This is a genomic window from Brevundimonas sp. SPF441 (assembly GCF_009661015.1).
Classification (GTDB): Bacteria; Pseudomonadota; Alphaproteobacteria; order Caulobacterales; family Caulobacteraceae; genus Brevundimonas; species Brevundimonas vesicularis.
Genome location: NZ_WJWX01000006.1, coordinates 55,492 through 109,231, shown reverse-complemented (window position 1 = coordinate 109,231; position 53,740 = coordinate 55,492). Strand labels below are relative to the sequence as shown.

The 53,740-nt window shown below is 67.5% G+C and carries 65 protein-coding genes and 1 other annotated feature (1 of these 66 cut by a window edge); of the genes, 34 read left to right on the top strand and 31 right to left on the bottom strand.

Annotated elements, in window-relative coordinates; all coding sequences use genetic code 11:
• On the top strand, positions 1-13 hold the final stretch of the coding sequence (locus tag GGC30_RS05955; RefSeq protein WP_153923113.1) for a glutamate--cysteine ligase. 1,349 nt of this gene lie to the left of the window's left edge; 13 of the gene's 1,362 nt are visible here — the last part of the coding sequence; its start codon lies beyond the left edge, outside the window; its stop codon occupies positions 11-13.
• On the opposite strand, the gene GGC30_RS05950 is transcribed toward GGC30_RS05955, so the two are convergent.
• Positions 10-747: a hypothetical protein gene (locus GGC30_RS05950; RefSeq protein ID WP_153923112.1), complete on the bottom strand. Its 738-nt coding sequence runs from the start codon at positions 745-747 to the stop codon at positions 10-12. The two genes, GGC30_RS05955 and GGC30_RS05950, sit on opposite strands and share 4 nt — an antisense overlap.
• A 112-nt stretch (positions 748-859) precedes the next feature.
• On the opposite strand from GGC30_RS05950, the gene GGC30_RS05945 reads away from it, so the two are divergent.
• From GGC30_RS05945 to GGC30_RS05915, 7 genes are all read left to right on the top strand, one after another.
• Entirely contained in the window at positions 860-2,431 is a 1,572-nt protein-coding gene (locus GGC30_RS05945) for an ATP-binding protein (RefSeq protein WP_153923111.1), read from the top strand.
• Positions 2,432-2,485: 54 nt separating this feature from the next.
• Entirely contained in the window at positions 2,486-2,731 is a 246-nt protein-coding gene (locus tag GGC30_RS05940) for a type II toxin-antitoxin system ParD family antitoxin (protein WP_153923110.1), read from the top strand.
• Positions 2,731-3,051, top strand: coding sequence for a type II toxin-antitoxin system RelE/ParE family toxin (locus GGC30_RS05935; RefSeq protein ID WP_153923109.1), 321 nt, complete (start codon positions 2,731-2,733; stop codon positions 3,049-3,051). The genes GGC30_RS05940 and GGC30_RS05935 overlap by 1 nt, the downstream gene beginning before the upstream one ends.
• A complete protein-coding gene (locus GGC30_RS05930; RefSeq protein ID WP_153923108.1) occupies positions 3,048-3,797 on the top strand; it encodes a DUF72 domain-containing protein in 750 nt (249 codons plus the stop codon). The genes GGC30_RS05935 and GGC30_RS05930 overlap by 4 nt, the downstream gene beginning before the upstream one ends.
• Before the next feature lie 77 nt (positions 3,798-3,874).
• Positions 3,875-4,936, top strand: a complete 1,062-nt coding sequence (locus GGC30_RS05925; protein WP_153923107.1) for an NAD(P)-dependent alcohol dehydrogenase — start codon at positions 3,875-3,877, stop codon at positions 4,934-4,936.
• A gap of 143 nt (positions 4,937-5,079) precedes the next feature.
• Complete coding sequence (gene phbB / locus GGC30_RS05920) at positions 5,080-5,805, top strand: acetoacetyl-CoA reductase (RefSeq protein ID WP_066549787.1); 726 nt, start codon at positions 5,080-5,082, stop codon at positions 5,803-5,805.
• 100 nt (positions 5,806-5,905) lie between these two features.
• The gene (locus GGC30_RS05915; protein ID WP_228763631.1) at positions 5,906-6,622 is read left to right on the top strand and encodes a DUF4908 domain-containing protein; all 717 of its coding nucleotides are present in this window, start codon (positions 5,906-5,908) and stop codon (positions 6,620-6,622) included.
• Between the two features lie 157 nt (positions 6,623-6,779).
• On the opposite strand, the gene gloB is transcribed toward GGC30_RS05915, so the two are convergent.
• Positions 6,780-7,502 carry a hydroxyacylglutathione hydrolase gene (gene gloB / locus GGC30_RS05910; RefSeq protein ID WP_153923105.1) on the bottom strand — a complete coding sequence of 241 codons (723 nt, stop codon included), beginning with the start codon at positions 7,500-7,502 and terminating at the stop codon, positions 6,780-6,782.
• Between the two features lie 46 nt (positions 7,503-7,548).
• On the opposite strand from gloB, the gene GGC30_RS05905 reads away from it, so the two are divergent.
• From GGC30_RS05905 to GGC30_RS05885, 5 genes are all read left to right on the top strand, one after another.
• A complete protein-coding gene (locus tag GGC30_RS05905) occupies positions 7,549-8,292 on the top strand; it encodes a methyltransferase domain-containing protein (protein WP_153923104.1) in 744 nt (247 codons plus the stop codon).
• Between the two features lie 60 nt (positions 8,293-8,352).
• Complete coding sequence (locus GGC30_RS05900) at positions 8,353-8,862, top strand: histidine phosphatase family protein (protein ID WP_153923103.1); 510 nt, start codon at positions 8,353-8,355, stop codon at positions 8,860-8,862.
• Positions 8,859-9,203 (top strand): DUF952 domain-containing protein, encoded by a 345-nt coding sequence (locus GGC30_RS05895; protein ID WP_153923102.1) that lies wholly within the window; start codon positions 8,859-8,861, stop codon positions 9,201-9,203. The genes GGC30_RS05900 and GGC30_RS05895 overlap by 4 nt, the downstream gene beginning before the upstream one ends.
• Positions 9,200-10,246, top strand: a complete 1,047-nt coding sequence (locus GGC30_RS05890) for a quinone-dependent dihydroorotate dehydrogenase (protein WP_370451897.1) — start codon at positions 9,200-9,202, stop codon at positions 10,244-10,246. The genes GGC30_RS05895 and GGC30_RS05890 overlap by 4 nt, the downstream gene beginning before the upstream one ends.
• A gap of 70 nt (positions 10,247-10,316) precedes the next feature.
• Positions 10,317-12,209, top strand: coding sequence for an ATP-binding protein (locus GGC30_RS05885; RefSeq protein WP_153923101.1), 1,893 nt, complete (start codon positions 10,317-10,319; stop codon positions 12,207-12,209).
• Here GGC30_RS05885 and GGC30_RS05880 read toward each other — a convergent pair.
• Positions 12,185-12,616 (bottom strand): very short patch repair endonuclease, encoded by a 432-nt coding sequence (locus GGC30_RS05880; protein ID WP_370451896.1) that lies wholly within the window; start codon positions 12,614-12,616, stop codon positions 12,185-12,187. The two genes, GGC30_RS05885 and GGC30_RS05880, sit on opposite strands and share 25 nt — an antisense overlap.
• A 48-nt stretch (positions 12,617-12,664) precedes the next feature.
• A complete protein-coding gene (locus tag GGC30_RS05875; RefSeq protein WP_153923099.1) occupies positions 12,665-13,150 on the bottom strand; it encodes a peroxiredoxin in 486 nt (161 codons plus the stop codon).
• Positions 13,151-13,279: 129 nt separating this feature from the next.
• On the opposite strand from GGC30_RS05875, the gene GGC30_RS05870 reads away from it, so the two are divergent.
• Positions 13,280-13,849 (top strand): YqgE/AlgH family protein, encoded by a 570-nt coding sequence (locus GGC30_RS05870; RefSeq protein WP_066626932.1) that lies wholly within the window; start codon positions 13,280-13,282, stop codon positions 13,847-13,849.
• A gap of 23 nt (positions 13,850-13,872) precedes the next feature.
• Here the strand turns inward: GGC30_RS05870 and GGC30_RS05865 are convergent, their stop codons facing one another.
• The 4 genes from GGC30_RS05865 to GGC30_RS05850 form a co-directional block, all read right to left on the bottom strand.
• Complete coding sequence (locus GGC30_RS05865) at positions 13,873-14,727, bottom strand: outer membrane protein (protein WP_153923098.1); 855 nt, start codon at positions 14,725-14,727, stop codon at positions 13,873-13,875.
• Between the two features lie 139 nt (positions 14,728-14,866).
• Entirely contained in the window at positions 14,867-16,567 is a 1,701-nt protein-coding gene (locus tag GGC30_RS05860) for a bifunctional protein-serine/threonine kinase/phosphatase (protein ID WP_153923097.1), read from the bottom strand.
• On the bottom strand, positions 16,503-16,946 hold the full coding sequence (locus GGC30_RS16750) for a TSUP family transporter (protein ID WP_153923096.1): 444 nt from the start codon (positions 16,944-16,946) through the stop codon (positions 16,503-16,505). Before GGC30_RS16750 ends, GGC30_RS05860 begins: the two co-directional genes overlap by 65 nt.
• A 233-nt stretch (positions 16,947-17,179) precedes the next feature.
• Entirely contained in the window at positions 17,180-17,668 is a 489-nt protein-coding gene (locus GGC30_RS05850) for a TetR family transcriptional regulator (RefSeq protein ID WP_194943534.1), read from the bottom strand.
• A gap of 217 nt (positions 17,669-17,885) precedes the next feature.
• Between GGC30_RS05850 and GGC30_RS05845 the strand changes: the two genes are divergently transcribed.
• Complete coding sequence (locus GGC30_RS05845; protein ID WP_153923094.1) at positions 17,886-18,239, top strand: VOC family protein; 354 nt, start codon at positions 17,886-17,888, stop codon at positions 18,237-18,239.
• A gap of 3 nt (positions 18,240-18,242) precedes the next feature.
• On the opposite strand, the gene GGC30_RS05840 is transcribed toward GGC30_RS05845, so the two are convergent.
• From GGC30_RS05840 to GGC30_RS05830, 3 genes are read right to left on the bottom strand one after another with little or no spacing between them, the layout of a single operon-like run.
• The gene (locus GGC30_RS05840) at positions 18,243-19,910 is read right to left on the bottom strand and encodes a bifunctional diguanylate cyclase/phosphodiesterase (protein WP_066549741.1); all 1,668 of its coding nucleotides are present in this window, start codon (positions 19,908-19,910) and stop codon (positions 18,243-18,245) included.
• 31 nt (positions 19,911-19,941) lie between these two features.
• Entirely contained in the window at positions 19,942-20,520 is a 579-nt protein-coding gene (locus GGC30_RS05835) for a GNAT family N-acetyltransferase (protein WP_153923093.1), read from the bottom strand.
• Positions 20,521-20,556: 36 nt separating this feature from the next.
• Positions 20,557-21,144, bottom strand: a complete 588-nt coding sequence (locus GGC30_RS05830; protein WP_370451895.1) for a TetR family transcriptional regulator — start codon at positions 21,142-21,144, stop codon at positions 20,557-20,559.
• 65 nt (positions 21,145-21,209) lie between these two features.
• Between GGC30_RS05830 and GGC30_RS05825 the strand changes: the two genes are divergently transcribed.
• The 4 genes from GGC30_RS05825 to GGC30_RS05810 all read left to right on the top strand — a co-directional run bounded on the left by GGC30_RS05825 (position 21,210) and on the right by GGC30_RS05810 (position 26,460).
• A complete protein-coding gene (locus tag GGC30_RS05825; RefSeq protein ID WP_153923091.1) occupies positions 21,210-22,046 on the top strand; it encodes a metal-dependent hydrolase in 837 nt (278 codons plus the stop codon).
• Positions 22,047-22,133: 87 nt separating this feature from the next.
• Entirely contained in the window at positions 22,134-23,630 is a 1,497-nt protein-coding gene (locus GGC30_RS05820) for a DUF1800 family protein (RefSeq protein ID WP_153923090.1), read from the top strand.
• The gene (locus tag GGC30_RS05815) at positions 23,627-24,808 is read left to right on the top strand and encodes a DUF1501 domain-containing protein (RefSeq protein ID WP_153923089.1); all 1,182 of its coding nucleotides are present in this window, start codon (positions 23,627-23,629) and stop codon (positions 24,806-24,808) included. The genes GGC30_RS05820 and GGC30_RS05815 overlap by 4 nt, the downstream gene beginning before the upstream one ends.
• A gap of 49 nt (positions 24,809-24,857) precedes the next feature.
• Positions 24,858-24,921: a sequence feature (sul1 is cis-regulatory element that is thought to sense ions involved in sulfur or methionine metabolism; They are found in Alphaproteobacteria), on the top strand.
• Between the two features lie 60 nt (positions 24,922-24,981).
• Positions 24,982-26,460, top strand: a complete 1,479-nt coding sequence (locus GGC30_RS05810) for a SulP family inorganic anion transporter (protein WP_370451900.1) — start codon at positions 24,982-24,984, stop codon at positions 26,458-26,460.
• A 4-nt stretch (positions 26,461-26,464) separates the two neighbouring features.
• On the opposite strand, the gene GGC30_RS05805 is transcribed toward GGC30_RS05810, so the two are convergent.
• Complete coding sequence (locus tag GGC30_RS05805) at positions 26,465-26,674, bottom strand: hypothetical protein (RefSeq protein ID WP_055753991.1); 210 nt, start codon at positions 26,672-26,674, stop codon at positions 26,465-26,467.
• Between the two features lie 239 nt (positions 26,675-26,913).
• On the opposite strand from GGC30_RS05805, the gene GGC30_RS05800 reads away from it, so the two are divergent.
• A complete protein-coding gene (locus GGC30_RS05800) occupies positions 26,914-27,126 on the top strand; it encodes a cold-shock protein (protein ID WP_008260410.1) in 213 nt (70 codons plus the stop codon).
• A 99-nt stretch (positions 27,127-27,225) separates the two neighbouring features.
• Here the strand turns inward: GGC30_RS05800 and GGC30_RS05795 are convergent, their stop codons facing one another.
• Positions 27,226-27,795, bottom strand: coding sequence for a TetR/AcrR family transcriptional regulator (locus GGC30_RS05795; RefSeq protein ID WP_153923087.1), 570 nt, complete (start codon positions 27,793-27,795; stop codon positions 27,226-27,228).
• A 103-nt stretch (positions 27,796-27,898) separates the two neighbouring features.
• Between GGC30_RS05795 and GGC30_RS05790 the strand changes: the two genes are divergently transcribed.
• Entirely contained in the window at positions 27,899-28,687 is a 789-nt protein-coding gene (locus tag GGC30_RS05790) for an SDR family oxidoreductase (RefSeq protein ID WP_153923086.1), read from the top strand.
• Positions 28,687-29,691 (top strand): NADP-dependent oxidoreductase, encoded by a 1,005-nt coding sequence (locus GGC30_RS05785; RefSeq protein WP_153923085.1) that lies wholly within the window; start codon positions 28,687-28,689, stop codon positions 29,689-29,691. Before GGC30_RS05790 ends, GGC30_RS05785 begins: the two co-directional genes overlap by 1 nt.
• Positions 29,692-29,727: 36 nt before the next feature.
• Here the strand turns inward: GGC30_RS05785 and GGC30_RS05780 are convergent, their stop codons facing one another.
• The 12 genes from GGC30_RS05780 to coxB all read right to left on the bottom strand — a co-directional run bounded on the left by GGC30_RS05780 (position 29,728) and on the right by coxB (position 39,415).
• Positions 29,728-30,282 (bottom strand): NADPH-dependent FMN reductase, encoded by a 555-nt coding sequence (locus GGC30_RS05780; protein ID WP_055753989.1) that lies wholly within the window; start codon positions 30,280-30,282, stop codon positions 29,728-29,730.
• A gap of 65 nt (positions 30,283-30,347) precedes the next feature.
• On the bottom strand, positions 30,348-31,562 hold the full coding sequence (locus GGC30_RS05775; RefSeq protein WP_153923084.1) for a pitrilysin family protein: 1,215 nt from the start codon (positions 31,560-31,562) through the stop codon (positions 30,348-30,350).
• 58 nt (positions 31,563-31,620) lie between these two features.
• On the bottom strand, positions 31,621-32,361 hold the full coding sequence (locus tag GGC30_RS05770; protein ID WP_153923083.1) for an SURF1 family protein: 741 nt from the start codon (positions 32,359-32,361) through the stop codon (positions 31,621-31,623).
• Complete coding sequence (locus tag GGC30_RS05765) at positions 32,358-32,630, bottom strand: DUF983 domain-containing protein (RefSeq protein WP_284877038.1); 273 nt, start codon at positions 32,628-32,630, stop codon at positions 32,358-32,360. The genes GGC30_RS05770 and GGC30_RS05765 overlap by 4 nt, the downstream gene beginning before the upstream one ends.
• A gap of 125 nt (positions 32,631-32,755) precedes the next feature.
• Positions 32,756-33,664 (bottom strand): cytochrome c oxidase subunit 3, encoded by a 909-nt coding sequence (locus GGC30_RS05760; protein ID WP_153923081.1) that lies wholly within the window; start codon positions 33,662-33,664, stop codon positions 32,756-32,758.
• Between the two features lie 114 nt (positions 33,665-33,778).
• Positions 33,779-34,486, bottom strand: coding sequence for a hypothetical protein (locus tag GGC30_RS05755; protein ID WP_153923080.1), 708 nt, complete (start codon positions 34,484-34,486; stop codon positions 33,779-33,781).
• A gap of 73 nt (positions 34,487-34,559) precedes the next feature.
• Positions 34,560-34,958 (bottom strand): NUDIX domain-containing protein, encoded by a 399-nt coding sequence (locus GGC30_RS05750; protein WP_199059629.1) that lies wholly within the window; start codon positions 34,956-34,958, stop codon positions 34,560-34,562.
• 14 nt (positions 34,959-34,972) lie between these two features.
• Complete coding sequence (locus GGC30_RS05745; protein WP_017505722.1) at positions 34,973-35,509, bottom strand: cytochrome c oxidase assembly protein; 537 nt, start codon at positions 35,507-35,509, stop codon at positions 34,973-34,975.
• A complete protein-coding gene (locus tag GGC30_RS16240; protein ID WP_017505721.1) occupies positions 35,506-35,676 on the bottom strand; it encodes a hypothetical protein in 171 nt (56 codons plus the stop codon). The genes GGC30_RS05745 and GGC30_RS16240 overlap by 4 nt, the downstream gene beginning before the upstream one ends.
• A gap of 4 nt (positions 35,677-35,680) precedes the next feature.
• Positions 35,681-36,646 carry a heme o synthase gene (cyoE, locus tag GGC30_RS05740; RefSeq protein ID WP_055754184.1) on the bottom strand — a complete coding sequence of 322 codons (966 nt, stop codon included), beginning with the start codon at positions 36,644-36,646 and terminating at the stop codon, positions 35,681-35,683.
• Between the two features lie 88 nt (positions 36,647-36,734).
• Positions 36,735-38,417: a cytochrome c oxidase subunit I gene (gene ctaD / locus GGC30_RS05735; protein WP_153923079.1), complete on the bottom strand. Its 1,683-nt coding sequence runs from the start codon at positions 38,415-38,417 to the stop codon at positions 36,735-36,737.
• A gap of 17 nt (positions 38,418-38,434) precedes the next feature.
• Positions 38,435-39,415 (bottom strand): cytochrome c oxidase subunit II, encoded by a 981-nt coding sequence (gene coxB, locus GGC30_RS05730; RefSeq protein WP_153923078.1) that lies wholly within the window; start codon positions 39,413-39,415, stop codon positions 38,435-38,437.
• Positions 39,416-39,675: 260 nt separating this feature from the next.
• On the opposite strand from coxB, the gene GGC30_RS05725 reads away from it, so the two are divergent.
• From GGC30_RS05725 to GGC30_RS05705, 5 genes are all read left to right on the top strand, one after another.
• A complete protein-coding gene (locus GGC30_RS05725) occupies positions 39,676-40,020 on the top strand; it encodes a PadR family transcriptional regulator (protein ID WP_039244893.1) in 345 nt (114 codons plus the stop codon).
• Positions 40,017-40,616, top strand: coding sequence for a DUF1700 domain-containing protein (locus tag GGC30_RS05720; RefSeq protein ID WP_153923077.1), 600 nt, complete (start codon positions 40,017-40,019; stop codon positions 40,614-40,616). Before GGC30_RS05725 ends, GGC30_RS05720 begins: the two co-directional genes overlap by 4 nt.
• Positions 40,613-41,395 carry a GIN domain-containing protein gene (locus GGC30_RS05715; RefSeq protein WP_153923076.1) on the top strand — a complete coding sequence of 261 codons (783 nt, stop codon included), beginning with the start codon at positions 40,613-40,615 and terminating at the stop codon, positions 41,393-41,395. Before GGC30_RS05720 ends, GGC30_RS05715 begins: the two co-directional genes overlap by 4 nt.
• A 119-nt stretch (positions 41,396-41,514) precedes the next feature.
• Complete coding sequence (locus GGC30_RS05710) at positions 41,515-42,546, top strand: UbiA family prenyltransferase (protein WP_153923075.1); 1,032 nt, start codon at positions 41,515-41,517, stop codon at positions 42,544-42,546.
• Positions 42,547-42,568: 22 nt separating this feature from the next.
• Positions 42,569-43,405 (top strand): DUF3298 and DUF4163 domain-containing protein, encoded by an 837-nt coding sequence (locus GGC30_RS05705; protein ID WP_228763621.1) that lies wholly within the window; start codon positions 42,569-42,571, stop codon positions 43,403-43,405.
• Between the two features lie 40 nt (positions 43,406-43,445).
• On the opposite strand, the gene GGC30_RS05700 is transcribed toward GGC30_RS05705, so the two are convergent.
• Genes GGC30_RS05700 through GGC30_RS05690 form a run of 3 tightly spaced genes read right to left on the bottom strand, consistent with a single transcriptional unit; the run spans position 43,446 to position 45,035 of the window.
• Positions 43,446-44,393 (bottom strand): alpha/beta fold hydrolase, encoded by a 948-nt coding sequence (locus GGC30_RS05700; RefSeq protein WP_153923073.1) that lies wholly within the window; start codon positions 44,391-44,393, stop codon positions 43,446-43,448.
• A 37-nt stretch (positions 44,394-44,430) separates the two neighbouring features.
• The gene (locus GGC30_RS05695; protein WP_153923072.1) at positions 44,431-44,631 is read right to left on the bottom strand and encodes a helix-turn-helix transcriptional regulator; all 201 of its coding nucleotides are present in this window, start codon (positions 44,629-44,631) and stop codon (positions 44,431-44,433) included.
• The gene (locus GGC30_RS05690; RefSeq protein WP_153923071.1) at positions 44,628-45,035 is read right to left on the bottom strand and encodes a hypothetical protein; all 408 of its coding nucleotides are present in this window, start codon (positions 45,033-45,035) and stop codon (positions 44,628-44,630) included. The genes GGC30_RS05695 and GGC30_RS05690 overlap by 4 nt, the downstream gene beginning before the upstream one ends.
• A 127-nt stretch (positions 45,036-45,162) precedes the next feature.
• On the opposite strand from GGC30_RS05690, the gene GGC30_RS05685 reads away from it, so the two are divergent.
• Both GGC30_RS05685 and GGC30_RS05680 read left to right on the top strand, forming a co-directional pair.
• A complete protein-coding gene (locus GGC30_RS05685) occupies positions 45,163-46,110 on the top strand; it encodes a fatty acid desaturase family protein (RefSeq protein WP_153923070.1) in 948 nt (315 codons plus the stop codon).
• Entirely contained in the window at positions 46,107-46,757 is a 651-nt protein-coding gene (locus GGC30_RS05680; protein WP_153923069.1) for a methyltransferase, read from the top strand. Before GGC30_RS05685 ends, GGC30_RS05680 begins: the two co-directional genes overlap by 4 nt.
• Here GGC30_RS05680 and GGC30_RS05675 read toward each other — a convergent pair.
• Positions 46,754-47,320, bottom strand: coding sequence for a type 1 glutamine amidotransferase domain-containing protein (locus GGC30_RS05675; RefSeq protein WP_153923068.1), 567 nt, complete (start codon positions 47,318-47,320; stop codon positions 46,754-46,756). The two genes, GGC30_RS05680 and GGC30_RS05675, sit on opposite strands and share 4 nt — an antisense overlap.
• On the opposite strand from GGC30_RS05675, the gene GGC30_RS05670 reads away from it, so the two are divergent.
• The 4 genes from GGC30_RS05670 to GGC30_RS05655 all read left to right on the top strand — a co-directional run bounded on the left by GGC30_RS05670 (position 47,319) and on the right by GGC30_RS05655 (position 50,870).
• Positions 47,319-47,816, top strand: coding sequence for a hypothetical protein (locus GGC30_RS05670; RefSeq protein WP_228763620.1), 498 nt, complete (start codon positions 47,319-47,321; stop codon positions 47,814-47,816). The two genes, GGC30_RS05675 and GGC30_RS05670, sit on opposite strands and share 2 nt — an antisense overlap.
• A 64-nt stretch (positions 47,817-47,880) precedes the next feature.
• Entirely contained in the window at positions 47,881-48,732 is an 852-nt protein-coding gene (locus GGC30_RS05665) for a neutral zinc metallopeptidase (protein WP_153923067.1), read from the top strand.
• Positions 48,733-48,768: 36 nt separating this feature from the next.
• A complete protein-coding gene (gene pgm / locus GGC30_RS05660) occupies positions 48,769-50,406 on the top strand; it encodes a phosphoglucomutase (alpha-D-glucose-1,6-bisphosphate-dependent) (protein WP_153923066.1) in 1,638 nt (545 codons plus the stop codon).
• A 5-nt stretch (positions 50,407-50,411) separates the two neighbouring features.
• On the top strand, positions 50,412-50,870 hold the full coding sequence (locus GGC30_RS05655) for a hypothetical protein (protein WP_066626863.1): 459 nt from the start codon (positions 50,412-50,414) through the stop codon (positions 50,868-50,870).
• Here GGC30_RS05655 and GGC30_RS05650 read toward each other — a convergent pair.
• Positions 50,854-51,801: a retropepsin-like aspartic protease gene (locus tag GGC30_RS05650; protein ID WP_153923065.1), complete on the bottom strand. Its 948-nt coding sequence runs from the start codon at positions 51,799-51,801 to the stop codon at positions 50,854-50,856. The genes GGC30_RS05655 and GGC30_RS05650 overlap by 17 nt on opposite strands.
• 184 nt (positions 51,802-51,985) lie before the next feature.
• On the opposite strand from GGC30_RS05650, the gene thrC reads away from it, so the two are divergent.
• Complete coding sequence (gene thrC / locus GGC30_RS05645) at positions 51,986-53,419, top strand: threonine synthase (protein ID WP_370451894.1); 1,434 nt, start codon at positions 51,986-51,988, stop codon at positions 53,417-53,419.
• Between the two features lie 6 nt (positions 53,420-53,425).
• On the opposite strand, the gene GGC30_RS05640 is transcribed toward thrC, so the two are convergent.
• Positions 53,426-53,740: a CsbD family protein gene (locus GGC30_RS05640; protein ID WP_055806344.1), complete on the bottom strand. Its 315-nt coding sequence runs from the start codon at positions 53,738-53,740 to the stop codon at positions 53,426-53,428.

Sequence of the window (53,740 nt, the reverse complement as noted above, 5' to 3'; positions counted from 1 at the left end):
CTTCGCCTACTAGGGCGTGGTGTAGTCCGAGCAGTCGGGCAGCGGGCTTTCCGGCCGGTATTCGCCGGCCTTGGCGTCAAAGGTGAACCGGCGAATGACGCTGCATTTCGGATCGCGCGCGGCGACCAGGTCGGCGGGCTTCAGCGGCGGCTTCTCCAGCGAATCCTCGGATCGCGAGGCGCCGCGTGGATAGGCCGTCGCCGTCGTCTCATAGGTCAGGACCGGCATCGCATCCGGCGCGTCGCTCGCGGTCAGGGTCGAAGCGAAACTGTATTCGTCGTGACAGGCGCCAGCGCGCTGGGTCATGTCCTCATCGCTGAAGCAGGCGCGGATCATCAGCGAACCCTGGATCGGCACGGTCAGCACCGGCGCGGCGCCGGCTTCGCCGTCGGCATCCAGCCGATAGAGCCGCAACTCCGTCGCCTGTCCCCCGCCGCCGGAATACATGCTGCGGCTTTCCATCTCGACCCCGGCCAGGAATCCGCCGTCCGCCAGCCGGATCAGGCCATTCCATGGCTTGTAATTCTCGACCTCGCCCGACGCTCCGTTCGGCGCGGCCGGCAGGGCGTCAGGCGCTCGGACAACCGGAGTGAAGACCAGCTCGCCGTCACGCGTCTGCGGGTGCAGACCGACGCACAGGGCCCCGTCGGCTGTGCAGGCCCGATCCTCAGCCAGGGTCAGGGATTCGATCCCGTCCCCGGATGGCGGGGATTGCAGCATGGCGATCGCGGCGAGGAACAAGATCATGCGCCGACCCTAACTCAGACGGCGCACGACGCCATCGGCTCTTTTCGACCCGCCGCAAAGGCGAGCTTAACGGATGCGCCGTAACATGGGTTTGAGTTCGAGAGAGTGCGCAATGACCTGTTCGCCCGTTGCGGCCCTGACCTTCCCCACAGCCGATGTCGATCTGGACACCTTCTTCGATGTGTCGCTGGATCTGCTGGTGGTGCGCGAGCTGGATGGGCGCGTGGTCAAGGCCAGCGCTTCGTGGTTCACCATGTTGGGCTATCGCCCCGACGAGATCGAGGGCCAGGGCCTGTTGCGCCTGATCCATCCGGACGATCACGCCGCCACCCGCCAGAGCATCGTCGAGGTCGAAAACCGGCGGCCGGGCGATCCGGTCATCGGCCAGATCAACCGCTATCGCCATAAGGCCGGCCATTACGTCACCGTCGAATGGCGCGCCCATCGCCAGGGCGACCGCATCTATGGCATCGCGCGCGACGTGACCGAAAAGGTCGCCGCCGAACGCGCCCTGCGCGAGGCCACCGCCGCCGCCGAGGCCGCCAACCGCGCCAAGTCCGATTTCCTGGCCAATATGAGCCATGAGATCCGCACGCCCCTGAACGGCGTGATCGGCATCGTCGACGCCCTGTCGCGCACCGAGCTGACGCCCGAGCAGGCCGAGATGGTGGCCCTGATCGGACGATCCGGCGTGACGTTGGAACGGCTGGTGTCCGACATTCTGGACGTGTCCAAGATCGAAGCCGGGCATCTGGACCTGGAAAGCCGACCCTTTGATCTGGACGAGGCCGTCGCCGCCCCGCTGGATGTCATGCGCCTGAAGGCCGAGGCCAAGGGACTGACCTTCGACATCCGCCGCGACGCCGATGCGCGCGGCGTGTTCGTCGGCGACAGCACCCGCATCCGTCAGGTGCTCGACAACCTTTTGTCGAACGCCATCAAATTCACCCATCAGGGCTCGGTCGCTGTCACCCTTGCGGTGGACGAGGATTCCGACGGCCTGACCCAGCTGACGCTGCGGGTCGAGGATACCGGCGTCGGCTTCTCCTCAGAACACGCGGCCCGTCTGTTCGATCGGTTCAGCCAGGCGGACAGCACCATCACGCGCCGGTTCGGCGGCACGGGCCTGGGCCTGTCGATCTGTCGTTCGCTGGTCGAGCTGATGGGCGGGCGGATTTCAGCCGCCTCCACGCCGGGCGTCGGCAGCCGGTTTACCGTCGAGATCCCCCTGACGCGCGCCGCCTCGCTGACCGAGCACGATGCCCAACGACGCGCGCGTGCGGCCGAGGCCGACCGCCCCCTGGCGCCCCTGCGCGTGTTGCTGGCCGAGGATCACCCGGTCAACCAGCGGGTCGTGCAGTTGATCCTGGCGGCGCACGCCATGCAGGTCGTCACCGTCTCAGATGGCGAACAGGCCTTGGCCGCCTTCCAGTGCGAAACCTTCGACCTGATCCTGATGGATATGCAGATGCCGGGCATGGACGGCCTGACCGCCACCCGCGCCATCCGCCAGATCGAGGCCGCCCGTCCCGATCAGGACCGTACGCCGATCATCATGCTGAGCGCCAACGCCATGAGCGAGCACCGCGACCAGGCACGCGACGCCGGCGCCGACCTGCACGTCCCCAAGCCCATCACAGCCGCCAGCCTGCTGGCTGGCGTCCAGACGGCGACCGCCTTGTGATCCGACGTTGACAAAGTTTGCCATGCGCGCATTCTTCTTGAGAGGAGGCCGATCATGGCGACGATGAACATCTCCCTGCCCGATCCGATGAAGGCCTGGGTCGAGGAACAGGCGAAATCCGGGCGCTACGCCAACACGTCGGACGTGGTGCGCGACCTGATCCGCCGCGAGCAGGTCAAGGCAGAGAAGATCGCGCATTGGCAAAGGCTAATCGCCGAGGCCGACGCTTCCGGTGTTTCCGACCAGTCGCCACGTGAAGTGATCGAGGAACTGCGCGCCCAATTGCGTCGCGCCTCCTGATGCTTCGCCTAAGCCGCGAGGCGCGGGCGGACTTGCAGCAGGTCTATCTGCAAGGCCTCGAGCTGTTCGGGAGCCGTCAGGCCGATGACTATATCGAGGGTCTGTTCGCGAAACTGGACTTGCTTGCGGATTTTCCACGTCTTGGGGCAGCTCGACCGGAGTTGAGCGCGGACGCCCATGTGATTTTCTACAAAAGCCACGCCATTCTCTATCGAATCGACGATGCGGACGTGTTCGTCCGACGCATTCGGCACGAGCTGGAAGACTGGCAGTCCGACACAACTGGCGTCGGATCGAGCGACGAACGGAGCGAAACATGACCCATTCCATCCATGTCGGCATCGGCGGCTGGACGTTCGAGCCGTGGCGCGGGGTCTTCTATCCTGAAGGGTTGGTTCAGAAGCGCGAGCTGGAATATGCGGCGTCGAAACTGACCTCGATCGAGATCAACGGCACCTATTATTCGACCTTTAAGCCCGACAGCTGGAAGAAATGGCGCGACGAGACGCCGGACGGCTTCGTCTTTTCGGTCAAGGCCAGCCGCTATTGCACCAATCGCAAGGTGCTGTCCGAAGGTGCCGACAGCTTCGACAAGTTCCTGAGCCAGGGCCTGACCGAGCTGGGCGACAAGCTGGGTCCGATCAACTGGCAGTTCATGGCCACGAAGAAGTTTGACCCAGAGGATTTCGAGGGCTTCCTGAAGCTGTTGCCCAAGGAGAAGGACGGGGTGTGGCTGCGGCACGCGCTGGAGGTTCGCAACCCGACCTTCGCCACCGACCAGTTCTATGACTTGGCCCGCAAATACGGCGCGGCCATCGTCTATGCGGTCGATGATGAGGAGCCGACCTGGCCCCAGATCGACGAGGCGACCGCCGACTTCAGCTACGCCCGACTGATGTCCAGCCGCGAGGACGAGCCGACTGGCATGACGGCGACCGAGCTGGATGCGGTCGCGAACCAGGCCAAAGCCTGGGCCAAACGCGGCGAGGTCTTCGCCTATTTCATCTCGGGCGCGAAGGTGCGGAACCCGGCGGCGGCTCAGGCGCTGATCGCCAAGCTGAAATAGCGGTCCGCACGCTTGCGGACCCGCGGCCGCCCTCTCATCTGAGGCTGGCTCACTGCAAAGCCTGAAGGACTATTCCCATGCCGATCGCCACACGCGCCTTCGCCGCGACCGCCGCCGACAAGCCGCTGACGCCCTACAGCTTCGAGCGCCGTGATCCAGGTCCGGACGATGTGCTGATCGACATCAAATATTGCGGCGTCTGCCACTCCGACCTGCACGCCGCGCGCGGCGAGACGGGCGGCACCGCCTTCCCCTTGGTGCCGGGTCACGAGATCGCGGGTGTGGTCAAGGCGGTCGGAACGAACGTCACCCGCTTCAAGGAAGGCGACCGCGTCGGCGTCGGCTGCATGGTCGACAGCTGCCGCGAGTGCGCCTCCTGCCAGGAAGGCGTCGAACAATATTGCATCCCCGGCTTCACCGGCACCTACGGCGGCAAGGACAAGAAGGGTGGCACGTCGGAAGCCATCACCCAGGGCGGCTATTCCGACTACATCACCGTCGATCAGCATTTCGTCCTGTCCATTCCCGACAGCCTGGCGCTGGATGTCGCCGCCCCCCTGCTGTGCGCCGGCATCACCACCTATTCGCCGCTGAAGGAATGGGGCGTGGGACCCGGTTCCAAGGTCGCGGTCATCGGCCTGGGCGGCCTGGGCCATATGGCCGTAAAGCTGGCGGCGGCGATGGGGGCGGAAGTCACCGTCCTGTCCACCTCGGACCGCAAGAAGGCCGACGCCGAGCGGATGGGCGCCAAACACTTCATGATCAACTCCGACAAGGATGCGATGAAGGCGGCCGCCGAGAAGTTCGACCTGATCATCAACACCGTCTCGGCCACGCACGAGATCGCCAGCCACATTCAGTTGCTGGCCCGCGACGGCACCATGATCATGCTGGGCCTGACGACCGAGGGCCTGCCGGTCTTCGCCCTGCCGCTGCTGTGGCGTCGCCGCCGCATCGCCGGCTCGCTGATCGGCGGCATTCGCGAAACGCAGGAGATGCTGGACTTCTGCGCCGAGCACGGCATCGCCTGCGACATCGAGACCATCGCCCCGGACCAGATCAACGACGCCTATGAGCGGATGCTGAAATCCGACGTCCGCTACCGTTTCGTTATCGACATGGAAAAGCTGGCCGCCTGATCGCCGGAGCGAACATCATCCAAACGCGACGGAGGCATGAAACTTCCGTCGCGTCAGATTCTCGCCTTGCGCGCTAGCGCTCGCACGTTAATCCTGAACTCCGACAAGGCCTTCTAAGGGTCTGCACAGGGACAGGAGACGATATGGCGCGCGTAGCTTTCGTGACGGGCGGGACCCGGGGCATCGGCAAGGCAATCGTTCAGCGCCTTCACGAGGACGGCTTCAAGGTCGCCGCCGGCTATTCCGGCAACGACGAGGCGGCCAGGGCCATCGCCGACGCGCTGGACGTCATGGTGGTCAAAGGCAACGTCGGCAGCTTCGACGACTGCGCCCGCGCGGTGAAGGAGGTCGAGGATCAGCTCGGCCCCATCGACATCCTGGTCAACAACGCCGGCATCACCCGCGACGGCTTCTTCCACAAGATGAGCCACGACCAGTGGTCCGACGTGATCCGCGTCAATATGGACAGCGTCTTCAACATGACGCGCCAAGTCATCAATGGCATGCGCGACCGGGGCCACGGGCGCATCGTCAACATCTCCTCGATCAACGGTCAGAAGGGTCAGATCGGCCAGACCAACTATTCCGCCGCCAAGGCCGGGATGATCGGCTTCACCAAGGCGCTGGCTCTGGAGAATGCGCGCAAGGGCGTGACCGTGAACTGCATCGCGCCCGGCTATATCGACACGGAAATGGTCGGCGCCATGGACCCCAAGGTGCTGGAAGGCATCATCAGCCACATCCCCGTCGGCCGCCTGGGCAAGGGCGAAGAGATCGCCGACATGGTGTCCTGGCTGGTGGGCGAGCGTGCCGGATATGTCACAGGCTGCACACTGTCGCTGAACGGCGGTCAGTACCTGGTGGGTTGAGGCGGGCTTCGCCCAAAATCCGCCGCGCGCGGGTTTCATCAAGTCTGTCATGAAGTTGTTGGGATCGGTCAGGGCGAAAAAATCGCCACGCGTGACCGCGATGGCGGTCGCCGCCATCGCGGTCATCGGCGTGGGCGTCGTCGCGCCTGTGGTTGTCCCGACCGAAAGCCAGGCCCAGTCCCGCCGGACCGTGCCGCCGACCGCCCGCTACGTCAGCAGCAGCGGCCAGGGCTTTATCCTGGACACGTCCGGCTCGCGCCCCTTGATGCGCTTGGAACGCTCGACCGAGGTCTGGGTCTTGCGGCCCACGCCCGCCCCGCGCGGCGACATCATCTATCGCAACGACAACGGCGATCAGGTGCTGCGCGTCACGCCCGACGGCGCCGTGACCTTGTATACGACCGCGACGCCCCAAGGCTCGCCCGCCTCGCGCGTCGGCGAGGCGCAGGGCCTGGCCAGCGCGGCCATGACGGGCGCGCAGCTTGTCGAATATTTCATGCGCCAGAGCTACCGCGCCAGCACGGCGATGGGCCGGCTGATCGTCATCGACGTGGACATTCAGCCCGGCTCGGAACAGGTCGCCGCGGACACCGTCTCGGCCGCCAGCGACGCCATCGTGCGCATGGCGCGTTCGTCGAACTTGCGCGCCCAGGTCGAGCGGGTGCGCCGCGTCGTGGTGTCGGATCAGGGGCGTCCCGGCGTCAGCCTGGTCCAGGGAACGCTGCGGATCGTCATCGACGCCGACGCCGGCATCGCCGGCCGCCCGTCGTCCGCCCGGATCGTGCGGGTCGTGGGCGGGGACGCCCTGAACCGCTAGGGCGGTACGCCTGATCGTCATTCCGGGGCCGAGCGCAGCGAGGAACCCGGAACCCAGGTGGCAGTCTCCGTCGCCTGATCATGCTCAAGCAGACTGCGCGACCCCTGGCTTCCGGGTTCTTCCTGCGGACGCCCCGGAATGACGATTTGCTTGTCCCTTAGAAGCTGTCCTTGGCCGCCCGGCGCGCGGCGAACTGATCCGCATCCGTGGCGGTCAGGAACGGATTGAACCGCTTCTCCACCCCCAGCGTCGTCGGCACGGTCGGTTCGCCCCGCGCGCGCGCCGCGAAGATCGCCTCGGCATGGGCGGCGACTTCTGGCCGGTCATCCAGGCTCAGGGTGAAGCGCGCGTTGGACGCCGTATATTCGTGCGCGCACCAGATCACGGTCTGGTCGGGCCAGGCCTTCAGCCGCTGCAGGCTCTCGAACATCTGCTCGGGCGTGCCCTCGAACAACCGGCCGCAGCCCAGGGCGAACAGGGTGTCGCCGGTAAAGGCCAGATCGTCCGCCGGCGCATGAAACACCACATGGCCGAGGGTGTGGCCGGGCGTCTCGGTGACCTCGAACCGCGTCTCGCCCACCATCACCGCATCGCCGTCAGCGATCACCCGGTCCAGCGGCGCGACCTTTCGCACCTCTTCCGGCCCGACGATCTCGCAAGCCCATTCGGCCTTCAGCCGCGCATTACCCTCGGTGTGATCGGGGTGCCAGTGGGTGTTCAGGATCAGATCCAGCCGGCCCCAGCCCAAGCCTTCCAGCTCCTCCAGAATGCGCGCCGCGTCCGGCGTATCGACCGCCGCGACCACGCCCGTCGCGGCGTCGCGGATCAGAAAGCCGTAGTTGTCGCTGCGGCAGGGAAACAGATGCACATCCAGGGTCATACGCCCATCCTAGCAGCAGGGCCGCCGACAGGCCTATAGTGGGCTCATGCGGCGCAGCATCGACGAGCTTCGAACCTTCTACGGCGAGCCGACCGGCGCGTTGGCGCGACGGCTGGTGGCGCGACGGCTGGACGACGCCTGGGGCGAGGCGACCGATTGCGACGTGCTGGGCGTCGGTTACGCCACCCCTTGGCTGGACGCCTTCGTCGGCGCGCGGCGCGTCGTCGCGGCCATGCCGGGCGGGCAAGGCGTCGAGCATTGGCCGACGGTCGGTCGCAACCGCACCCTGCTGGTGGACGACCGCCGCCTGCCTTTTCCCGCCGGATCGTTCGACCGCATCCTGCTGGTTCACGCCCTGGAAGAGGCCGACGACCCCGCCGCCCTGCTGCTGGAAGCGGTGCGCGCGCTGTCGCCCACCGGGCGCATCATCCTGGCGGCGGCGGCGCGCGGCGGCCTGTGGGCGCGGGCGGACAACACCCCCTTTGGTCATGGCCGACCCTTCACCCGGCGTCAGCTGGAACGGCTGGTGCGCGATGTCGGGCTGGAACCGATGGCCTGGTCCCAGACGCTTTATGTCCCGCCTTGGGGGCCGATGCTGCCGCTGGCCGAAGGGTTCGAACAGGTCGGGCGACGGGTCTTTCCCGGAACCGCCGGGCTGATCCTGTTGGAAGCCTCGCGCCACAGTTACGCCCGCATCCGCCCCAGCGGCCATGCCCAGCGCATCGCCGCCCCCGTCCTGGTGCCCCAGCCGGCCGCCTCCGTCTCTTCGCGGGGCGAACATCGCGACTGACGGGGAGTTGACCGTCGCCCCATCTGGCGGGCCGGGCGAAACCGCCTTATGGCGGAGGCCATGCACCGACTGATCCTGATGCGGCACGCCCAGGCCGAAGCTTCCGCCCCCTCCGGCGGCGACGAAGCCCGCCCCCTGTCCGCCGGCGGCCGCGCCGAGGCTCTGCTGATGGGGCGCGCCCTGGCCGAGCGGGGCCTCAAGCCGGACCTGGCCCTGGTGTCGACCGCCGTGCGCACCCGCCAGACCTGGGAGCAGATGCACGACGCCTTCGGCGATGTGGAAGTCCGCGACGAGGACGCCCTCTACAACGCTCCCTCCGACGTGATCCGCCGCTTCGTCGAGGCCAGCGAGGACGAGGCCGGCTGCCTGCTGATCCTGGCCCACAATCCCGGCGTCCACGTGCTGGCCGCCGAATATCTGATCGAAAGCGCCGCCTCGCCGGCCGTGGTGGACAAGCTGTCGGCCGGCTTCCCGACCGGCGCCGCCGCCCTATTCAGCGTCGATGTGGCGGGGCGCTGCACCTACGAAGGCTTCCTGACGCCGCGGTCGCTGGGCGCGCCATCCGCATGACAGACGTCGCCTACAAGATCGTCGACGCCGCCAAATGGCGCGCCGCCGTCGCCGAGGGTCACTATGATGGCGCCCCGGTTGATCTCGCCGACGGCTACATCCACATGTCCACCCAGGCGCAACTGGCCGAAACTGCACGGCGGCATTTCGCCGGGCGCGGCGACCTGCTGCTGCTGACCGTCGATCTCAGCGGGTTTGGCGACGACCTGATCTGGGAGCCGTCGCGCGGCGGCGATCTGTTTCCGCATCTCTATGCCCCCCTGCCCGTCGTCGCCGTGACGGCCTCGCGCGCCTTCTCGGTCACGGCCGACGGCGAGATGGCGTTCGAGGACAATCCGTGAGCCTGACCGACTTTGGGGCGGCCCTGCTGCGTCGGCTCGATCCGGAGCAGGCGCATCAATTGGCGATCAAGGGGCTGGCGCTGGCCCCGTTGCCGACGCCGCCTGCGGACGACCCGATCCTGAGAACACAGCTGGCGGGGCTGGACCTGCCCAATCCGGTCGGTCTGGCCGCCGGTCTGGACAAGAACGGCGAGGCCTTGCGCGGCCTGTCGCGCCTCGGCTTCGGCTTCGTCGAATGCGGCTCGGTCACGCCTCGGCCACAGCCCGGCAATCCCAAGCCGCGCCTGTTCCGCCTCAGCGAGGACCGGGCGATCATCAACCGGATGGGGTTCAACAACGCCGGGCTAGACGCCTTCGCCGAGCGGCTGGACAAGCGCCCGACGGGCGTCGTGGTCGGCGCCAATCTGGGGGCCAACAAGGACACCGAGGACAAGGCGGCTGACTATGTCGCCGGTCTGCAACGCCTCGCCGGCCGCTCCGCCTACTTCACCGTCAACATCTCCTCGCCCAATACGCCGGGCCTGCGCGCGCTTCAGGGTCGCGAACAGTTGGACGACCTGTTGGCCCGCATCGACGCCGCCCGACCCACAATCGGCCCCGACCGCGTGCCGGTCTTCCTGAAGATCGCGCCCGACCTGATCGCCGACGAGATCGGCATGATCGTCGAGGCGTCTCTGGCCCATCGGATCGACGGCCTGATCGTGTCCAATACCACGCTGGAGCGGCCCGAGACCCTGCGCTCACCGGACGCCCACGAGACCGGCGGCCTGTCCGGCACGCCCATCCGTCCCTTCGCGGAAAAGGCCCTGCGCGCGGCGGCCGAGGCGGCGAACGGCCGCCTGCCCCTCATCGCCGTCGGCGGCATCGACAGCGGCGCCGAGGCCTATGCCCGCATTCGCCTTGGCGCATCGGCGGTCCAGATCTATTCCGCCCTGATCTACGAGGGGCCCAGCCTGGTCACCCGCATCAAGCGTGACCTGGCCGCCCGCCTGCGCGCCGACGGTTTTTCCGCAGTAACAGACGCGGTCGGCGCCCCCCGTTGACGGAGCGTTAGTGTCGATACGTCTAGGGTGATCGATGCGAGCGACCTGCGTTCGTCATTCGAGAGCCTGAATGAAATCGACCGCTGTCGATATCGCTGAAAGCAGCTGGACCGCCGCCGTTCGCCAACGCTCGGGCGCCGCGGTGCAACGGCTCGTGGCGGCGGCGGCGATCGCCCTGGTCGTGACCCCGATGGTCGGGGTGCGTTTCACCTTGGGCTGGGTCGTCCTGTATATGGCGGTCCAGGCCATGGAGGTGGTCGTCTATCGACCGATCCTGAAAATTCCCGACGCGCTGTCCACGGGCCGCAAACTGGCGATCCTGGCCGTCGTCTTCGCCAATTCGACGGTCTTCTCCTCGCTTTCCCTGGTCCTCTGGTGGATCGGCGGCGCGGTTGGGGGCGTCTGCGCGGTGCTGATGCTGACCGCGGTCATGCTGACGGCGATCGTGAACGCCACCCGATGCCAGGCCGTGATGATCGCCGGCCTCACGCCCCAGGTCGGCTTCCTGCTGGCGACCCCCTTCTTTGTCTATGCGCTGCACGCCCCCGGCCCGCTGGTCATGTCGGCCGCAGCGGCCGTGGTGCTGTTCACCTTCTATGTCGCCATCACCGGCCAGCGCATGGTGGAGGCCAGCGTCACCGTCGTTCGCGCCCACGCTCTCGCCGAGGAATCCCGCCTCAAGGCCGAGCGCAGCCTGGCCGACCACACCACTTTCCTGGCCGCCATCGGCCATGACCTGCGCACGCCGATCGGCGCGATCCTGGCCGGCGCCGCCGAGTTGCGCGCGCCTGACGCCCAGTCGCGCAACAGCGCCAATCTGATCACCGACGCCGGCCTGATGATGAAGGCCCTGCTGGACGACTTGCTGGACCACACCCGGATCGGCGCCGGGCGGATGACGGTCGAGGCCAAGGATTTCGACCTGCGGCAAATGCTGGCCCAGACCCTGATGCTGTGGCGCGGCGTCGCCGACGCCAAGGGGCTGAAACTGCGCATCGAAGGCGCCTCGACGATGCCGCTCCACGTCAAGGGCGACGTCATGCGCATCCGTCAGGTGCTGAACAACCTGATGTCCAACGCCATGAAATTCACCGAGCAGGGCCAGATCACCTTGCGGGTCCAGGCCTGGCCCGAGGAGCCATCGGGATACGCCCTGCTGTTCGAGATCGTGGACACGGGTCCGGGCATGACGACCGATCAGTTGGCCCGCCTGTTCACCCCGTTCGACCAGACCGCCGAGGGCGTTTCCGCCCGCTACGGCGGCTCGGGCCTGGGTCTGGCGATCAGCCGCAATCTGATCGATCTGATGGGCGGCCGGTTGACCGTGCGCAGCGCGCCGGGTCAGGGCTCGCGCTTCACCGTCTCCCTGATCCTGCCCCGCGGCGACGAGGCGGCGCAGATCGTCGAGGTCGTCGATGAAAGCCGCCTGGACATCGCCCGCTCGCTGACGCCCTCAGTCGCGTCCACGCCCAAGCCCGCAGCTGTCGCGCCTGCGCCTGAACCAGCACTCGAGTCCGAACCGGTCGTCGCGACACCTGCGGTTGCCGACGAGGCCGAAGACCAACCGCTGCGCCTGCTGGTCGTGGACGATCACGACATCAACCGCCGCGCGGTGCAGCTGATCCTCCAGCCGCTGGGCTGCGAAATCACGACCGCCGCCGACGGCATGGTCGCCCTTGAACGCTGCAGTGAAGCGGTGTTCGACGTCATCTTCATGGATGTGCGCATGCCCGAGCTGGACGGGCGCGAGACGACGCGTCGGCTGCGCGCCGGCGGCGGACCCAACGCCGCCACCCCGGTCGTCGCCGTCACCGCCGACACCGCGCCCGAGGACGTCGCGGCCTGTCAGGCGGCCGGCATGGCCTATTTCGTCTCCAAGCCCCTGACGCCGCCCGCCCTGATCGGCGCCTTGCAGCACGTCCTGAACGACACCGCCGCTCAGGCCGCGACCGAGGCTGCCTGACCCAGGACGGTCGCGATCAGACGCGCGGCGAAATCAGGCTGTTTCATCTCGCATTCCCAGACGACGATCACGCGCCAGCCTGACGCCTCCAACGCCATTATGGCGGCGGCGTCGCGCGCGCGGTTCCGGTCGATCTTGGCGATCCAGTAACCGGCGTTGGTCTTGGGCTGGCGTGCTCCACGGGTGCAATCATGGCCGTGCCAGAAACAGCCATGGACGAAGAGGGCGACCTTGCGGCCCTTCATCACCACATCCGGGCGGCCCGGCAGACCCATGCCGCCCAGCCGATAGCCGATCCCGGCCGCACGCAGGATTCTGCGCACGGCCAGTTCCGGCGACGTATCCCGCCCCTTCACGCGACGCATCACGGCGCTGCGCTTCTCGGGGCTAAACACATCCGAGTTCACGATCAATCCACGCTCAAGTAGCGAAGCGGTAGCGTGGATTGATCCAACTTAAAGCTGCGCCAGCAGATGCTCGGCGGAGGACACTTTGAACTCGCCGCCCTGTTCGATGTTCAGTTGCTCGACCACGCCGTCTTTGACCAGCATTGAATAGCGCTGCGAACGCTCGCCCAGGCCGAAGCCCGTACCGTCCAGCACCAGACCCAGGGCGCGGGTCAGTTCGCCGTTGCCGTCGGCCAGCATGACGATGCTGTCGTCGGTGATGCCTTGGCTCTCGCCCCAGGCCTTCATGACGAAGGCGTCGTTGACCGAGATGCAGGCGACCGTGTCGACGCCCTTGCCCTGGATGTCGGCCAGGTGATCCTTGAAGCCCGGCAGGTGGCGCGCCGAGCAGGTGGGTGTGAAGGCGCCGGGCACGGCGAACAGGGCCACAGTCTTGCCGGCGAAGATGTCGTCGGTGCTGACGGGCTTGGGGCCCTCGGCGGTCGCTTGGGCGAAGGTCGCGTTGGGGATGCGATCGCCGATCTGAATGGTCATGTCTGTCTCGCTGAGGTTTGAGGCCGGCGCGTTTGAACGGCCGTGTGCGACACATAGACACCACGGGCGACACCGCAAGCGCCGGTTCGGCTTGCTTGCGCCGCTTTCCGGACGGATGATGCCAGGATCATGAGCGAAGCCTCCACCCTGACCGGCCGACTGCTGGTCGCCATGCCCGGGATCGACGACGCCCGGTTCGAACACGCCGTCATCCTGATCTGCGCCCACGGGCCGGATCACGCCATGGGCCTGCGGCTGGATCGTCCGGCGCCGGGCGTCGATCTGAAGACGGTTCTGGACAAGCTGGACGCGCCGGCGCCCGATCAATCCATCGGTCGCGCGGTCCTGATGGGCGGACCGGTCGAGCGCGAGCGCGGCTTCGTCCTGCACACCGACGACTGGACAGTCGGCGACGACACCTTGGCCTTCGGCGACGGTCTGGCGATGACCGGCACGCGAGAGGCGCTGGCCGCCATGACCGACGAGGTCGCCGGTCCGCGCCGCTCCGCCTTGCTGCTGGGCTACGCCGGCTGGGGCGAAGGACAGTTGGAGGAAGAGTTGGCCGACAACGTCTGGCTGACTGCGGACGCCGATCTGGACCTGATTTTCGACGGCGAACACACGTCGAAATGGACACGCGCCCTCGCCCAGTTGGGCGTGGACGCGGCCATGTTGTCGAGCCAGGGCGGCCGGGCCTGAGGCCAGACCGCCCCGCTTGACGATCAGAAGCGGTAGTTCATGCCGATGCGGAACATGTGGGTTCCGAAGCGACCGTTGCCACGCACCATGTCCGTGCCCGTGGTGTTCGGCGCCAGAATGAACGGGTTGGTCGCCGGGGTCGTGCCGGTATTGCCGACGCGGATCACCGGGCTGTCGACGTCCAGCGAGGTGTAGAGATATTCACCGCTGACCGTCAGGCCCCGGCCCAGGGCGTATTCCACGCCGCCGCCGGCCTGCCAGCCGTCGCCGTCATCGCCTTCGCTGGTTTCGGTGAAGCTGTTCGCTTGGTTCGAGGTGCGGAACTTGTTCTCGAACTTGCCATAGGCGTAACCGCCGGTGCCGTAGATCAGGGCCGGTCCATAGGCGTAGCCCAGCTTCAGACGAGCCGCCGCCGTGCTCTCCAGCTCGCGCGTGAAGGTGTAGAAGGCCGGGGTGGTCGAGAAGCCGGTCACCGAATCCTGGACATTGTTGACGCTGTATTCGGCCAGGGCGCCGACGACGAAGTTGCCGAACTGCATGTCGTAACCGGCGCGAACGCCCGCTTCGACACCGTCGTTGTCGTCACGGCATCCCGTGGTGGGAACGGTGCTGGTCGCCATGCCGCCGCAGAAGCCGGGGCTGAAGGCGTTGGTTCCGACCGTGGCGGGGGCGACAGGCGCAGTGGTGACCTGGTCGCCGTAGTTGCCGTCCAGATTGCGGTCGAAGCGCAGGATCTCGTCGCCGTCATCGTTCGACTGGTTGTAGCCGCCGAAGATGCCGATGTAGGGGCCGGACCAATCGGGGGCGACGGACTGGGCCAAGGCGGGGGTGGAAACCATGGCCAGGGCCAGGGCGCTGCAGGTGAGGGTCTTGATCATTTGGGGAGGCTTTCGTGCCGAAAGTGCGGGCGCGACATCCCCGCTCGCCGTCACAAAAGCCGAAGGCGGCCACAGGTTCCCTCGAGTTATCATCGCCAAATGTCGCACATCCAAAGGCTTAGGTTGAACGTAGGCCGCCCTAGCGCGTCGCCATCGACACCAGAAAGGCGATCAGCAGGACCAGGCTGACCCCCTGCCAGAACCGCACCGGATCGCGCTCGATCAAGGACAGTTGACGCGGCGGCGGGGCGGCGACGGCGCTGCCGGTTTCCAGCACATGCATCAGTTCCTCGACATCCTCGAACCGCTCGTTCGGATCGACGGCGACGGCGCGCATGATGGCCGCCTCAAGCCAGGCGGGCATATCCGGCCGGTGTCGCGTCGGCGGCGCGGGCGCCCGGTCGAAGCGCGGCGCATCGGCCGGATCCACCTCGCCCCACGGATAGGTTCGGGTGAACAGGCGATACAGCGTCACCCCCAGAGCGAACTGATCCGTGGCGGCGTTGCCGCTCTCGCCCGCATACATTTCCGGCGCCTTATAGCCGGCGGTGCCGGGCGCCTCGGCCTCGGCGAACTCCTCAGCCAGCCTCAGCCGCGCGACGCCCAGATCGACCAGTTTCAGCCCGCCCTGTGTCTCCAGGATCACATTGTCCGGCTTGATGTCGCGGTGCGTCACGCCCGCGCGGTGCAGGGCCGAAACCGCCCGCGACAGGCGCAGGGCCACGCCGATCCCTTCTGCGATCTCGAACGGCCCCTCCTGCGCCAACCGCGCATGCAGGGTCTGACCAGCATGGAAGGGTTGGGCGATATAGAGCCGGCTCTGGCGACCGGCGTCCAGGCTCAGCACCTTGCCGACAAAGGGGCTGTCGATGCGCCGCCCGATGAAGGCTTCGCGCAGAAAGGCGGTGCGCGCGCCGCGTTCGGACACCACGGCGGGCTTGGGAAACTTCAGCACCACCATGCCCGCGTCGCCCAGCGTATCCTTCGCCAGGAACAGGGTCGTATAGCGCCCGTCCGCGACCAGCCGCTGAAGCGCGAACCCGTCGACGTTGTCGCCGACGGCGGGCGGCGGCAGGATGGTCAGCCCTTCCGCCTCGGCCGTGATCGCCTCCCAGTCGGGCGCGCCGGTGCGGACCACGTCGATGACGATGGCGGTGGCGTTGTCGCGCGGCCCCGCCGCCTCGACCTCGGCCAGGATCGCCTTGGCGTCCGCATCGGGCGAACTGCGCCGCCCCAAGAGGCTCGCGATCACCGCATCGGCCAGCACCCCATGCACCCCGTCGGTGGTCAGCAGCAGACGGTCATGCGGCTCCAGCCGCACTTGCCGCACATCCAGCTTCACATCCGCCTCGATGCCGACGGCGCGGTACAGCACATGGCTCAGCCCCTGCTGGGCCCGCGTGTGGTCTTCCGTCAGCCGCGTCAGAACGCCATCGCGGAAATGCCAGGCCCGGCTGTCGCCCACATGAAGCGCCGTCGCCTCGCGCCCGCGCAGGATCAGGGCCGTAAACGTGGTCGCCGCCCCCTCCATCGCCGGATCGATCCGCCCGCGCGAATGGAGCCAGCGGTTGAAGCCCCGCAGCGCCTTGATGCCGTTGGCCGCGATGCCGTTCAGCGGGTTCTGATCCAGATAGCCGTCGATGAAGCTGCGCGTCGTCAGTTCCGCCGCCATCCGCCCGGCCTTTGACCCCGACACCCCGTCGGCGATCACCGCCAACACCCCATGCTCGCGCTGCTCGGCCGCCGTGCCGATATGGACGCCGCCGAAATCCTGATTATCCGCCTTGGGCCCCTGCAAGGTCGCAAAGCCGGCGGCGATCTCCAGTCTGGCGTCGGTCATGGGCGGAACTGTCGTCCAAAGACGGCCCGCTGAACAGAGGTGTCAGAGCACGAGAAGGGCCCGCACCGCGACATAGGCGGCGACCACCAGGATCAGGCCCGCGAACAGGATGCGCCCAAGCCGGGCGTTCGACCCCAGCCGGCGCGCCAGAGGCAGACCCCCCGCCGACCGCCATGGCGGCGACCAGGCCCGGATCGACCCATCCGGACAGCGCATAGTTGCCCGCCGTGGTCGCCCCGAACGCGGCCACGCTGAGCAAAGACGTCGCCTGGGCGGTCGCTAGGCTCATGCCCGTCGACGCCATCAGGCCGGGAACGATCACAAAGCCGCCGCCGATGCCGAAGAAGCCTGCGGCCGAGCCGACGCCCGCGCCCGCCATGCCGACGCGCGGCGACCTGGACTAGTTCAGCCGGGGCTCGACCCGCGCGACCGTCGCCTTGGGATGCAGCATCGGCACGCCCACGACCGCCATGGCAACGGCGAAAATCAGCAGCTGATGGCCGTGGACAATCTTGGCCAGGGACGATCCAAACCAGGCCCCGGCCGCGCCGGCGACATGCGGCGCCCCGACGCCAACGGCCAGCGATACCTGTGCCTGCCCCTAAATGCGATCTAAGCGCACGGTCGGATCCCTCTCGTCCGGCGATCGCGCACGCCGGCCAGTGCGTCGGCGAGAGCCTCGGAGCGACAGGACACGTCCCCCGACAGCCACGTATGAATCATGGCGAACTGCGCCGCCGCAGCGCCTATGGCGACCAGCGACGGCGGGTGGGCGGCCCCACTCGCGATCCTCGCTTCGATCGACGCCGCCAACCTGCGCTGTAGCCTGGCTCGCAATGGCGGCTCGAACAGGCGGCGCGTCAGGGCGCGGCGTTCCCACAGATGGTCCAGCAGCACCTTGAGCCGCGCGGTGTTGCCCAACCCAGACCCCGCCAGCGCCAAGGGTGTGAGGATCGGCTCGACGATGGCTTCCAGCACCGCCGCCTTGCTCTGGAAATGCTCATAGAAGGTCGAGCGCCCGACGCCGGCCGTCTCGATCACGTTCGTCGTGCCAATGGCGGAGTAACGTCGCTCGGACATCAGCCGGGTCAAGGCGTCCATGATCGCCTGCCGAGTCCGCGCGCGACGTCCGTCGCCCTCCTGCATTCCAGCTCCACTCATGCCGACACGCTAGCCCAGATGCCGGAGACATAGCAGGCCTCTCTCGTGATGACGGACAAGGCGGGTCCACTGTCCGGAAACCTCCGAAAGCCCTACCGCGCGGCTTTCGTCGGAGCCGGCCGGCAGGCATCATCGGCCCATCATCGGAGAAGCCCCAATGCCCGACCAACACCGCGCCGTCGCCATCGTGCCTGCCCGCGACATGGACGCCAGCGAAGCCTTTTACCGGCGTCTGGGCTTTGTGGTAGCCGCCGACTACGGCGACTATCGCATTCTGGAGGATGGACGTGGCGGCCATATCCATCTCAACGCCACGCCCGGCTGGCCCGCCAAGATCGAGGACAACGCCCTGGGCCTGTATCTCTATGTCGAGGATGTCGACGCCGCCGCCGACCGCGTGCGCGAACTGATCATCGGCGCGGGGCCTGAGATCAAGCCTTGGGGCACGTACGAGTTTGCAGTCAGCGACCCCAATGGCGCGCTGGTGCGCGTAGGCCGCGTTATCGAGTGACGCTTACGCCGACCGCTGCTTCAGCGGCGCGGTGCCGTCGGCCAGGCTTTCGGCCAGATAGACCTCGGCCTCCTGCGCCGGCAGGGCGGGGGCATAGCCGAAGCCCTGGCCGTAGTGGCATTGGGCGTCCAGCAGCAGGCGGGCCAGTTCGGCGTTCTCCACGCCCTCGGCGACGACTTCCAGCGACAGGTCGCGACCCAGGTTGACCACCGACTTGACGATCTTGGCCGAGCCTTCGTCCTTGTTCATCGTCAGCACGAAATAGCGGTCGATCTTCAGCGTATCGAACGGCAGGCGCGCCAGATAGGACAGCGAAGAGAAGCCGGTGCCGAAGTCATCCAGCGCCAGCGACGCCCCGACATCCTTCAGCGATTGCAGCACCTCGGCGGCGCGCGCGGTGTCGCGCATGATGTCGCCCTCGGTGACTTCCAGCTTCAGCGCGCCCTTGGGCAGGCCGGTCTCCTTGATGATGCGCGCCACGTCCTCGCACAGGTGCGGGCGCTCGATCTCGCCGACCGACAGGTTGACGCTGCAGAACAGCTTGCCGGCCAGCGGATGGCGTTCGATCCATTCGGCCAGTTGCCGCGCCGACTGGGTCATCATCAGCAGGCCCAGGTCGTTCATCATCCCCAGGTCGGCGGTCAGACCCAGGAACTCGTCCGGCGGCACCAGACCCCGGCGCGGGTGACGCCAGCGCGCCAGAGCCTCGAAACCGGCGACGGCCCCGGTGTTCAGGTTCACGATGGGCTGGAAGAAGGGCACGATCTCGCCGCGCACGAAGGCGTTCCTCAGATCCGCCTCCAGCGCCAGACGGCTCAAGCTGTCGCTTTCCAGCGCCCGGCCATAGGCGGCCGATCCGCCGCGCCCGGCGCCCTTGGCCGATTCCACCGCCAGCTCGACCCGGCGCAACAGTTCGGCGGCGTCGGGCGCATCCGGCCCGCCCTCCACCATCACCGCCCCGATGGAGACGGTCGGATAGATGTCGAAGCCCGCGACCCGCAGCGGCTGTTCCAGCGCGTCGCGCACGCGATAGCTGGTGTGGGAGGCGGTCTTGGGGACGATGATGGCGAACTCGTCCTCGCCGATCCGCGCGGCCGAGGCGTCCTTGTTGAAGGCGGCGGCGAGGCGCGAACCCAGGGCCGACAGCACCAGGTCGGTCCGCTCATGACCCAGCGCCTCGTTCAGGCGCCGCAGCCGGTCCACGTCGCCGACCACGATCTCGTATTCGCCGGGCTGGGTCAGCACCTCGCTGACGCGGGCCAGGAAGGCGCGACGATCCAGAAGGCCCGTCAGCGTATCGCGGTCCGATCCGGCGAACTTGGTCTCCAGCGCCACGACGCCGGCGGCGCGCAGGCCGTCCTCCAGCCAGACGCCGCGCCACAGACAGGTCTCGGACCCGCGCATGCGCAGACGCACGGCGATCTCGGCGCCCTCGTCCTGGGGTTTGAGCATCCGTTCGGCCAAGCTGCGATCCTGCGGCATGGCCAGGGCCACGAATCCGGCGGCCGTGCATTCCGGCGCCAGCGGTCCCAGGCCCAGCGATCGCGTAGCCCCGGTGAAGCGCAGTTCGTCCGTCGCCGGCGTCCAGACCCACAGGGCCGTCTCGGCGGCGGCCAGCGCCTCGATGGCGGTCGTGGCGTCCCAGGCCAGCGATCGGGATCGTGGTGTCACGCGTCTCGCCCTTCCAGACGGCCCCCGGCCGTCAACGCTCGTCCTCGACCAGGCCGAACAACAAATGGTCTGCCCACTCGCCGTTAATTTTCAAATAAGCGCGAGCCCGACCTTCGTTGCGAAAGCCGGATTTCTCCAGCACCCGTCGCGACCCGTGGTTGGTGGGCAGACAGGCCGCCTCCAGCCGGTGCAGCCTCAGCTTGTCGAACGCGTAGCCGACAACGGCCCGAACGCCAGCCGTCGCCACGCCCTGGCCGGAAAACGGCTGGCCGATCCAGTAGCCCAGCGTCCCCGTCTCGGCGACGCCGCGCCGCACGTTCGACAGGGTCACCGCCCCCGCCAGGGTCTTGCCGTCCTGAACGAAGACGAAGAAGGGCCAGGCGTTGCCCAGCTCCATCTCGCGCGCATAGATCGACAGCCGGCGCCGGAAGGCCGCCTTGGTCAGGTCGTCCTCGGGCCAGGCCGGTTCCCACGGTTGCAGATAGTCGCGCGAGCCGTCGCGCAGCGTGGACCAGGCGGCGTAGTCGGCGGCGCGCGGCGGGCGCAGCAGCACGCCGTCCCCCCGGACCACGGGCCCGGCCACATCGCTCATCCAGTCCAGAAGCGCCATCGATGGGGACTATAGCATCAAGATTTGCTCTGAACCTTACGGTTCGGCCAAAAGTGTCGCGGTCAGCTTCAGCGCCAGGTCGCGTCCCAGCCCCTCGGGCGCGCCCAGCATCGGCGTCAGGATGTCCCCGATCAGCCCCTCGGCGAAGGCCATATAGGCCGCGGTCACCACCAGGGCCTTGGCCCGCTCGGCCGCCTTGGGATCATCAGGCGCCATGGCCGCCAGCCGTTCGGCCAGATCGCGCACCACCTCGGCGAAGCTCTCGGCCCGGCCCTGCTCGCGCGCCAGCGCCAGCCAGGCCGCCATCTGAGAGGCGCCGCCCGGCCCGAAGGCGTCAAACACCACGCTCATCAGCCGCCCCGGCTCGACGCCGTCGCGCCCTTCTCCCACTCCCGCGTTCAGGCCAGCCTCGATTCGCTGCGCCAGATCGCGCACCATCGCATCCATCAGCGCGCCCTGAAGCCCGGCCGCCGAGCCGAAATGATGGATCAGATTGGCGTGGCCTACGCCCATCCGCTCGCCCACCGCCTTCAGCGTCACCGCCGCCGGGCCGCCGGACAGCAGCAGGTCGCGCGCCGCCTCCAGCGCCTCTTCGCGCGCCACCGCCCCGCGGCGTCGCTTCACCGGACTATTAGTTGACATTGATGTCAGTTAACTCCATCCTCCGCTCGAAATCGAGGAGCAGAACCATGGCGAAATCCGCCACCCCCGCCGACCTCCAGATCAAGCCGCGCGACCTGCATATCGACCGCGAGGCTCCGACGCCACGCTGGTGGCTGAACGGCGACCCGTTCGGCACCGCCGTAATGAACGCCCTCAGCCTGACCTTCCCCGACGGCGAGCGGTTCTTCATCCAGTCGGTCAAGCGGTTCGCCAAGGACGCGCCCCCGGCTCTGGCCGCCGACATCCGCGCCTTCACGGTCCAGGAAGGCGCCCACACCCGCGAACACATGGCCTTCAACGCCATCACCGAACGCGCCGGCTACGACACCGCCGAGATCGAGGCTTACGTCACCGCCCGTCTCGACATCGCCCGCGCCCGTCCCGCCTTGGCCCAGCTGGCGGCGACCATGGCGCTGGAGCATTTCACCGCCGCCTTCGCCCATCGGCTGCTGGCCGATCCGGAGCTGCTGAAGGGCTCTCCCCACGACCTGGCTCGCCTTTGGCGCTGGCACTCCATCGAGGAGATCGAGCACAAGGGCGTGGCCTATGACGTCTTCCTGCACGCGACCCGGGACCTCAGTCCGCTGAAGCGCTGGCGCATCCGACGCTGGGCCATGTTCCTGACGACGCTGCTGTTCACCCGCACGGTGCGCGAGACGACCTTCATGCTGCTGGAGCAAGACGGCATCGTCGGCTGGCGCGCGCGTCTGGGCCTGTTCCGCTGGCTGTGGCTGAAGCCGGGCCTGTATCGCCGGATGATCGGCGACTACTTGGCCTTCTACAAACCCGACTTCCACCCGTGGCAGGTCGACGACCGCGACCTGATCGCGGACGCGGAGGCCGGCCTGGCCCAACCCGCCTGATTGGTCGCCTAACCTCAAATCCGACCCCGCGACGGAGTTTTCGCCCGAAGGCGTTACAATGTGCGGGGGACGGACGAGGAGAAGGCCATGGCTTCATCACCGACCGACGCCGCCGTCGCCCTGACGCGCCTGGGTCTCGGTGCCCGGCCTGGCGAGATCGACCGCATCGCCGCCGATCCGCGCGGCTGGGCCATGGGCCAGATTCGGCCCCAGGGCGCGCCTCGGCCGTCCGGCCAGTTCGCCGACACCGCTGAACGCGTCGCCCAATATATCGACTATCAGAGCGACGCCGGCCGGGTTCGTCGCGACCGACGCGCCGCCGCTCCGGCGACGGCCGACGCCGCCTCCTCCACTGCCCCCACTGCCGGCATGCCGGACGCCGCCGATCCGCAAGCCGTCGCCCGGCGCGAGGCCCGTCAGGCCGCCCGCCGCGACATCACCCAGGACACGGCGCAGGAGTTCCTGGCCCGCGCCCAGCTCGGCGCGACCACAGACGACGGCTTCGCCGAGCGCTGGGCCCTGTTCTGGTCGAACGCCCTGACCGTCTCGGCCGCCAAGTTCGCCAGCGGCGCCTTTGTGGGTCAGTACGAGCGCGAAGCCATCCGCCCCCACGTCTTCGGCCGGTTCGAGGATCTGATCCTGGCCGCCGAACAGCATCCCGCCATGCTGCTCTATCTGGACCAAGCCCGCTCCGTCGGTCCCGACAGCCTGGCCGGCGCGCGCCGCAATGCCGGGCTGAACGAGAACCTGGCCCGCGAGATGATGGAGTTGCACACCGTCGGCGCCGACGGCGGCTATACGCAGGGCGACGTCACCGAACTGGCCCGCGCCCTGACCGGCTGGTCCATCCCCGCCGCCCGCGACCAGCGTCAGCCCAGTCGCCCTCAGCGAGCCCGCAACATGGCCGCCCCGACCGAGCCCGGTCCCGACGGCTTCGTCTTCCGCGCCAATGTCCACGAACCCGGCGCCCGCACGGTGATGGGCAAGACCTATCCGGCGGCGGGCGTGGCCCAGGGTCAGGCCATACTGCGTGACCTGGCCCGACATCCGGCCACGGCCAAACGCCTGTCGCGCTGTCTCGCCGCCCATTTCGTCGCCGACGATCCGCCGCCCGCCCTGGTCGCCCGGCTGGAAGCGGCCTGGACCGGCTCCGGCGGCGATCTGGCCCAGGTCGCCCGCGCCCTGGTCGACGCGCCCGAGAGCTGGACGCCCCAGCCCGCCAAGATCAAGACGCCCTACGACTTCATCGTCTCGGCCCATCGCGCGCTGGGAACGCGACCTCAGCGGATCCAGCCGTTGCGCCAGGCCCTGCTCGACATGGGCCAGCCGCCGTTCTCGCCCCCGTCGCCCGAGGGTTGGCCCGACACGGCCGCCGACTGGGCCGGTCCCGACGCTCTGGTCGAGCGGCTGAACTGGTCGCGCACCGCCGCCGATCTGGCCCAGGCGGCCGACCCGAACGCGGTCGCCGCCGCCGCCCTCGGCCCGCGCCTCGGCGAACGCACGCGGCTCGCCGTGGCCCGCGCCGAAAGCCGGCCCGAGGCCCTCACCCTTCTGTTCATGTCGCCGGAGTTCCAACGCCGATGACCGCCCTCAATATGAACCGCCGCCATCTGCTGGCTGCCGCCTCCGCCGGGGTCGGCCTGGCCTTCGCCGGCCGTGTCGCCGCCCAGACCAACGGCCCCGCCAACAAGCTGGTCGTCGTCATCGCGCGCGGCGCCATGGACGGCCTGTCCGTCACCGTGCCCTACGCCGATCCGAACTACGTCCCCTTGCGCGGCGGTCTGGCCATCGCCGCGCCCGGCGAGGCGAATGGTGCCCTGGCCCTGAGCGAAGGCTTCGGCCTGCATCCGGCGCTCGCGGGCCTGCACGACCTCTATGGTCAGGGTCAGATGCGGTTCGCCCCCGCCGTCGCCCTGCCCGTGCGCATCCGCTCGCACTTCGACGCCCAGGACGTGCTGGAGAACGGCGGCGAAGGTCTGCGCCAGCAGTCCGACGGCTGGCTGAACCGCGCCATCGTCGCGGCGGGCGGAACGTCGCTGAAGGGCCTGTCGATCGGCGCCCAGACGCCCCTGATCCTGCGCGGCGACGCCCCGGTGTCCAGCTGGGCGCCTGGCGGTCTGGTGCGCGACGGCGACCGCATCGCCTCCCTGCTTCAGGATCTCTATGTCGAGGATCCGATGCTGGGCCAGAACCTGGCGCGGGGTCTGGCGACCGAGCAGCTGGTCAGCATGGAGGGCGGCGACCAACGCCTGCGCCGCAACGACGTCCAGGGCCTGGGCCAGGCCGTCGCCAAGCTGATGACCGGACCGGAGGGCGCCGACATCGTCGCCGTCTCGCTGGACGGCTGGGACACACACGCGGGTCAGAGGGCGCAGCTCCAGACCCGCCTGACCGGACTGGATCAACTGGTCACGGGCCTGAAGAACGGCTTGGGCGAGACCTGGTCGCGCACGGCGGTCATCGTCGCCACCGAGTTCGGCCGCACCGCCCGCGCCAACGGCACCCAGGGCACTGATCACGGCACTGGCTCCTCGCTTCTGCTGGCGGGCGGGGCGGTGAAGCGCGGCGGCCCCATCGGCGACTGGCCGACCCTGGCCGACAACCGCCTGTTAGAGAACCGCGACCTGGCGCCGACCCTGGATATCCGTTCGGTGTTCAAGGGCGTGTTGCGCGATCACATGGGCCTTGACCGCGCCGCCCTGGACGCCCGCGTTTTCCCCGGCAGCGCTGCCGAAGCGCCGGCCATGGATGGACTGGTCTAGCCTTCACGCTTGCTTTTCGCGGCGCAACATCGCATCAGGACGCCATCACCTTGGACCCGGCCCTGTTCGCAGGCGACGGGTGGCTATCCCCGCCGCCGATCCGCTGGGAAACCGAGCCGCCTTGCAACCGAACCATCGGGCGCGGCTCATCCAGATGAAATCCTGAAATGTCCATCATCGCCTCCGCGCGCCAGCAATGGCTCGCCAATCCTCGCCGCGATCTTCTGGCGGGGACCGTTGTGGCCCTGGCCCTGATCCCCGAAGCCATCGCCTTTTCCATCATCGCCGGCGTCGATCCCGCCGTCGGCCTCTACGCCAGCGTGGTCATCGCCGTGACCATCGCCTTCGTCGGCGGCCGTCCGGCCATGATCTCGGCCGCGACCGGCGCTATGGCCCTGCTGATGGTCACGCTCGTGCGCGACCACGGCCTGGAATATCTCTTTGCCGCCTCGCTGCTCTGCGGCGTGTTCCAGATCGTCATCGGCCTGCTGAAGCTGGGCCGCTACATCAAGTTCGTCAGCCGCAGCGTCATGACCGGCTTCGTCAACTCCCTGGCCATCCTGATCTTCCTGGCCCAGATGCCTGAGCTGATCGGTCGGGGCTGGATCACCTACGCCCTTGTCGCGGCGGCCCTGGTCGTCATCTACGGCTTCCCCCGCCTTACCAAGGCCGTGCCCTCGCCCCTGGTCGCCATCGTCGCCATCAGCGCCCTGGTGATCGTGCTGAAGCTGGATGTGCGCACCGTTGGCGACATGGGCCAGATGCCGACCAGCCTGCCGATGTTCCACCTGCCCGCCGTCCCCCTGACGTGGGAGACGCTGGTCATCATCGCCCCGATTTCGGCGACCCTGGCCTTCGTCGGCCTGCTGGAAAGCCTGCTGACCGCGAATCTCATCGACGACATCACCGATACCCCGTCGGACAAGGATCGCGAGACGCGCGGCCAGGGGATCGCCAACGTCCTGTCGCCCCTGTTCGGCGGCATGGCGGGCTGCGCCATGATCGGTCAGTCGATGATCAACGTCACCTCCGGCGCACGCGGGCGTCTGTCGACCCTGTGGGCCGGCCTGTTCCTGCTGTTTTTGATGCTGGCGCTTCAGACCTGGGTCGCTCAGATCCCGATGGCCGCCCTGGTCGCCGTCATGATCATGGTCTCGATCGGCACCTTCGACTGGTCATCGGTGATGAAGCTGCGCTCCACTCCGCTTCAGTCGTCCATCGTCATGATCGCCACGACCGTGACCGTCGTCGCCACCCACGACCTGTCCAAGGGCGTCATCCTGGGCGTGCTGCTGTCGGCGATCTTCTTCATGCGCAAGGTCGGCGAGACCATCGCCGTGACCGAGGTTTCGACGCCGGAACCGGGCGTCCTGCGCTACCGCGTCTCAGGCCAGCTGTTCTTCGCCTCGGCTGATCTGTTCGCCGCCAGCTTTGAGCATCACGGCCAACCCACGCGCGTCGAGATCGATCTCAGCGACGCCCATCTGTGGGATCTGACCGGCGTCGCCGCCGTGGACAAGGTCGTCTTCCGCTACCGCCGTCAGGGCGCGGACGTGCAGGTCTTGGGCATGAACGACGCCGCCCGCACCCTTGTCACGCGGGTGGCGCGGTTCGAGAAGATGCATCTGCCGGACGGCGCCGGCGCGCATTGAGCCGTCAGGCGGCGTTGGAGGTCGGTTCGAGGTCGGGCTTGGGCATCTTGCAGATGCGGTTCAGGTCGGCCCGGATCGAGCTGCCCTGGAAGTGCGAGATTTCGGCGCCCGAATAGCCCTCGCCCGACAGCGCCTTGACGACGTCGCCGGTGTTCAGACAATCGTTGGTCCGAGCGAGCTGGTAGGCGCGCTCCACGACGTGGGTGCGGTTCATGTTGGAAGCCTTTCGTACCTTCTCATAACGCGCGCCAAGCTAAACCGTTCCCATTATTGGATTTTCGTCCCGCCCGGCCCGCGCTTGCATCTGTCATGAATATCTGCGCACATAGAGCTCGTCGATCTCTCTGCGTAACGCCCACTCTCTCTGCGAACGCACGAGTCAAGGCCGCTCCCATTCAGACCCGACAGGCCGCAGGGACGTTCCCTCGGTCAATTTCTAACGGAGGTCTCAAAATGGCTACCGGCACTGTCAAATGGTTCAACCCGACCAAGGGTTACGGCTTCATCCAACCCGACGACGGCGGCAAGGACGTCTTCGTCCACATCTCGGCCGTCGAAGGCGCTGGCCTGCGCGGCCTGGATGAAAACCAGAAGGTTTCCTACGAGCTGGAACGCGACAAGCGTTCGGGCAAGGAATCGGCTGGCCAGCTGCAAACCATCGGCTGATTTCAGCGTCACAGCTGATCTGGCGACGGCGGCTCCTCACGGAGCCGCCGTTTTCAATTGGGGCGGCGACCCGCTCCCTGACAATCTCTAGGTCTTTGGTCAGACGCCGCGCCCCTGCAGACGGACTTCGATCCAGTCACGGGCGTCCTGGAGAATCTGGTCGGAAAGCGCGTCATCATCCAGGGCACGCGCCATGATCATTGCGCCGACCATGGTCGCCCAGGCACCGGTGGCGTCACGGCGCGCCTGAGCCGAAGGCGTGTCGGTGATCGTCGCTGCGATCCTTTCGATCTGAGCGCGAACGCCCGAAGTCAGAGCCTCGCGCGCTTCCGGCCCCTGGCGACGGATATCCGAGACGAGCGCCGCCGTCGGGCATCCCGCCGCAACACCCTGTCTGTGCTTGGGCGAGAGATAGGCATCGATAAAGGCCGAAAGATCGGCCGTTTCGGAGGTCTCGCTGTCCGAAGGCTCGAACACATGGGCCACCGTCTGGGCGATCAGATCGTCCTTTGACGAAAAATGGCCATAGAAGCCGCCGTGCGTGAGACCCGCCGCCTGCATCACCTCGGCCACGCCGACGGCGTCGAAACCCTTGGCGCGAAACAGCCGGCCGGCCTCCGTCAGGATGCGCTGGCGGTTCGCCTTCATCTGTTCGCGGCTGACCTTCATGACGCAATCTCCTTTTCACCCATTGACACATACATGATGGCGGTCATATTTGGCAACATAGATGATAGCGATCATGAATAATCAGATCGCAATGGAGCTTCTCATGTCCGACCTTCCCGCAGTTCTCATCACCGGCGCCTCCAGCGGCATCGGGGCGACCTATGCCGACCGGTTCGCCAGGCGCGGCCACGATCTGGTGATCGTCGCGCGCGACAAGGCGCGGCTGGACGCTCTGGCCGAGCGGCTTCGTGGGGAGACAGGCGTGGCGGTCGACGTCATCCAGGCCGATCTGACAAACAACGCCGATCTCGAAGTGGTCGAGGCCCGACTGCGCGACGACGCCCGCATCGGCGTGCTGGTGAATAACGCCGGGCTTTCGGTCGCGGGGCGCTTCGATCGCCAGGCCGCGTCCGACATCACACGGCTGGTGGCGGTGAATACGACGGCCGTCCTGCGGCTGGCCCATGCGGTGTCGCCCCGCTTCGTCGAGGCCGGCCAGGGCGCCATCATCAATGTCGGCTCGGCGGTGAGCCTGGTCCCCGAGTTCGGTCAGACGGTCTATGGCGCCACGAAAGCCTTTGTCCTTTACCTGTCGCAAGGACTGGCGTTCGAACTCGGTCCCAAGGGCGTCTATGTCCAGGCCGTGCTGCCGGCCGCCACGGGCACCGAAATCTGGAGCCGGGCCGGCGCCGATCCGTCGCAACTGCCCCCCATGATGGAGGTCGGAGAGATGGTGGACGCCGCGCTGGTCGGCTTCGACCGTCGCGAACCGGTGACGATCCCGCCGCTGCACGACGCCGGCCAGTGGGACGCCTTCCAGGCCGCCCGCCTCGCCATGCTGCCCGGTTTTGGGCAAGTCACCGCCGCCCCCCGCTACAAGGCGGACGCGTGATGAGAGCCTTCTTCCTCGACCATTACGCCAAGAAGGCGACGCTTCGATTGGGCGAGGCGTCGGAACCGAGGGTCGGCGACAAGGATGTGCTGGTCGAGGTGCATGCCGCCGGGCTGAACCTGCTGGACTCAAAGATCAGGGACGGGGCGTTCAAACCGATCCTTCCCTACAAGACGCCGCTGGTTCTGGGTCATGACGTGGCCGGCAAGATCGTGCGGGTCGGCGCGGCCGTGCGACGGTTTAAAGTCGGCGATGAGGTCTATTCACGACCTCGCGACGGCCGGATCGGAACCTTCGCCGACTATATCGCCATCGCGGAAGACGACGTCGCGCCCAAGCCGCGCAATCTGTCGATGGAAGAGGCGGCGGGCGTGCCGCTGACGGCGCTGACGGCATGGCAGGTGTTGGTGGATCGGGCGGGATTGAAGCCCGGCCAGAAGGTTCTGATCCACGCCGGTTCCGGCGGGGTTGGCATCCTCGCGATCCAGTTGGCCAAACACCTGGGCGCCAGCGTCGCGACGACGGCGAGCGCAGCGGGCGCGGACCTGGTCCGCAGCCTGGGGGCGGATGTGGTGGTCGATTACAAGACCGAGGACTTCGCCCAGGTGCTGTCAGGATACGATGTGGTTTTGAACAGCCTGGACGGCGAGACGCTGGAACGGTCGTTGGATGTGCTGAAACCAGGCGGCAAGCTGATCTCGATTTCCGGCCCGCCCGATCCGGCCTTCGCCAGGGCCCAGGGTCTGAACTGGATCATCCGCCAGGTCATCGGCCTGGGCAGCCGCAAGATCCGGGCAACTGCGAGGGCGCGTCGGGTGGACTACAGTTTCGTCTTCATGCGGGCGGACGGCGAACAGTTGAGCCGGATCACGGCCTTGATCGAGGCCGGCGACATCCGCCCCGTGCTGGATCGCGCGTTCCCGTTCGAGGATCTGAACGAAGCGCTGACCTATATCGAGACCGGTCGCGCCAAGGGCAAGGTCGTCGTCAGCCTGAGGCCCTGAACTGATCGTTATCGAAGGGCCGCGGCTCCAATCGCTCTACGCCTTTGTCTTGTCGATCCAGGCGGCGAAGGCGTCGGTGAAGCTTTTCAGGAAGGTCTTGGTGTCGTCCTTCTTCAGCTTGCCGTTCTCGTCCAGCAGGTCCGCGACATTGCCGATATAGGCCTCGGGCTGCTGCATCGTCGGCATGTTCAGGAACACAAGCGGCTGGCGCAGGTGGTGGTTGGCGCCGAACGCCGCGACGGCGCCGGGCGAGACGCTGACGATGGCGGCGGGCTTGCCCTGCCAGATGCTGTGGCCATAGGGGCGCGAGCCGACGTCCAGCGCGTTCTTCAGCGCGCCGGGAATGGAGCGATTGTATTCGGGCGTGACGAACAGCACCGCCTCGGTCGTCGCCACCTCCTCGCGGAACCGCTCCCAGGCGGGCGGCGGGTTCTCGGTCTCCAGATCGGGGTCATAGAGCGGCAGGTCGCCGATCTCGACCAACTCGATCTCCAGCCCCGGCTCGGCCAGCGCCTTCAACTCCATGCCGATGGCGCGCGAATAGGAGCCTTTGCGCAGGCTGCCGACGATCAGGGCGACGCGGACGGTCATGGAAGGTCTCCGGGCTGGACGGGTTCAAGCGCCAGCATAACCGATCCGCGCCCCGGCGCGTTCCCTCAGCCCCCGAACAGAGCCGCCGCGAACGCTTCGCCTGCTGGTGCGGCTGACTTCGGACCCAGGACGGCGCTGGCCGCCTGGCCAGAGGCCAGCACCCGGCCGCCGACCGCGCGCACATCCTCAATCGTCTGGGCTTCCAGCTGTTCGGTCATCGACAGGCTGGAGCGTGGGGCCCCGAAGATCAGGGTCTGGGCGGCGTTGCGCCCGGCCCGGCTCATCGGGTTTTCGTCCGACATCCACAGGCCGGCCTTCATAACAGCCTTCGCCCGCGACAGCTCCTTTTCGGTCGGACCGACCTCGGCCAGGGCCCGCACCTCGGCCGCCGAGACCTCGGCCAGTTCTTTCGCCCGATCCGCCGCCGCCCCGGCGTAGATGCCCAGCACGCCCGTATCCTCATACGGCTCCTGATAGGCGTCGATGGCGTAGGCCAGGCCCCGCTCCTCGCGCGCGCTCTGGAACAGGCGCGAGGCCATGCCGCCGCCCAGAATCTCGCCGAACAGCCGCATGGCTGAAAGCGCCGGATCGGTCGCGGACAACGCCGGCAGTTGGAACACCAGATTGGCCTGTTCGATCTTGCGCGTCAGCTTCGCATGGCCGCCGACGAAGGCGGCCGGCGCGGGCGCATCGGCCGGCGTCGTCACCGCATCGCCGAACCAGCGCTCGGCCAGGGCCAGCAGTTCGGTCTCGTCCACCGCGCCTGAGACCGACACCACCATCCGGTCGGGCGAATACAGCCGCGCGCGCCACGCCTCGACCGACGTCTTGTCGGCCGGCTTCAGGCTGGCGACCGAGCCCAGGATCGGACGGCCCAGCGGTTGCTTGGCGAAGGCGCGCGTCTGCACCATCTCGAACACATGGTCGTCGGGCGTGTCGAAGGCCTCGGCGATCTCCTGGGCCACCACGTCCTTCTCGCGCTCAATCTCGGCCGGGTCCAGCGTGGGGCGGAACACCAGGTCCGACAGCACCTGCATCGCCAGCGGCAGCGAGCCGTCCAGCCCCCGCACCTCGAAACTGGTCCGCTCGTATCCGGTGGAGGCGTTGATCGTGCCGCCCTCGGCCTCGATCCGCTCGACGATCTCGCGCGCGGCCATGTCCCCGGCGCCCTTGAACACCAGATGCTCCAGCAGGTGCGACCAGCCGGACCGATCCAGCGGCTCCCACCGCGCCCCGCCCTTGACGGTGACGACGACGGCCAGGGTCTTCAGCCCCGGCATCGGATCGCAGATGACGCGAACGCCGTTGGACAGGGTGTGAAGCGTAGCGGTCAGGACTTTAGTCTTTCCTATCGCCGCGCACGCGGTGCGCGGCTGCTTGAGGACCGTCTTTCTTCATTCGACGGCGAAGCAGGGCCACATAGAAGCCCGCAAGCGCGATCGCCAGTCCGAACCACGTCAGGGCGTATCCGAAATGGTTGTTGGAAAAGGCCGCGGGCGGCGCGGACGGCCTGAGCGCCGGGAACTCGGGATTGACGGCGGTGATGGCGAACACGGCCTCGGGCCGGACCGGGCCGGTGACGTTCAGCGCCTTGGCCATCGCCGCCGTGTCGCGGGCGTAGAAGCGGCCGTCGCGCGGCGCGGGGCTCATGGCGCCGGGCTTGTCGAAGGTGCGGAACTCTCCGACCATCACCAGCGGCAGGGTGGTTTCGAGCACGCGCGGACGCGCCGTCACGCCGTCGCCGACAAAGCCACGATCGACCAGCAGGGTGAAATCCGTCCCCGCCGGCTTGCACGCCGAGATCAGCCGCACCCCGGCCTCGCCGTCATGGATGCTCTGAAGCTCGACGAAGGGCGCGCTGGCCAGGCCCGGACAGACGATCAACGCCTTCCTGAACTCCAGATCACCTTCCGCCAGCACCTGCTCCAGCGGCGCGGGCGGTTTCGCCGCCGCCGCATCGGCCGCCGCGATCAGCCCTTCCTTCCACTTCAGCCGCTCGACCTGCCACACGCCCAGCCCGATCAGCAGGATCAGGGCCAGCGCCGTCAGCAGGGTCAGGATCCAGGGGAAACGCTTCATCGCTGGTTCCGATATTGCAGCCCGATCATCAGCCCCCGGCCCGGCCGCATCAGGGCCAGCGACAGGGCGACCACCAGCGGCAGCCAGACGATCAGATGCACCCACATGGGCGGATGGTATTTGATTTCGACGAAAAGGGCCGAGAAGCCGACGATGAATCCGGCGATCTGCATGATGAAGCTGGCGGGGCCGTCGCCCGTCTGGATGGTGGAATAGTCCAGACCGCAGGCCGTGCAGCCGGGCGCCACCTTCAGAAAGCCCGCGAACAACGCGCCCTGGCCGCACCGGGGACAACGCCCCCGCAGCGTCCACCGAACCGGCGTATCGGAAACGACGACGGCGCGGGACGATTCCTCGTCCCGCGCCGCTGCGATGTCTTCAGGGCCGTCTTGGATCAACCGAAGACGACATAGACGAAGGCGAACAGGAACAGCCAAACCACGTCCACGAAGTGCCAGTACCAGGCCGCCGCCTCGAACCCGAAATGCTTCTGTGGGGTGAAGTCGCCCTTCAGCAGGCGGATCAGGCAGACCGCCAGGAAGATGGTGCCGATCAGGACGTGGAAGCCGTGGAAGCCCGTCGCCATGAAGAAGATCGAGCCATACAGGCCCGAGTTCACGGCCTCGTCGTTGAAGAACAGCTTCTCGTGCAGGATGTGGTTGTACTCATAGGCCTGGACGCAGGTGAACAGCACGCCAAGGGCCACGGTGATGATCAGGGCCAGCTTGGCGCCCTTGCGGTCGCCGACCTGGATCGCGTGGTGGGCCCAGGTGACGGTGCAGCCCGAGAGCAGCAGGGTCACGGTGTTCAGCAGCGGCAGTTGCCACGGCGACAGAACCTCGACGCCCTTGGGCGGCCAGGTCGACCAGGCCTTGGCGGTGTCGGCCCAGGTGCTGACTTCCGGCGTAAGCGCCCGCGATTCATGGAACAGGGCCATGTCGAAGAACATCCAGAAGAAGGCGACGAAGAACATCACCTCCGACGCGATGAACAGGATCATGCCGTAGCGCAGGCCCAGCGACACGACCGGCGTATGGTCGCCCGCCTTAGATTCCTTGATGACGTCCGCCCACCAGCAGAAGGCCGAGATCAGCACGCCAGCCAGACCGGCGAAGAAGACGCCCGGCTTGCCTTCCGCCAGGAAGTTGGCGGCGATCGGGCCGCCGTCCGCCGGGGCCAGGCCCTTCATCCAGATCACCGCGCCGATGAACATGATGGTCGCAGCGACCGATGACACCAGCGGCCAGGGGCTAGGCGCCACCAGGTGGTAGTCGTGCTGCGGAGTGGCGTGGGCGTCAGCCATGAATCGCGTCTCTTCGTCGGCCAGAGTCGGTTGTTATAGCGGCTATAGCGTTCGATTTTCCCCGACGCCAGAGCCACGCCGTCTTTCCGCCTTGTTCGGGCATGCGGACGGGGCTCAGCCCTTGCGGGCCATTGGATCGGCGGGATCGTCCGGGCTGTCGGCCAATGCGCCGCCCATGCCCATTCCACCGCCGCCCATCCCTGCGCCCATGCCTGCGCCCATGCCGCCCTCGCCACGGCCGCCCGTTGCGCCGGCGACTGAGCCGCGGCCTCCGGTCGAGGACGGGCGCGTCGGGCCTTGCAAGGGCATGTCCGGTCCGGTCGGCACGGGCGCCAGGTCCAGCGCCTGGCGGATGAAGTCGCGCAGCGAAACGACCAGATCATGCGTCCGCACCGGCCGCCCGGCGACCAGTTCACGCGCCGCCTGCTGCGCCAGCCACACCTGGTCCTCGGTGCCCAGCAGGATGATATCCGCAAGACTGGCCTCGACCGCGTCGCGGATACGCCGGGTCCGGTCCGACCCCGCCGTCGCCTCGGCGCTGAGATCCAGTCCCGCCTCGCCTTGCGAGACGTTGCGGCGGCTCAGGTCGCGCTTGTGCGTCGGATCGACGGTCAGGTCGCCGGTGAAAGACCCGCCCAGCACCTTGTAGGCGGCGATCAGGGTCTTCAGCCGTTCATTGATCTGGCGGTTCATCCGCTCGCGCCGCTGCTGGATGGTGAACATCATCACCAGCCGGATGCCCATGCCGATCAGCGTCACGAGCGCCAGCCCGACCAGGGTCAGCAGCAGACTGTGCCAGTTGGTGAAATCCAGACCGCGCAACTTCCGTCTCCGTCTCCGCGTGCAGCGTGCACCTGGAGATGAAACGCGCGCCGACGCGAACGGCGCCGTGCGATCAGCCGTTCATCGCCGCGAACGCCTTGGCCGAAAAGGCCGACAGCGGCTGGGGAAGGTCGTCCAGCGCGAACCAGCCGATCTCCGACAGCTTGTCCGGCTCGGTCAGCGTCGGCTCGCCGGTGAAGTCCCGGGTGACATAGATCAGCGACACCCAATGCTGGCCGTCGGCCGGAATGATCTCTTCGGCCAGGCACAGGAAATCGACCGCGCCGATCTTCAGCCCGCTCTCCTCCTCGGCCTCGCGCCGCGCGGCGTCGATGGAGCGCTCCATCAGGTCGACCTTGCCGCCCACGATGTTCCAGAACCCGGCCTCGGGCGCCTTCAGCCGTTTGCACAGCAGCACCCGCCCGTCGGCGCGCTGGATCACCAGGCCGCAGCCGACGCCGGGAAAGTCCACGCCCGGCTTCGAAGTCACGCCTTGGGCGCGTCCACAGAGGGGTAGAAGGTGTAGCTCAGGGTGATGTCGCGCGCGCCCTTGGCCTCACGGTCCGTGGCCAGTTCCGGGGCGATGAAATACTGGACCGGGAACTGGCGCGTCTCGCCCGCCGCCAGCGTCTGGTCGGTGAAGCAGAAACATTGCAGCTTCTGGAAATACGGCCCCGTCTGCTCGGGCGAGACATTGTAGCTGGCGCGCACCTGGATCGGCTTGTCCGAGGTGTTGGTCACGTCGAAATAGGCCAGGCCCGTCTCGCCGATCCGCACCCGCTGGGTCGACTGCTCGGCGCGGAAGGTCATCGGCACGCCGCGCACATTGGTGTCGAACCGCACCATGACCGTCTCGTCCAGCACGGTGTCGGAGGCCTTGTCGGCCTTCATCGTCGTGCCGCCGAAGCCCGTGACCTGACAGAACATCCGATAGAGCGGCACCGCCGCGAACGCCGCCCCGGTCATTCCCATCACGCCGAAGACGCAGATGATGGCGATCAGATTCTTGCGGCCCGCCTTCATGGTTGGGACGTCTCCACCGCCGTCGCCAGCGCGCGCTCGGCCGCCTGGTTCTGTTGCAGGCGCAGCACCGTGGTGGCGAAGACCAGCACGATGAAGGCCACCAGCGCCGAGGCGATCCAGACGTTGCGACGCTTGCGCGCGCGAAGTTCCTCAGGCGTCAGACGCATGGTTTTACGCTCCCAGACCGGACAGGGCCTCGACCAGCAGCGCCGAGAACAGCGCCATCAGATAGAGGATGGAAAAGGCGAACAGGTCCCGCGCCGGTTTGGCCTGGACCTTGACGTCATACAATGCGGCCTCGCGTCCCACGGCCTCGGCCTTGTCCGGCTCGTCGCCCGCGCGCGAGCGATAAAGGCGCACCGCCAAGCCCAGGAAGCCCAGGCCGCCCGCGACCGACACAACCAGATAGATGATCCCGCCCAGGCCCGCGAAGGCGGGGGCGATCGCGACCGGCACGAAGACCAGGGTGTAGAGCAGGATCTGCAACCGCGTGGACTTTGCGCCCTTGGCCACCGGCATCATCGGAATGCCCGCCTTGGCGTAGTCGCCGGCCGAATACAGCGCCAGCGCCCAGCTGTGCGGCGGAGTCCACAGGAAGATGATGAGAAACAGCAGCCACGCCTGCCACGGCGCATGGCCCGTCGCCGCCGCCCAGCCGATCACGGGCGGAAAGGCGCCCGCCGCCCCGCCGATGACGATGTTCTGGGGCGTCCGCCGCTTCAGCAGCAGGGTGTAGAAGCCGGCGTAATAGACGATGGTCATGGCCAGCAGACCGGCCGCCAGCCAGTTGGTGTTCATCCCCAGCAGCATGACCGAGAACAGGCTCAGGATGACGCCGAACGCCATGGCGTCGTTCTTGCGCACACGTCCCGCCGCCACCGGCCGGCCGCGCGTGCGCCGCATCAGGGCGTCGGTCTCGCCTTCCAGCGCCATGTTCAGCGCCCCGGCCGCCCCTGCGCCCACGGCGATGCACAGGATGGCGATGGCCGCGACCAGCGGATTGACCGATCCGGGCGCGACGATCAGCCCGGTCGCAGCGGTGAAGACCACCAGCGACATCACACGCGGCTTCAGCAGCTGGAAGAAATCCTCCGGCTGGGCGGTCGAGATGGCGGGGCGGGTCTGAACTTCGGTCATCGGTGAGGGCCGCATAGCATACCCAAATGAAGAAGGCCGCCCCTTCCGACGGAAAGAGCGGCCTTCGATTTCATATCGCTGGAAAGGCTTAGTGCTCTTCCGCCTTGATGACCGGCAGTTCGTTGAACTGGTGGGCCGGGGGCGGCGAGGACAGGGTCCACTCCAGGGTCGTGGCGCCTTCGCCCCACGGATTGTCCACGCCCGGACGACGACGGATCGCCGCCTCGGCCAGCATGATCAGGAAGACCAGCACGCCGACCGCCGTGATCGCATAGCCGATCGACGAGACGTGGTTCCACAGGGTGAAGGCTTCCGGATAGTCGATGTAGCGACGCGGCATGCCCTGCAGACCCAGGAAGTGCTGCGGGAAGAACACCAGGTTCACGCCCACGAACATGATCCAGAAGTGGGTCGCGCCCAGGAACTCGTTGTACTTCACGCCGAACATCTTCTCGAACCAGTAGTAGAAGCCCGCGAAGATCGCGAAGACGGCGCCCAGCGACAGCACGTAGTGGAAGTGCGCCACGACATAATAGGTGTCGTGCAGGCTGTAATCGATGCCGGCGTTCGACAGGACCACGCCGGTCACGCCGCCGACGGTGAACAGGAAGATGAAGCCGATCGCCCACAGCATGGGTGTCTTGAAGCTGATGGAGCCGCCCCACATGGTGGCGATCCAGCTGAAGATCTTCACGCCCGTCGGCACCGCGATGATCATGGTGGCGGCGATGAAATAGGCGCGCAGATTGATGCTCATGCCGACCGTGTACATGTGGTGGGCCCACACGATGAAGCCGACGAAGCCGATGGCCACCATGGCGTAGGCCATGGCCAGATATCCGAACACCGGCTTGCGGCTGAAGGTCGAGACGATGTGGCTGATGATGCCGAAGCCCGGCAGGATCAGGATGTACACTTCCGGGTGACCGAAGAACCAGAACAGGTGCTGGTACATGATCGGGTCGCCGCCGCCGGCGGGATCGAAGAAGTGGGTGTGGAAGTTGCGGTCCGTCAGCAGCATGGTGATGGCGCCGGCCAGCACGGGCAGCGACAGCAGCAGCAGGAAGGCGGTGATCAGCACCGACCAGGCGAACAGCGGCATCCGGTGGATGGTCATGCCGGGCGCGCGCATGTTCAGGATGGTGGTGATGAAGTTGATCGCGCCCAGGATCGAGCTGGCGCCCGCGACGTGCAGGGCGAAGATGGCCAGGTCGAAGGCGGGGCCGACGTGGCCCGTGGTCGACAGCGGCGGATAGGCCGTCCAGCCCCCGCCGAAGCCCTTGCCCGGTCCGCCGTCGGTGAACATCGACAGGATCAGCAGGCACCAGGCGGCGACCAGCAGCCAGAAGGAGATGTTGTTCATGCGCGGGAAGGCCATGTCCGGCGCGCCGATCATGATCGGCACGAACCAGTTGCCGAAACCGCCGATCATGGCGGGCATGACCATGAAGAAGATCATGATCAGGGCGTGGGCCGTCACGACGGCGTTATAGCCGTGCTTGGACTGCTCCACGAGACCCAGCAGCTGGATCGACGAGCCTTCCTTGAAGATCTGGATGCCCGGCTCGGCCAGTTCCCAGCGGATCAGGCCCGACAGAGCGCCGCCCACGATGCCCGCCATGATGGCGAACATCAGATACAGGGTGCCGATGTCCTTGTGGTTGGTCGACAGGAACCAGCGGGTGAAGAAGCCCAGCTTGTGGTCGTGATGGTGGTCGTCGTGAGCGTGACCGAGGTGGGTCGCGTCGCGGGTTACGGTAGCGTCAGCCATGTGTCTCTGTTCGCCTCTTACTGGGCGGCCGGCGCGGCGGACGCCGCGGCGGGAACGGGTTGGTCGGCGGTGGCGCCAACGGGGGCGGCGACCGGGGTCGCGGCATCGGCGGCGGGCGCGGGAGCGGCTGTAGCCGGAGCCGCGGCGGGCGCGGCGACCTTGGGCGTCATCGAACCGCCCTTGGAGGCGATCCACTGCTCGAACTGGGCCTGGGTCACGACCCGGATCTCCAGCGGCATGAAGGCGTGGTCGACGCCGCACAGTTCCGAGCACTGACCATAGAAGACGCCGGTGCGCTCGGCCTTGAACCAGGTGGTGTTGATGCGGCCGGGAACGGCGTCGGTCTTCAGGCCGAACGCCGGCAGGGCGACGGCGTGGATGACGTCCGAGGCGGTGATGACCAGCTGGACCGTCTTGCCGACCGGCACGACCATCGGCTCGGTCGCGGCCAGGCGATAGGGCACGCCCTTGGCCTTGGCTTCCTCTTCCGGGAGCATGTTGGAGATGTATTCCGCGACGCCCTGGTCCGGATACTCATAGGCCCAGTTCCACTGGTTGCCGGTCACCTTCACCGTCAGGTCAGGCGACGGCATGTCGTGATAGGCGAACAGCAGGCGGAACGAGAACAGGGAGATGAAGACCAGGATCAGCACCGGCAGCACGGTCCAGATGATCTCGATCGTGGTGTTGTGGCTCCAGCGCGCGGGCGTCGGATTGGCCTTCTTGTTGTAGCGGAACACGATCCACGCCAGCAGGCCCAGCACCAGCAGGGTGATGGCCGTGATGATCGGCATCAGGATCACGTCGTGGAAGAAGTGCGCATCATGCTTCAGCGGCGACGCCGCCGGTTGCAGCGTGATGCCGCCCGGGGTCGGCTGACCCATCAGGTCCTGCGCCCACGTCGGCGCCGCAGCGAACATCGCCAGTCCGGCGCCCAGAACGATGGAGGACGCGCAAGTCGCGGCCTTCTTCAACGTCCCTTGGGCTCGCTTGCCCATCCCCATATGAGACTTCCCCGTAAAACCGTTATGCAGCAGATACTTGCGAATGGCTCGCAAGAGATCACGCTGGCGCGATTCCCACGCCCGGCGTTCTCGGTCACCTATCGGATCGCTTTCGGCTTGCCAAGCGATCAACGGCGCTCAGGCCGCAAAGCCGCCTTCAGCCGGCCTCGATTAAATCGCTGTCATGTTTCGATAGCTACCTTGCGTCACAAGATACCTTGTCGTAGTCAATGGTCATCAACGGGAGAGCCGAGGTGCCAGAAACTATCGAGATACAGCTGAAGAAGGGCGTGTTGGGGCTTTGCGTCCTGGCCCTTCTCAACCGGGCGGACAGCTACGCCTACGAGATCGCCAGCCGCCTGTCGGACGCGATCGATATGGGGGAAGGCACAATCTACCCCCTGATGCGCCGCATGCAGTCCGAAGGACAGGTCGAGACCTATCTGGTCGAATCCTCCGCCGGGCCGTCACGCAAATACTACCGACTGACCGAAGCGGGCCGGGGGGCCCTCGCCGCCCAGACTGCCGAATGGTCCGCCTTCACCAAGGCCGTCGACGCCATCGTGGCGAACGACGCCGATCAGGGAGCCGCTCAATGACGCGCGCCGAATTCATCGATCGTCTGAAGGAAGGCCTCGTCGGCCTGCCGACCACGACCGCAAACGACATCATCGCCGACTATCAGACCCATTTCGACGACGGCCTGGCCGCCGGCCGCACCGAGGCCGAGGTGGCCTCCGCGCTCGGCGATCCGGTCCGCCTGGCTCGCGAACTGAAGGCCGAGGCCGGCATCCAGCGCTGGCATCAGGAGAAGAACCCCTCCGCCGCCGCCGGCGCCGTCTTCGCGGTCCTGGGCCTGGGTGCGTTGGACATCCTGATCCTCCTGCCCCTGTTGATGGGCGTGATCGGGACCGTGTTCGGCTTCTTCATCGCCGCCATCGGCCTGTTCATCGGCGGCGGCGTGATCATGGTCGCGGGTCCCTTCGCCGGCTTCCCCGGCGGGCCGTTCGCGGCGATCCTGATGGGGCTGGGCCTGATGGCCGGCGCCGTCTTCATCGGCGCCCTGCTGACCATCTTCACCATCTGGCTGGTGAACGGCGTCGTCTGGTTCGCCCGCCTTCACTACCGCCTGCTGAAGCCGGCGCTTGAGCCGACCAGCGTTCAATCCACCTCGACCTCGGGAGCCTCGGCATGATCCGCACCCTGTTCATCATCGCCGGCGCCGCCCTGGTGCTGTGCCTGGTCACCGTCGGCGGCGCGCTGGCGATCGGCGGCCATGACCTCCAGCGCCACGGCTGGGCCTGGACCATCAAGGACCAGGACGGCGAGACCATCCGCTTCGAGCGGGTCAAGGGCGGCGGGACCGACGACCTCGGCCCCCTGACCACCCGCACCCTGCCTTGGACCGGCGGCGAGACCCTGACCGTCGATTCCAGCATTGACGTCGACTATGTCCAGGGCGACGCCAACACCGTCGTCATCACCGGGCCCAAGGGTCTGACCGACCGGGTCCGTCTGGTCGACGGCCGCCTCGATCTGGGCGACGGCGACGAGCGGGTCGTGTTCGGCTGGAGCAACGGCAACTTCTCCGCCCGCTCCGAGCGCGACGAACTGAAGGTCGTCATCACCGCGCCCAAGGTGAACCGCTTCAACGCCGAGGGCTCGGGCGACCTGCAGATCACCGGCTATGACCAGCCGTCGCTGACGGTCGACATCGCCGGTTCGGCCGAGGTCACCGCCTCGGGTCGCACCGACGAGCTGAAGCTGGACATCGCCGGCTCGGGCGATGCGTCCCTGGGCGACCTGGCGACCCGCGACGCCTGGGTGGACATCGCCGGCTCCGGCGACGCCCGCATCGCCCCGACCGGCGACGTCAAGGTCGCCATCGCCGGCTCCGGCGACGTGGCCCTGGCCACCCGCCCCGCCAACCTGAACAGCACCGTCTCCGGCTCCGGCGACGTCTATCAGGACTGACGGTCGCGCCGATCACCGTGGAAAGGGGCTGGGCCCTCCAGCCCCTTTTTCTGTGCGCCCGCTTTGGAAACGGGGAGCGGCGCCTTCACCCCTCGGGCCCTACGCGCTAAGTCAGCCGCATGACTTTCGCTCCCCTCCCCGACGCCGGCGCCAACTGGGTCGATCGGCATGCGCCGGAGGGGCTAAAGCCGTGGTTGAAGCTGGGGCGGTTCGATCGGCCCATCGGCATCTGGCTGCTGCTGCTGCCCGGCTGGCAGGGAATCGCGCTGGCCCTGGCTCAGTATCGGCAAAGCCCCGGCTTTTATGATCTGTGGCTGTTCGTTGGTTTCGGCATCGGCGCCTGCCTGATGCGAGCGGCGGGGTGCGCCTTCAACGACATCGTCGATCGGGATTTCGACGCACAAGTCGCCCGCACCGCCCAGAGACCCATCCCGTCCGGCCGCATCTCGGTCAAACAGGCCTGGGCCTTCGTCGTCGCGTGCAGCCTGGTCAGCCTTTTGATCCTGCTCACCCTGCCGACCGTCGCCATCGGGCTGGGCGTCGGGTCGCTGGGCCTGGTCGCGGCCTATCCCTTCATGAAGCGGATCACCTGGTGGCCCCAGGCCTGGCTTGGCCTGACGTTCAACTGGGGTGCCCTGATGGGGTTCGCCGCCGCCCTGCCCTTGGCGACGGCCGCCTTGCTGCTGCCCGCCGATCTCGCCGGCGAGTTCCGGCCATTCCTATGGTCACCCGCCGGCAACAGCGGCCATGCGATCGCACTAGCTTGGCAGGCCTATATTCCCGCCGTCCTGCTGTGGATCGGCGGCGTCTTCTGGACCCTGGGCTACGACACCATCTATGCGCTTCAGGACATCGAGGACGACGCCATGATCGGCGTGAAATCCTCGGCCCGTCGCCTGGCCTCAGCCGTGCAGCCGGGCGTGGCGGTCTTTTATGGCCTGACAGTAATCCTTGCCGCCCTGACCGGCCTCGCCGCGGGGCTTGGGCCGCTGTTCTGGCTCTGTCTGGTGATCTATGCCGTCCATCTGGCGTGTCAGGTCATCCGGCTGGACCGCAACGACGACGCCCTGGCGCTGAAACTGTTCAAGTCCAATCGCGAGGCCGGTCTGATCCTGCTGGCCGCTATCGCCCTTGGCTCAATCTCCCTGTGATCCCCCGATGATGGAGTTTCCCATGTCGCGCACCGCCCGCACCCTGCTGCTGTCCGCCGCTGTCGCCGCCACGCTTTGCGCGTCTCTGGCGGCCTGCCAGCGCAAGGAAGACAAGGCCCAGGCGCCGGCCGCGCCGGCCCCGGCCGCTGCGCCGGCCATGTCGAACACCCCCGTCGGCTATGACAGCAAGACCCCCTATGCCGCCGTCAAACTGACCCTGCCGCAGGCGATCAAGACCACGCCTGCCCTGCACGCCGCCCTCTATGCCGACACGGTGCGCGACCTGAAGCAGTTCGAGGAAGGCGCTCAGGCCGATCTCAGCGAGGCCGGCGGCGGCCCGAACCCTTATGAAAAGACCATCGCCTTCGCGCCCGGCGCCGAGACTGGCAAACTGGTCAGCCTGGCCCGCACAGATTTCGAGTTCACCGGCGGCGCACATCCCAACACCAGCTTCGACGCCGTGATCTGGGACAAGACGACCAACAAGCGGCTGGGCTTCGCCGACCTGTTCCGGCCGGGCGCCGACCTGTCGGTTCTGGACAAGGCCCTGTGCGCCGCCGCCAACGCCGCCAAACAGGCCCGGTCGCCGGGCTCGGAGGCCGCGACCCTGGACGGCAAGATGTGGACCTGCCCCAAGGCCGTCTCGACCCCGTTCGTCCTGACGCCTGGCGCGACGCCGGGCAAGGCGGGCGGCGTGACCTTCCTGATGGGGCCGTACCAGATCGGCCCCTATTCGGACGGCCCCTACTGGATCGCCCTGCCGCAGAGCGTCTTCCGCGCCCTGCTCAACCCCGCCTACGCCGACCAGTTCGACGGCGTCCCGGTCAAGGCCGGCGACGTGACGCCGAAGAACGGCTGAACCAATCCTCCCCCGTTTGGGGGGGGAGGATCTTCCAGGCTCACTTCGCCAGAAACGCGTCGATCAGTTCGGCGAACCGCTCGGGCTGATCGGCCATGATGAAATGTCGCGAGCCATCGACGCGGATCAGGGTCACGCCGGGCAAGGCCGCATACTCTCGCGTCCACATCGCATCGGCCATCGCCGCCGGCGCCCCGCCGTCGGCATCGGCGGCGTAAAGCGCCGTCACCGGCGTCGTCATGGCCGCCAGCCCCGGCCGCGCATCGGTGGTCATCACATCCTTCATCGCCGAGGCCATCGCATGACGGTCGGTCGCCAGCGACCACGCCACGATCCGCGCCTGTTCCGACGGGGTGCGCGACAGGCCCTGCGCCGTCGCCTCCTGCTGGGTGCGGAAGCTCGCCGTGTCCGCCGACAGGATCATGCTGGCCGCCTGATCCGCGAAAGGCTTTGCGCTCTCTGCCGTCGCGGTCGGGCCGAACATGGCGCTGTAGAAGGGCAGCGAGTCGACCGTCATCACCCGTCCGACCAGATCCGGCTGCTGTTGCGCCAGCAGAAGTCCGCTCAGACCGCCCATCGAATGGCCGATCACCGCGGGCCGATCCAGCCGCGCCTGGCGGATGTAGCGCGCCAGTTCATCCACCTCGGGCTGGACGAAGGCGCCGTCGCCGTGCGTCCAGGGTTCGCCGGCGAATCCTGCCAGCTGCACCAGATGCACGCGGTGCGTCGCCTTCAGCCGATCCGCTGTCGCGCGCCACACTTCACGCGAAGACGCCAGTCCGGGGATCAGGATCACGTCAGGGCCTTGGCCCACCACCTCGACCGACAGCCGGTCGGAGGTGAAGGGCGCGGCGGAGGAAGCCACAGGTGGCGCGGCTTGGGCTCGGACCTGATCGCTGGCCACGGCGCAGGCGATCACAACGCCTAGGATGATGGCAAGGCGCGACGGGGCGAAGACGCCCCGGCAAGGGCGAATGACGTTCGACATCACAGTCTCCAATTGTAAGGTTATTCTGACTTTTCGGTCAGCCCACGTGCGGGTTCTCAAAGATCTCTTCGACCGGCCGCTCGAACACGGCGGCGATCCGGTAGGCCAAGTCCAACGACGGATCGTGCCGCTCGGTCTCCAGGGCGATCACCGCCTGACGCGAGACCCCCAGCGCCTGACCCATCTGTTCCTGGGTCCAGCCGCGCTCGACGCGTAGAAGCTTCAGACGGTTCTTCATCGGCTGCTCCGGATGAAGGGCGAAACGACGCCGTACAGCCCCCAAAAGACCGGAACGATCAGCCAGGTCTGCATATGCGGCGCGCCGGCGAAACTCTCGCCAAAGCCCCAAAAGGTGGCGACGGCCATGGCCAGCCCTGCGGCGACGATGAACTGTTTGGCGGTCACGCCGCGCACGAACTCGTCGCTCTCGCGCATCAGCGCCAGGGTCGCCCAAATCTGCCCGATCACCGGGGCCGACACCGCCGCCGCCAGGACCCAGGCCGTCGGTTTGCCCATCAAATCGTCGAACGCGGCTGTCGTCATCATGGCGATACAGATCGCGACATAGGGCGCAGAGAAAGCCATCGTGCGAATGATGTAGCGTCGATGCGCAGGCGTTCCGGTCTTCCAGGCGGTGAACATATCGGCTCTCCTTGTGTAAGGACAACCTGACACCGACAGAATGTCATGTCAACCTGACTTTTTGTCAGGCACGCCCAACATTCTTGCGTCGCTTTTCCAGACGCGCGTCTGGGGCTAGACTCGTCTCATGTCCGCCGCCCCGCGCATCGCCCCGTCGGCCCTGTTCACACCCCAGGAGTGGACGCCGTTTCAAATGCGCTCGGCCTGGGCCGGCCCCCTGCTAGTGGTCCACTGCTGGGCGGTGATCGCCCTGGCTGTTCTCGCCGGCGTCCTGATCCCCTGGCTGATCCCGCTGTGCATAATGATCGTCGGCACGCGTCAGCTGGGTCTGGCCATTCTGATGCACGAAGCGGCGCATGGCGGCCTGTCGAAGTCGAACCGTCTGAACGATTTTCTCGGCCATTGGCTATGCGCCGTGCCGATCGGCGCCAGCCTGAAGGCCTATCGTCCCTATCACCTGACGCATCATCGCTTCGCCCAGCAGGCCGAGGATCCTGATCTGATGCTGTCGGCGCCCTTTCCCGTCAGTCCGGCTTCGTTGCGCCGAAAGCTGATCCGCGACCTGACGGGCCAGACCTTCTTCAAGCAGCGGGTGCTGCTGCCGCTGGCCAAAGCGCGCTCAAGCGGCCCCCGAGATGATGGCGCCCATGACTATGAGGCGATCGTGACGGGCCGATCCGTCCTGCCCTTCCTCGCCTTCAATGCGGTCCTGCTGGCGGGCTTCATCGCCGCTGGCGTCTGGTGGGCCTTTTTCGTGTTGTGGCTGCTGCCGATGGCGACGTGGTTTCCGATGGTTACGCGCCTGCGAAACATCGCCGAACACGCCTGCGTCGAGGGTTCGTCGGCCGACCCCTTTCGCGCCGCTCGCACCACCAAGGCCAGCCTGTGGGAACGCGCCTTCATCGCGCCCTACTGGGTCAACTTCCACGCCGAGCACCACCTGTTCATGCATGTGCCCTGCTGGAAGCTGCCGCGCCTGCACCGCGCCATTCGTGCGAAGCCGCAAGCCGAGGCGATGGAGGTCGCACCCGGCTATGCCAGCGTGCTGAAGGCTGTTACGCGCCAGCCGGAATGACCGTCCTCGATCCCGCCGCCTTCATCCGTGACAACACCCGGCTTCAGCCCGTGCCGCACGCGCCCGAGATTTTTTTGTGGCTGGCCGACGAGATCACGCCGATCTGGCGGCTGACGGAAGAAGAGCTCGGCGAACTGGGGGTGCCGCCGCCCTTCTGGGCCTTTGCCTGGGCCGGCGGTCAGGCTCTGAGCCGGTATCTGCTGGATCATCCGCATGAGGTCGTCGGCAAGCGCGTGCTGGACTTCGCCGCCGGTTCGGGTCTGGTCGGCGTGGCGGCGATGAAGGCGGGGGCGACCCATGTCCTGTGCGCCGACATCGATCCCTTCTGCCAAGCCGCCGTCGCCGCCAACGCCGCGGCGAACGGCGTGACGCTGGACTTCACCCAGACCAATCTGCTGGACGCCGCCCCGCCGGATGTGGACGTCATCTGCGCGGGCGACATCTGCTACGAGCGCCCGATGACCGACGCCGTTCTGGCCTGGCTGGACCAGGCCCGCGCCAGGGGCACGCGGGTCCTGATCGGCGATCCGGGACGCACATATTTCCCGCGCACGGGCCTGGATTTCCTGGCCGAATACCGCGTCCCGACCTCACGCGAACTGGAGGACCAGGAGATCAAGCGGTCCTCCGTCTGGGCGATGCCTTAAGCGGCGGCTTGGCCCTCGTGGCGGCCTTCGGCGAACTCCTCGATCATCTTGGCGTTGAAGGCGGGAATGTCGTCGGGGCAGCGGCTGGTCACCAGGCCCCGGTCCACCACCACCGCTTCATTGACCACATTGGCCCCGGCGTTCTTCAGGTCGGTGCGCAGGCTTTCGAACGACGTCATCGTGCGCCCCTCGACCACGCCCGCCTCGATCAGCAGCCAGGGCGCGTGACAGATGGCGGCGACCGGCTTGCCGGCGTCGAAGAAGGCCTGAACGAACTTCACTGCGTCTTCGTCCGCCCGCAGCAGGTCCGGGTTCGCCACCCCGCCCGGCAGCAGCAGGGCGGAATAGGCCGAGGCGTCCACCGCCGCCACCGCCTTGTCGGCCGTGACCTTGTCGCCGGGCGTCAGATGGTCGAAGCCCTGGAACTGGCCGGCCTTCAGCGACACGATCTCGACCACCGCGCCCGCATCCTTCAGCGCCTTCATCGGTTCATTCAGTTCGACCAGCTCGACGCCGTCGGTCGCGAGGATGGCGACAGTCTTGCCGGAAAGGGATTGGGCCATGAGGAATGCTCCGTTCGTAAAGGGGGTTCGGCGCGATGAACCCACGGCGGCTCAAAGGGTTGCGGCTCCGCTTGGCGGCGATGGCGCGCGTCCCCACATCGTGTCCATGCGATCGCTCCTGACCCTGACCGCCCTGTTGGCCGCTGCCGCCACACCGGCGTTGGCCCAAACCTATCCGCAGGCCGGCCGCCCCTATGGCGCCTATCCGGGCGGGGTCCCCGCCGCGATCGCCGACCAGCACCGCTACGAGAACGACCGTCTGCGTTCTCAGGCGCAGTCGAATGCGGACCAAGCGCGTCAACAGCAGATCGAAACCCAGCTTCGCCTGCGCACCATCGAAGGCGCACGCGAACCAACGGCTGCCCAGCCCTTGCCGCCCCGCCCGCTCTACAGCCCCGAGCAGGAGCGGACCCTGCGCCAGTCCGGCGCCGAACGCCGCCAGCAGACAGCCCAAGGCATGAGCCAGATCGACAACTGGCTTGATCGTCCGAACTGACGCATCCCTTCCCTTGCACCGGCGTTCCTGCCTAGCTTAACCAGGATAGGGCGGAGGAAGCGAAATGCGCTGGCAAGGTGGACGGACAGGCGGCGGCGTCGAGGATCGACGGGGTCTCGGCGGCGGAGCCATCGCCGGCGGCGGTCTGGGCGTCGGTGTTCTGGCCATTATCGGCTATCTGGTCTTCGGAATCGATCCTTCGACCACGACCCAGCTCGCCAGCCAATTCGGCGGCGTCGGCGCCGAGCAACAGCAGGGTCAGGTCGGCACGCCGAAGGATCAGGCCGGCCGGTTCGTCGATGTCATCGGCGCCAACATTGATGATGTCTGGTCGCAGAAGCTTGAGGGCTATCAGCGACCCAATGTCGTCATCTACGAACAAGGCACGCCGACCGGCTGCGGCTATGGTCAGTCGGCCATGGGCCCCTTCTATTGTCCCAACGACAAAACGGTCTATCTGGACCTCGGCTTCTGGCAGGAGATGGAGAACAAGCTCGGGGCCTCCGGCGCCGACTTCGCCCGCGCCTATGTCATCGCCCATGAGTTCGGCCACCACGTCCAGACCCTCACCGGCACCTCGGACCAGGTCCGCCAGGCCCAGCAGCGCGCCCAGGGCGAGGCCGAGGCCAATCAGTATTCCGTGGCGCTGGAGCTTCAGGCCGACTGCTACGCCGGCCTCTGGGCCAAGAACGCCGCGGCCGTCTCCAACGGACAGGTCGCGCTGGAGCCGGGCGATATCGAGGAGGGCATGAAGACCGCCCAAGCCATCGGCGACGACACCCTGCAACGGCGCGGCGGCGGACGGGTCTCGCCCGAAAGCTTCACCCACGGCTCCTCGGCCCAGCGGGTCGAATGGCTGCAACGCGGCTATCAGTCGGGCGACCCTGCGTCGTGCGACACCTTCTCCGGCGCCTGATCGCCCCTTTTCCCGACAACGATTGATGGACTGACGATGCATGATCGCGCCGGCCTAACGGCTCGCCCCGAAGACCTGATCGACCTCGACGCCCTGCTCGGCGCCTATGAGGCGGTGCGGCCCGACATGACCGACCCGATGCAGCGGGTCGCATTCGGCACCTCGGGCCACCGCGGCTCCAGCCTGGACGGTGCCTTCAACCAGGCCCACATCCTCGCCATCGCCCATGCGATCGCCGAATACCGCGCGGCCCAGGGCGTCGACGGCCCGCTGTTTCTCGGTCGCGACACCCACGGCCTGTCCGAGCCCGCCTTCCGCACCACGCTGGAAGTCCTGATCGCCAACGGGGTCGAGGTGCTGATCGACGCCCGCGACGGCTTCACCCCCACCCCCGCCGTGTCGCACGCCATCCTGACGCACAACCGCGCGAACACTCGCAAGGCCGACGGCGTCCTGATCACCCCCTCGCACAATCCGCCCCGCGACGGCGGCATCAAATACAATCCCCACTCGGGCGGCCCGGCCGGAGGCGAGGCCACGTCCGCCATCGCCGCCCGCGCCAACGCCCTGATCGAGGGCGGCCTGACCGAGGTCCGTCGCGTCCCGTTCGCCCAGGCCCGTGCGGCGGCCGGCCGGTTCGACTACCTGTCGGCCTATATCGACGACCTGCCCAGCGTGCTGGACTTGGACGCCATCCGCAACGCTGGCGTCCGCATCGGCGCCGATCCGCTAGGCGGCGCAGCCGTCGCCTATTGGGGCGAGATCGCAACGCGCCACAAGCTGAACCTGACCGTGGTCAATGACGCCGTCGATCCCCGCTGGGCCTTCATGCCGCTGGACGCCGACGGCAAGATCCGCATGGACTGTTCGTCGCCCTGCGCCATGGCCGGTCTTATCGGCATGATGAAGGGCGGCTCGGCCTACGACGTCGCCTTCGGCAACGACGCCGACGCCGATCGCCACGGCATCGTCACCCCCGACGCCGGACTGATGAACCCCAACCATTTCCTGGCCGCCGCCATCGCCTATCTGTTCGCGAATCGACCCGGCTGGGGCGCGGATACGGCGGTGGGCAAGACCCTGGTTTCGTCGTCGATGATCGACCGGGTCGTCGCCGGCATGGGCCGCCGCCTGCTGGAAGTCCCCGTCGGCTTCAAGCATTTCGTACCCGGCCTGCTGGACGGAACCGTCGGCTTCGGCGGCGAGGAATCGGCCGGGGCCTCCTTCCTGCGTCACGACGGCACGGTGTGGACGACCGACAAGGACGGCATCCTCCTGTGCCTGCTGGCCGCCGAGATTCAGGCCCGCACCGGCCAGAGCGCCAGCCAACTCTACGCCGGCCTGACCGACCAGTACGGCGCCCCCGCCTACGCCCGTGTCGATGCCCCGGCCAATCGGACCGAAAAGGCCCGGCTTGCCGCGCTCAGCCCCTCGGACGTGACCGCGACCACCCTGGCCGGTCAGCCGATCACCGACATCCTGACGAAGGCCCCCGGCAACGGCGAGGCCATCGGCGGACTGAAGGTCGTTACCGCCGACGCCTGGTTCGCCGCCCGCCCCTCGGGCACCGAAGACGTCTACAAGATCTACGCCGAATCCTTCCTTGGCGCCGACCATCTGGCGACCGTTCAGGCCGAGGCCAGGGCCGTGGTGGCGACGGCTCTGGCGAGCTGAAGTCGGTGTGTGTCCGCCGTTTCGAGATTTTCGCGGACTATTTCCAGTTCTACGTTTGCGACGAGACCTACGTCACCGACACCGCCGCCCTGTGGAGCTCGGACAGCGACCCCATGCTGGCCGTCGGCCCCGACCTGATCGCGATCGGCACGGTTCGCAACATGCTGGTCCCGGTCGAACTTGAAATCCTGACCACAGCGCCGACGCCCGACGCGGACGCCTGGGACCAGATCCGCGACTGCGGCCTGCGCCTGGCCAGCGGCGCGCTGATTGTGTTCGGCTGCACGGACGATCCGGATCAGGCAGAGCGGATCGCTGTGCCTGCCGGCGACTATGCGGCCCGCATTTCGCACGGCGGACTGAACACCCTGTCCGAAGACGGGCTTGACGGCGACGACCGCTATCGCATCCAGCTCTGGCCGGGCGCGGTTCGGCCGATCACAGTGCTCAAGCCCCGACCGTGATCTCCATCGGCCGTTCGACGAACAGGCCGGGGCCGCCCAGGTCCAGCGCAAGCCGTCGGTTCTCGAACGCGGCCATGCCGACCAGGGCCTTGGGGAAGCCCGGCACGGCGACGTCGTCATAGATGGCGACCGTCGCCTGACGATACAGTTCGTCGCCGATGGTCAGGGTGCGCACGACGACGGTCTCGGCGCGCACGGTGCCGCCCAGGACGATGCTCTGGCCCGGCGTGCGTTCGCGGCCGTCCAGCAGGCCGGCGGCCTCGGCCGTCTCGCGCGTGACGGCCAGCACGGCCGAGGCGCCGGTGTCGATCACCGCATTGACCGTCGCCCCTTCCAGGGTGATGCCCGCCTGCAAGGCCTTGCCGGCCCGCGTCACCGGCACGGGTTTCAGCGACGACGGCGGCGTCCAACCCTCGCGCGGCAGGAACCGGACCCGATGCTCGGCCGTGTCCAGCTCCAGCACCAGTTCGCGCAGCACGTCCTGCCCCAGGATCAGCGCCGCACCCAATCCCTGATCGCTAGCCAGCGGCCCCAGGCCAAGAATCGCCGCGCGCAATCCGGTCAGCCGCAAGCCGCCGATCGCCACATCCAGCGTCGTCCCGCGTCCGACCTGGGCGTCGCCGCCGACGCCGTAAGCCACCATCGGGATGTTGAAGACGTTGGTCAGGCTGAGCCGCTCGACCAGCGACCGGTCGATGACCGAATACTGCGCCCCGGAATCGATCAGGGCCCGCACCGGCTGTCCGTTCACCGTCACCTCAACTGTCGGGGTCGGGGCGCGCGGCTCGGCATAGGGCAGCCAGCCGCTGGAGCCGTTCGCCGCGAAGGCGACCGTCGGCCCGCGCCAGACCACATGGTCGCGCAGCCACCAGGCCCCGCCCACGCCGCCGGCGACCAGCCCCAGCCGGATCAGAAGATCGCGTCGTCTCATGGTCCCTGACATGGACCGTCGCAGCGATCCGCGCCAGCGGGGCGATGTCGCAACCGCGCTTGCCGGGTTGGCGGCATCGCTGTCGGCGCGGCAAAAATGTGCGCCTAAACCGCCACTGCAACGTCCCGACGTGGATTGTCAGGCCGCAGTCCGCGAAAACCCGACAAAATCATCCAGAAAGCGGGTGACGCCGCCGCCCCGTCTGGCTACGACCATCGGCGTCATGAGCACCTCCAGCGCCCGCTACATCTCCACCCGGGGCCAATCGCCCGAAACCGATTTCACCGACGCCCTGCTGCGCGGCATCGCCCCCGACGGCGGCCTCTATATGCCGACCGCCTGGCCCAGCCTGTCGCACCAGGCCTGGACCGGAAAGCCCGACTACAAGTCCATCGCGCTGCAAGCCATTGCTCCCTTCATCGGCGACGCTCTGCCCGCCGGCGCTCTGGACCGCGCGCTGGACAGACTGACCGCCGGGTTCGACCATCCGCTGGTCACGCCTCTGGTCGAGCTGGAGCCGGGGCTGTTCGTGCTGGAGCTGTTCCACGGCCCGACCGCCGCCTTCAAGGATCTGGCGATGCAGCTGGTCGCCAGCCTGACGGACGAGGCGCTGGCCGCCTCGGGCGAGCGTCTAACCATACTGACCGCCACCTCTGGCGACACCGGCGCCGCCGCCGTACGCGCGTTCGCCGGCGCCAAGTCCGTCGATCTGGTCGTGCTCCACCCTCTGGACCGCGTCTCGCCGGTTCAGCGCAAACAGATGACGACGGTAGAGGCCGACAATGTCCTGAACCTGGCCGTCCGCGGTGATTTCGACGACTGCCAGCGTCTGGTGAAGGGCCTGCTGGCCGACGAGGCCTTGCGCGAACGCGGCCGCCTGTCCTCAGTCAATTCGATCAACTGGGCGCGGCTGGCCGGCCAGATCCCCTACTACGTCTCCGCCACGGCCCAGTTGGGCGGGGCCGCGACCTTCGTCGTGCCGACCGGCAACTTCGGCGACGCCTTCGCCGGCATCGCGGCTACGAAAATGGGCCTGCCGTCGAACGGCTTCGTCGCCGCCGTGAACCAGAACGACGCCCTGGCCCGCGCCCTGAATGACGGCCTGTATTCGCGCCGTCCGGCGGTCGAAAGCGGCAGCGTGTCCATGGATGTGCAGGCGCCGTCCAACTTCGAGCGGCTGGTGTTCGAGGCGACGGGCCGCGACGCCGAGGCGACGCGCGTGGTGTTCGAAACCTTCGCCCGCGAGGGCGCCATCGCCTTCGATCCGGACCTGCTGGCCGCTCTTCGCGACCAGGTCTCGGCGGTCTCCATCGACGAGGACGAGACGCGCGCCGAGATCGCCCACGCCTATCAGGCCTGGGGCCGCGTCGTCTGTCCGCACACGGCCGTGGCGCTGGCCGCCGCGCGTCGGCAGGACCGGTCGAACGGCCCCGTCATCGCCCTGTCCACCGCCCATCCGTCAAAGTTCGGCGACTTCGTCTCGAACGTCCTGGGCTTCGAACCCGAACCCGCAAACGTCATCGCCGCCCTGGGCGACAAGCCCGAGCGGTTGACGATCGTCGAAGGGACGATGGACGCGGCGCGTGACGCCGTGGCGGCCTTTTCAGGCCGCCACTAAAACCTCTTAGCGACGACCGCCGCCGGTCAGGGCGCGCAGCAGAAGCAGGCCGACGCCCGCGACCGACAGGGTCGTGACCAGCGGACGCTTGCGCGCCTCGGCGGCGACGGTGCGGGCCTTGTCGCGGTAGTCGACGGGGACCTTCTCGACCAGGCGATCGACCGAATCCATCGCCTTGCCGAAGGTTTCCAGCGAGCGGCCCTTGGCGTCGTTATAGGCGCCTTCGACCTGCAGCTTCTGGTCGCCGACCAGCTTGCCGACGCCTTTTTGGAACTTGCCTTGCGCCTGCGAGGCGGCGCCGTTGATGGTTTCGTCAGTCAT

Bases quoted from the DNA above. Each gene is read 5' to 3' on its own strand.
- GGC30_RS05710 (WP_153923075.1), top strand. From the start codon at position 41,515: ATGACTTTCGCTCCCCTCCCCGACGCCGGCGCCAACTGGGTCGATCGG.
- GGC30_RS05680 (WP_153923069.1), top strand. From the start codon at position 46,107: ATGACCGTCCTCGATCCCGCCGCCTTCATCCGTGACAACACCCGGCTT.
- GGC30_RS16750 (WP_153923096.1), bottom strand. From the start codon at position 16,946: ATGGCGGGCGCGGGCGTCGGCTCGGCCGCAGGCTTCTTCGGCATCGGC.
- GGC30_RS05800 (WP_008260410.1), top strand. From the start codon at position 26,914: ATGGCTACCGGCACTGTCAAATGGTTCAACCCGACCAAGGGTTACGGC.
- GGC30_RS05950 (WP_153923112.1), bottom strand. From the start codon at position 747: ATGATCTTGTTCCTCGCCGCGATCGCCATGCTGCAATCCCCGCCATCC.
- GGC30_RS05675 (WP_153923068.1), bottom strand. From the start codon at position 47,320: ATGGCCCAATCCCTTTCCGGCAAGACTGTCGCCATCCTCGCGACCGAC.
- GGC30_RS05705 (WP_228763621.1), top strand. From the start codon at position 42,569: ATGTCGCGCACCGCCCGCACCCTGCTGCTGTCCGCCGCTGTCGCCGCC.
- GGC30_RS05900 (WP_153923103.1), top strand. From the start codon at position 8,353: ATGCACCGACTGATCCTGATGCGGCACGCCCAGGCCGAAGCTTCCGCC.
- GGC30_RS16240 (WP_017505721.1), bottom strand. From the start codon at position 35,676: ATGCGTCTGACGCCTGAGGAACTTCGCGCGCGCAAGCGTCGCAACGTC.
- GGC30_RS05665 (WP_153923067.1), top strand. From the start codon at position 47,881: ATGCGCTGGCAAGGTGGACGGACAGGCGGCGGCGTCGAGGATCGACGG.
- GGC30_RS05935 (WP_153923109.1), top strand. From the start codon at position 2,731: ATGCTTCGCCTAAGCCGCGAGGCGCGGGCGGACTTGCAGCAGGTCTAT.
- GGC30_RS05930 (WP_153923108.1), top strand. From the start codon at position 3,048: ATGACCCATTCCATCCATGTCGGCATCGGCGGCTGGACGTTCGAGCCG.
- GGC30_RS05860 (WP_153923097.1), bottom strand. From the start codon at position 16,567: ATGACCGACGCCAGACTGGAGATCGCCGCCGGCTTTGCGACCTTGCAG.
- GGC30_RS05870 (WP_066626932.1), top strand. From the start codon at position 13,280: ATGAGCGAAGCCTCCACCCTGACCGGCCGACTGCTGGTCGCCATGCCC.
- GGC30_RS05760 (WP_153923081.1), bottom strand. From the start codon at position 33,664: ATGGCTGACGCCCACGCCACTCCGCAGCACGACTACCACCTGGTGGCG.
- GGC30_RS05715 (WP_153923076.1), top strand. From the start codon at position 40,613: ATGATCCGCACCCTGTTCATCATCGCCGGCGCCGCCCTGGTGCTGTGC.
- GGC30_RS05845 (WP_153923094.1), top strand. From the start codon at position 17,886: ATGCCCGACCAACACCGCGCCGTCGCCATCGTGCCTGCCCGCGACATG.
- gloB (WP_153923105.1), bottom strand. From the start codon at position 7,502: ATGACCCTGGATGTGCATCTGTTTCCCTGCCGCAGCGACAACTACGGC.
- GGC30_RS05945 (WP_153923111.1), top strand. From the start codon at position 860: ATGACCTGTTCGCCCGTTGCGGCCCTGACCTTCCCCACAGCCGATGTC.
- GGC30_RS05785 (WP_153923085.1), top strand. From the start codon at position 28,687: ATGAGAGCCTTCTTCCTCGACCATTACGCCAAGAAGGCGACGCTTCGA.
- GGC30_RS05790 (WP_153923086.1), top strand. From the start codon at position 27,899: ATGTCCGACCTTCCCGCAGTTCTCATCACCGGCGCCTCCAGCGGCATC.
- GGC30_RS05940 (WP_153923110.1), top strand. From the start codon at position 2,486: ATGGCGACGATGAACATCTCCCTGCCCGATCCGATGAAGGCCTGGGTC.
- GGC30_RS05770 (WP_153923083.1), bottom strand. From the start codon at position 32,361: ATGAAGCGTTTCCCCTGGATCCTGACCCTGCTGACGGCGCTGGCCCTG.
- ctaD (WP_153923079.1), bottom strand. From the start codon at position 38,417: ATGGCTGACGCTACCGTAACCCGCGACGCGACCCACCTCGGTCACGCT.
- GGC30_RS05670 (WP_228763620.1), top strand. From the start codon at position 47,319: ATGAGGAATGCTCCGTTCGTAAAGGGGGTTCGGCGCGATGAACCCACG.
- pgm (WP_153923066.1), top strand. From the start codon at position 48,769: ATGCATGATCGCGCCGGCCTAACGGCTCGCCCCGAAGACCTGATCGAC.
- GGC30_RS05780 (WP_055753989.1), bottom strand. From the start codon at position 30,282: ATGACCGTCCGCGTCGCCCTGATCGTCGGCAGCCTGCGCAAAGGCTCC.
- GGC30_RS05700 (WP_153923073.1), bottom strand. From the start codon at position 44,393: ATGTCGAACGTCATTCGCCCTTGCCGGGGCGTCTTCGCCCCGTCGCGC.
- GGC30_RS05775 (WP_153923084.1), bottom strand. From the start codon at position 31,562: ATGCCGGGGCTGAAGACCCTGGCCGTCGTCGTCACCGTCAAGGGCGGG.
- GGC30_RS05865 (WP_153923098.1), bottom strand. From the start codon at position 14,727: ATGATCAAGACCCTCACCTGCAGCGCCCTGGCCCTGGCCATGGTTTCC.
- GGC30_RS05820 (WP_153923090.1), top strand. From the start codon at position 22,134: ATGGCTTCATCACCGACCGACGCCGCCGTCGCCCTGACGCGCCTGGGT.
- coxB (WP_153923078.1), bottom strand. From the start codon at position 39,415: ATGGGCAAGCGAGCCCAAGGGACGTTGAAGAAGGCCGCGACTTGCGCG.
- GGC30_RS05745 (WP_017505722.1), bottom strand. From the start codon at position 35,509: ATGAAGGCGGGCCGCAAGAATCTGATCGCCATCATCTGCGTCTTCGGC.
- phbB (WP_066549787.1), top strand. From the start codon at position 5,080: ATGGCGCGCGTAGCTTTCGTGACGGGCGGGACCCGGGGCATCGGCAAG.
- GGC30_RS05925 (WP_153923107.1), top strand. From the start codon at position 3,875: ATGCCGATCGCCACACGCGCCTTCGCCGCGACCGCCGCCGACAAGCCG.
- GGC30_RS05915 (WP_228763631.1), top strand. From the start codon at position 5,906: ATGGCGGTCGCCGCCATCGCGGTCATCGGCGTGGGCGTCGTCGCGCCT.
- GGC30_RS05905 (WP_153923104.1), top strand. From the start codon at position 7,549: ATGCGGCGCAGCATCGACGAGCTTCGAACCTTCTACGGCGAGCCGACC.
- GGC30_RS05895 (WP_153923102.1), top strand. From the start codon at position 8,859: ATGACAGACGTCGCCTACAAGATCGTCGACGCCGCCAAATGGCGCGCC.
- GGC30_RS05720 (WP_153923077.1), top strand. From the start codon at position 40,017: ATGACGCGCGCCGAATTCATCGATCGTCTGAAGGAAGGCCTCGTCGGC.
- GGC30_RS05825 (WP_153923091.1), top strand. From the start codon at position 21,210: ATGGCGAAATCCGCCACCCCCGCCGACCTCCAGATCAAGCCGCGCGAC.
- cyoE (WP_055754184.1), bottom strand. From the start codon at position 36,646: ATGACCGAAGTTCAGACCCGCCCCGCCATCTCGACCGCCCAGCCGGAG.
- GGC30_RS05835 (WP_153923093.1), bottom strand. From the start codon at position 20,520: ATGGCGCTTCTGGACTGGATGAGCGATGTGGCCGGGCCCGTGGTCCGG.
- GGC30_RS05805 (WP_055753991.1), bottom strand. From the start codon at position 26,674: ATGAACCGCACCCACGTCGTGGAGCGCGCCTACCAGCTCGCTCGGACC.
- GGC30_RS05685 (WP_153923070.1), top strand. From the start codon at position 45,163: ATGTCCGCCGCCCCGCGCATCGCCCCGTCGGCCCTGTTCACACCCCAG.
- GGC30_RS05640 (WP_055806344.1), bottom strand. From the start codon at position 53,740: ATGACTGACGAAACCATCAACGGCGCCGCCTCGCAGGCGCAAGGCAAG.
- GGC30_RS05815 (WP_153923089.1), top strand. From the start codon at position 23,627: ATGACCGCCCTCAATATGAACCGCCGCCATCTGCTGGCTGCCGCCTCC.
- GGC30_RS05795 (WP_153923087.1), bottom strand. From the start codon at position 27,795: ATGAAGGTCAGCCGCGAACAGATGAAGGCGAACCGCCAGCGCATCCTG.
- GGC30_RS05690 (WP_153923071.1), bottom strand. From the start codon at position 45,035: ATGTTCACCGCCTGGAAGACCGGAACGCCTGCGCATCGACGCTACATC.
- GGC30_RS05650 (WP_153923065.1), bottom strand. From the start codon at position 51,801: ATGAGACGACGCGATCTTCTGATCCGGCTGGGGCTGGTCGCCGGCGGC.
- GGC30_RS05850 (WP_194943534.1), bottom strand. From the start codon at position 17,668: ATGGACGCCTTGACCCGGCTGATGTCCGAGCGACGTTACTCCGCCATT.
- GGC30_RS05885 (WP_153923101.1), top strand. From the start codon at position 10,317: ATGAAATCGACCGCTGTCGATATCGCTGAAAGCAGCTGGACCGCCGCC.
- GGC30_RS05875 (WP_153923099.1), bottom strand. From the start codon at position 13,150: ATGACCATTCAGATCGGCGATCGCATCCCCAACGCGACCTTCGCCCAA.
- GGC30_RS05695 (WP_153923072.1), bottom strand. From the start codon at position 44,631: ATGAAGAACCGTCTGAAGCTTCTACGCGTCGAGCGCGGCTGGACCCAG.